Genomic DNA, 57,671 nt, shown 5'->3' with positions numbered 1-57,671 from the left:
TTTATAGGACTGCGATTTTTTAGTTAAAGTTTTAGCTAATTATTTCTCTTATAATATTATTTATAAAGCTTAAAACTATACTTGCCCAAAAGGCTGTGCCAAAGCTTCCAATATATGCAGTAGAAACTAGATTAAAGGCAATTTTAAGAACTACTGCGTTTATCACGAGGGAAAACAAGCCAAGTGTTACTATTGTAATTGGCAATGATAGTAATTTTAATATTGGTTTTATTGTTAGGTTTACAAGTGAGAATATTATTGCCATTGATAAAAAAGCACTTGGTTTAGCAAAATAAATATTATCAAACAATAGATCTAATATGTAGAAGGACAAAAAATTTGCCACTAATACTCCAAATATTTTTTTCATGATTTCCTCCTTTTATTTTATTTTAACATATATCAAAGATACTGTAATTTTAAAAATAATTAAATTTTTGCAATAAAAAAGTCGCAGACTAGCTACGACTTTTATTTTTTATTTTATTTTTTGTCCCAAGCAGTGATTTCACTCATATATGGTTTAAGTTCTTTTACATCTGCTGGATGAAATACAGGGTCTTTTCCTTCATTAAGTTGTTTAATGTAGTCATTATAAACTCCAACAGAAATTTTTCCTAAGAAGATCAATACTATTAAGTTTATTACTGCCATAATACCCATGAATACGTCGCCAGTGTTCCATACAATTGAGAAGTCACCAATGCAACCAAGTACAACTGCTATAAGAACTAGAACTCTATAAATATTTAATGAGTTTTTACCAAGGTTTAATTTTAAGATGTTGTTTTCACCATAGTAATAGTTACCGATAATTGAAGAGAATGCAAACATCAATACGCAGAATGTTAAGAAGTAATTTGACCATCCACCTACTTCATTTGCAAGAGCAGCTTGTGTAATTTCAAGTCCCTTTAAATCTGATGCGTAAATTCCTTCGCCTGCTAATATTACTACGAAAGCTGTTGCTGAACAAACTAAGATTGTATCAAGATATACACCAAGAGCTTGGATAAGACCTTGTTTTGCAGGGTGAGATACATCTGCTACTGCTGATGCGTTAGGTACAGCACCCATACCAGCTTCGTTTGAGAATAGTCCACGTCTTATACCATTTAATATTGCAGTACCAAATAATCCGCCAAAGCCAGCTTTAAGTGAGAAAGCTCCGCTAAAGATTAGTCCAAACATATGTGGCACAAGTTTGATGTTTTTGATAACTATAAATAATACAACTACCATATAAATAATTGCCATAAATGGAACTAATAAACTTGTTACATCGGCAATTCTTCTTAGTCCGCCAAATATTATTAGACCTGATACTATTATAAGTGCAAGTGCGACAATTTTTTTGTCAAGTCCAAAGGATGAATTAAAGCCAGCTGCAATAGTATTTGCTTGCATTGCATTGAAGTTAATACCATAAACTACGGAGATTACTATTGAGAATAGTGCCGCAAGTTTTGGCATTCTAAGTGCTTTTTCCATGTAGAAAGCAGGACCACCCTTAAAAGTTCCATCAGGATTTCTTTCCTTAAAGACTTGACCCAATGTATTTTCTACAAAGGATGAAGCACCACCAATAAGTGCTGTAACCCACATCCAAAATACTGCGCCAGGACCGCCAATAGATACTGCTGCTGCAACACCTACTATGTTACCAGTACCAATGTGTGATGCCGCAGAAATTGTAAATGCCTTAAAAGGTGAAATAGCATTTTCGCTTTCAGCAGGTTTTGAAATTAATTTTATTGCGTGTCCAATATTAGTTATTTGTCCGCCTCTAATCTTGAAAGTATAGTAAAGACCAATGCCAAGTAGTAGAGGAATTAAAAGATATGTATAGATAGTATCACTTAAAAGACCTGTAGTCATGGAAAAAGCGTCGCCATACATTTTTTGTCCTATTAAATTGCTTATTTCATGAATAGTTTGAATTATATTTTCCATAATTGCTCCTCATAATTTAAAAATTTTGTCAAAGGTCATTGGAAAATTAATCTTTTTAATAATTTTCAACATTAATATAAAGTGCAAATAATTAGATTATTTTCTATTGAGAAGATTTCTATTAAAAACAATAAATACAACTTCTCACGACCTTGTAATAAGAGATATTTGAAATTGATTGCAGAATTATTTATTTTGAAAAATTAAAAATATAAACTTTATTTATAAAAAAATTTTAAAATTTAAAATAAAATATGAGCAATGGTGCAATTTACATAAATTTTATCTCTCGATTTTATTGAATTTTAAACTTCAATAATAAAAAATTCACCTCCTCAGTTATAATTTATTATAGCACAAAATGAAATCGATACCAATAGTATTATAAATACTTTAACTATGTTTCAATTTGTGATAGTATTTTTATATAAAACAAAGGAGGAGACAATGAGAAAATATAGTTATGGATCTATAATATTGATATTACTATTAATGGGAGTTATAGCGGGAATTTTTGACAGAATTTCTGATGAAAATGTATCTATAATTGGACCTATTATTTTTTGGATTGGAAATTATATTGTTTGCAGGGGACTTTTATACACGAGAGAAGGCACTTTTTCAGATTATTTAAGGGGAATAAAGACAATTACAGGAAAAGTCTTTTTGGCTAATATTTTAATTGGCTTAATTAGTGTTGTTATAATTTTACTTTCAACATTAACTTCAGGTACTGGATTAGTACTAAGTGATATGGACAATGGAAAGATTATACCAATTATTTCAATTTTATATATTTTGGTTACTACTCTTATTTCACTGATATTTGCTTATTTGAACTTTGTCATGGCAGATGAGCGATATAGAGATTTATCTTTTTCCCAAAACATAAAACTTATTTTTAAATCAGGAATAAGATTATTTTCACAGACTCTTATCACATTATTAAAAGTCTACATGATTCCAATAATTTTAAGTATTATGCTAATTTTATTAGCAATAGCAGTAAAAACTATGCCCTTGGTTATAATAATTGTATCTATACTTGCAGTAGCTGCAATAATTGGATTTGTAGTAATTACTCCCATATATATGGCGAGACTTTCTGATTTATATTTAGACAATATCGAAGAAATTTATGGAGATATAAGAAAAGACCAAGAGATTTTATAATATTGCCACTGCAAAAATGCAGTGGATTTTTAATATAAATTTAAGAAAGTTTACAATAAATTAATAATTAAAATTCCAAATAAATGTTATCATAGATTAAATGGAGGAATTATGTTAATTAATATTTTTCACGGAATGATGATGGCAATAGCCGACTCCGTTCCAGGAGTGAGTGGCGGAACTATTGCCTTTATACTGGGATTTTATGATAAATTTATTGAATCACTTCATGAGTTCTTTGAAGGAGAAAAAGGCGGAAGGAAATCTTCTTTTTTTTATCTCTTAAAGTTGGGACTAGGCTGGGTATTTGGACTACTACTTAGTATTTTTTTCTTGTCAGAATTATTTCAAAGTAAAATTTACTTTATGAGCTCTGTTTTTTTGGGACTAACTATTATGTCCCTTCCCTTTGTCATAAAAAGCGAAATAGAAATTTTAAAAAAACATAAAGACAAATTTTATTTTATTTTTATGGGAATTTTTGTAGTTGCCCTTTTAGTTTATCTTAGGAATAGGAGCAAACTCATGGGAAACTTTGACTTAGTTAATCCAAATAGCTTTGACTATTTTTATTTATTTATATCGGGGGCAGTGGCAATTTCTGCCATGGTCTTGCCGGGCATTTCTGGCTCATCAATACTTCTCATTGCAGGAGTTTACATTCCCATAGTGGAAGCAGTGGGTGAAGTTTTAAGATTTAATTTTGAAAAGATTATGCCCTTAGTGGTAATGTCCCTTGGAATTTTATTTGGAATTTTTATGTCTATAAGAATTATTAGAGAAAAAATGAGAAAAAGTCGGGGAAAGATGCTCTACCTAATTATCGGCATGATTATAGGCTCCCTTTATGCAATTATTATGGGGCCTACTACTATAAGGGGAAATGTAGCATTAAATATAGAAAATTTTAGTCCCCTTGGGTTTTTCATTGGAATAATAATTTTATTTATCTTGGAAATCATAAAGATTTTTACAAGTACAAAAAAGAAAAGGGCAGTGGAATGAATTTCAACATTTTATATAATATTTATGGAAAATTTTTTACAAAAAAAATATAGATTTTTAGGAAGATTGATTTATTTTAAGGAAGTGATGAAATGAAAGTAGGAGTATTTGCAGGAACTTTTGTCGACACAAAGATGGGAGTGGAACTTTTAAAATCAAGAGGTTTTGACGCCCTTAGTTTTCCAATTTCAAAAAATCCAAAGGAGCAATCCTATCTTCAATATTATTCAAAGGATGAGCTAACAAATATTGTTGAAAAGAAAATAGTTGAGGCAAAAAATGAAGGTGCAGCAAAAATTTTTATCTATTGTAATTCTCTCTCAGCAGCCATCGATGTAGACGATTTAACTCGACGTCAAAGCATTGAAGTTATAACTCCCTTTGACTTTTACAAAAATCTCGACAATTACTATAAAGACATAGTAATCCTTGCGGCAAATTCAAAATCAGCCCATGGAATAGATAAAATCATTTCAGAAAAAACTTTTAGAAATACAATTTCCATTGGGATGCTTTCCATAGTTGAAGAAATTGAAAAGAAAACTTTGCCAAGAGATATTGTATCTAAGCTTGGACTCAAGGAACTCTTTAAATTTTTCAACGCCATGGAAAAAAAACCAGATGCAATAATTTTAGCTTGTACCCACTTTCCCTATATGAAAGAGGAATTTAAAAAATTGACAGATATTGAAATTCTAGATCCCGCAGAGGACATGATTAACAAACTAAAATCAAAATAAAAAGAGCTGTTTTTCAGCTCTATTATTATGCACAGAAGTTGATAACTTTTTAAATCTGTGGATAAAATTGTACATTTTTTGTAAAAAGTAAGTTAAAAATTTGAAAAATTAGAGATTTTTTTTGTTTAATGATAATTTTTTCAAAATGTGTATTAAATGTGCACTACTTTTTAAAAAATTTTTGCTTTAATTGTGGATAATGTGAATAACTTTGGGGATAAAGTAGGCATCACAAATATACTTGTGGAAAACTTTTTTAAAGATCTTTTAATTTTCTTCCAATTCCATCCAAGTTTCGTAAAGCTCTTCAAGAGTATTTGCAAGGCTTTCACGCTTTATTGATAAATCATTTGCTAGTTGATAATCCTTGTAAGTGTTAGAGTCTGCAAGTTTTTCGTCGATTGTGGATAACTTTTCTTCAATATTAGCAATCTCACTTTCAATTTTTTCCCTTTCTTTGCGAAGCGCCTTGTTTTTTTGACGTTCTTCTCTCTCTTCTCGTTTTACCTTTGCAATTTCTGTCTTTGACTTGTAATTATCATCTAAAGTTTCGACTTCAGTAGTTTTTTCCAAGTAATAATCATAATTGCCCAAAAAAGTGTTTATGCCGTCTTTTTTCATTTCAAAAATTTTGTCCACAGTTTTATTTAAAAAATATCTGTCGTGAGAAATAGAAAGGACAGTACCCTCGTATTTAAGAAGTGCATCCTCAAGTATTTCCTTTGAGTCAATATCCAAGTGATTTGTAGGTTCGTCAAGGACTAAAAAATTTGCACCCTTTAACATAATTTTTAACAGAGAAAGTCTTCCACGCTCGCCGCCAGAAAGTTCATCAATAGTTTTAAAAATATCGTCGCCAACAAAGAGAAATTCAGCCAAATATTTTCTCACTTGAAAATGTTCAAGTTTTGGAAACTCGTCCCAAATTTCGTCCATGACGGTGTTATTTAAGTTTAAATTGTCCAGCTCTTGATAGAAGAAGGCAATGTCGACATTGGAGCCAATTTTTACTTCGCCAGAGTCTTGACTAATTTTTCCCGCAATTATTTTAAATAAAGTTGATTTGCCAACTCCATTGGGACCAATAAGTCCAATTTTATCATTTTTATAGACAGAGGCATTTAAGTCGTGAAAAACCAAATTGTCGCCAAAGGACTTTGAAAGATTTTTTATCTCTAAAACATCCTTGCCAGAAGTCTTATTTGTAGCAAAGGAAAGATTTGTCTTTTTATTTGAAGATGGCATTTCGATTTTTTGCATCTTGTCCAACATTTTCTTTCTGCTCTTGCCCTGTTTTATAAATCTGTCGCGGCCAAGGCTAAGGTATCGCTTTATAATTTCTTCCTGTCTTTTAATTTCCTTTTGTTGATCCTCGTATTGTCTTTTTAAAACCTCGAAATCCTTTTTTCTCTGCCTCATGTAATTGTCGTAATTGCCCAAATAAGTTTTGGTTTCTCCATTTTCCAAAAGGACGACCTTAGATACAATGTTATTTAAAAAATATCTGTCGTGGCTAATTATAATAATTGCCTTGTTTACATCCTTTAAGTATTTTTCAAGCCAAGAAATTGCATCTATGTCCAAATGATTTGTAGGCTCATCAAGAAGTAGAAGATCGGCATCCTCAAGAAGAAGCATTGCAAGAGCCACGCGCGATTTCTGACCACCAGAAAGAGTTGAAATGTCTCTATCAAAATCATCCTCGCTAAAACCAAGCCCAATTAAAGTCCCCCTAATCTTAGAGTGAAAGGAGTATCCATCTAACTTGTGAAATTCATCTTGCATCCTTTGATATTTATTTAATTCTTCTTCCAAATTATTAGGATTTTCAGCAATAATATGTTCTTGCCTTCTAAGATTTTTTTCAAGTTCAATTAAATCTCTAAAAATAAAAAGGCAATTATCGTAAATACTGCCCTCTTGATGTAAATTAAGTTGTTGCTCTAAATAACCGATTTTTAAATCTTTTTTTCTAAAAATTTCGCCATCATCATAGGACAAATTTTCAGTAATTATATTAAAAAGAGTGGACTTTCCACTTCCATTAATTCCAATAAGGCCAATTTTGTCGCCCTCTTCCACTATTAAACTTGCATCTTTAATAGTTTCCTCGTCAATATAGGATTTTTTAATATTTGTTAAACTAAGTATTGGCATAATGACCTCCCAGGTACATTTTAACAAATAATTAACCTCATTAAAAGATTGGCAACATCCAAAAAAATAAAAAAGCTGTGCCAAGATTATTGACACAACTTTATTAAGCCTCTGAATATCCCAAGTTTTTTGAAAATTCAATGCCACAGTTTTTAACTGCCTCTATATATTCCTTTTTTATCTCCTCAGTAACTCTTTCCTTTGGAAGAACTACACCAATAGCACCAACCAAGACATCCTTATAATTAAAGACAGGAGCACCAATGCCAATTGCATCTTCAATGTATTCTGAGTCGGAGACGGAAATTTTTTTGTTTTTTATTTCTATTAAATCTTTTTTAAGAGCATCCTTATCCACTGGCGAATCTAAATAATCAGAAAGATCCTTTTTTAAATAATAGTTGATGTATTCATCTGGCTGAAAAGCAAGGATAGTCTTTCTAATAGCACCCTTGTGAAGATCAATTTCAATACCAAAATTTTCAACGATTTTTAAAGTGTGCTTGCCTTCCGATTTTGACAGCATAAGACCCTTGTCGCCAGATTTTATAATAAAGAAAGAATCTTCCATTGTAATATCAGATAATTTTTTTAATACAGATTTACCCACAGCTTGAGGATCAAGTTTTGAAGAAGCCTTTATCCCAAGAGGTATAAGCGATGGTCCAAGTCCGTAGAGGTGCGTCCTTTCGTCCTTAGACACATAACCAATTTCAATAAGCGTAGATAAAATTCTGTGAGCCGTACTTGGCGGTATATTTAAAAACTCAGATATTTCTGCAATTGTAAGTTCTCGATTTTCATTTTTCAATGCGTCTAAAACATTTGCTGCCTTAACTAAACTTTGAATCATTTTTTCACCTTCCAAAACAAATTATATCATAATATGGAAAGTATTTCACTAAAAGAAAAACAATGCCAGCAAAATAAATAAACTTTTTAGGAAAAAATTATCAAAAGAAGTATTAAAATTTAATAAGTTGAGGAATTAATGGGGTGGCAAAGGCAGGTATATTCTAGTTGTAGGTGATGGCAATGACTACAAAAAGCAGTGAAAAGTTTCACTACTTCTTATAAGTCAAATAAAAAGTATAAGCTAAATAAAAAAAACAATAAAAAACCCAAGTCAAATAAAAAACCCTAAGTCAAATAAAAAAGTCCTGCAACAACTAAACAACAGGACTAAAAAGTTAAATAAAAATTATAAGTTAATTATAAAATTGTTTATTGGCTTTCATTAATTTTATAATTATTAAAAGTGAAATGATTATCTCGCCTACATTTATACCTATAAGGAGTAAAGGTAAAAAGGATATATCTGCAAGACTTTCGCTTAACAATATATAGTCCCAAAGGGAGTGAAATATTATTGGAAAAATAATATTTTTTGTATCTAAATACATTGATGCCAAAAATACACCCATAATAAAGGTGGATAGCATTTGATTTGCTACTTCAGAAAAAGGCAAACCTCCTAATATATTTAATATATGCAGCAAAGAGAAAAAAAAGGAGGATATTAAAATTGCAAATACTGGATGAATTTTTCGCACTAAGCCGCCTAATACTATGCCTCTAAACATCCCCTCTTCTGCTATGCCAATGAGGGCAGTGTCAACAATGAGAATAAAGAAAGCTAAATTAAGACTAAAACCCTTTATTATTGAATAAACTCCAAAACCTGCTACAGGGACAAATATAAGGACAGAGAGAAGATAACTTGGGCTTTTGCTCTTTGATAAAACTAATTGATCTTTATTTTTTAATCCATAATATAAGACCAATAGGGACAACAATATCATAAAGGGCAAGAATTTTTCACTAAAATTAGATGAATCATAGGGCGTATTTAAAAAATGCTTACAAACAAATAAGCCCAATGCCATTAGGACATAGTATAGGGATAAAATAGTATAATTTTTCTTCATTAGACCTCCGAGTTATTTTATATTTTATAATGGCGAAAAATATATTATGTGAGTATACACTTAATATATAAAATAAAATTTACAAGTAAACTTGTCATTAATTTAAGCACGCCATATTTTCCATAAAAATTATACTAAAAATAAAATTAGCTTTCAATATATTTGCGGTGCTTGCCTTGGAGCATTGCATATTTGACACATTATTTCCATAACAAAAATATTGACTTTTTACATATACAATGTTATTTTTATAACATAAAAAGTTAGAGAAGATGCAAATTTTTAATGCCAAACTTTTAAATTCGTAAATATACTTATGATTTGCGATTTTAGGGTTTGACATTTTTAGCTATTATTCTTCCTAATTTTTAAATATATTTTAAATCAGATTACATTTTATTATGCAGTTTTTACATTTTAAAAATTGGGAGGATTAAATGAAAAAATTTATTAATATTTATGGACGCAATCTTTTGATTATCATAACCCTGGCTTTAGTATTTATAGGATTTAATGATTACTTTGTTCAATTTGCAGAAAAGGACAAGTCACAAGCATTATTTCCCATATTTCTCATTGCCGCAAGCACGGTGTTCCTATATGCCATACCTGTTGCCCTATTTATATTTTATTTAGTAAGAAGATTTAATGTTTCAGGCAAAGTCGTGCTGCTAAGCCTTATACTTGGATTTACTTTGCCACTATATTTAGCAAGTCAAGGCAACTCACTAATTTCATTATTGCTATTTTCACTTAATGTTCCAAAGGAAATACTTAGCAAGTGGGGAGCAGCTATGACAGCGCCCTTTACAGAAGAAATAGCAAAGGGATTAGTTGTACTCTTGACATATTTTTTCTTCAAAAAGATTTCTTTAAAAGATGCCTTTATATCGGGGATGATTTCCGGATTTGGCTTTCAAGTTTTTGAAGACTTCGCATATATTTTTCAAAGCACCTTTGGCGAAACAAATACTGGTTTTTCAATAGCCTTTGAAAGAATATCCAATGCACTGGGCAGTCATATGGATTTTGCAATAGTCTTTGGAGTTGGACTCATAGCTCTTTTGAAAAAAGAAAAATCTATCCCTAAATCAAAGGCATTATTTTTTATCATAGCGCCCATTGCACTACATTTTGTTTGGAATTCTCCACTTGAAGGAGATTGGGTAACGCCTTTATTTGGGAGCATTAATCTATGCCTTGCCTATTATGTATTTACCTTTGTGGACTCTTTAGATGAAGGGGATAAAATAGTTCAAGCTTAGCATTGAATTAAATAACTGTCTTGTAAATGTATTTGATTGTAAAATTGGAGGTTTATCCTCCTTTTTTTATGCAAAATTATATTTTATAAAGCCTAATATATTACTTCATTAAAACACAGACTAAATTTCTATGGCGATGTATGGTCTAACCTTGTGAAAATAAACAAAAAAAAGAAACCGGATTTTTCCGATTTCTTTTTGTCTTAACTATTGAATTAATTTGCTATTTTGCTCCAGCTTTCTACGCCGTGCTCATCTTTTTTACAGTCGTGAGTATTTGTAGCTTCATAAATATCGTAGTAAGCCCAATGAGAACTACTTAAATCTTTGAACTTAATTAATTCAACATGCTTTTCATTTACAAAAGCTTTATCAGCGTGTCTATTAAACATTCTGTTTACTATTGAAACAGCCTCTGCTCTTGTGATAGGTGCATCAGGTTTAAATGTTCCATCTGAATATCCAGTGATCCAACCTTGTGCCTTAACTTGTGATATTACATCTCTTGCCCAGTGATTTGAAGGTACGTCTACAAAAGTTTCTGTTGCAAGTTTTTTGTCAGTTATATATTTTGATGCAATAGCAGCAAATTCAGCTCTTGTAATGCTATTATTAGGTTTAAATGTTCCGTCTGGATATCCCTTTATGATGTCCTTAGAAGTCAATTTCATTATACTTCCTGTAAACCAATCTCCTTGTTTTACATCGTCAAACTTGTCTGAAAAACCTACGGAAGTATTCTTTTCTGCCAACCTTGCAAATATAGCAGCCACTTCTGCTCTCGTGATTTCACCATCAGGTCTAACTGTTCCATCTGGATAACCAGAGATATAAGCTTCGTGTCTTTCTACCTTTGGTTCAGCCTTAGGAACTTCAACCTTTGGAACTTCAATCTTTGGAGCTATCGGTGTCAAAGGAGCAAAAGTCCTTTGAGTAGGCTCGTTCCAAGTTGGGTGCCATGGATATGGTTCATATGGGTAACTAGGCTCAGGTGGGTAACTAGGCTCAGGTGGGTAACTAGGCTCAGGTGGGTAACTAGGTTCAGGCTTATTAGGCTTGATTGGGTCTTTGACTAAAATATTAACATAGACTTTATCGCTAGTTCCATCTGGATAAATTACATTTACTTTTACAAAAAATCTTCCAGCTTGATTTCCATTAGGAATTGTCGTTTCATCAGAAATTTCAAATTTTACAGCACTTCTATCGCCCTTATATCCTAGTAATGCAATATGATCTGCTATTTCTTGAGGAGTAGTATTTTCTCCATAGTCTTTAATAATCAAGCTAGGTTTTGCATCGTATTTTATATTGTCGAATTTTACGACTTTCCATGTTCCTACATAAATAACATCAGATTGTACATCTTCTTGATTACCAGCAGGGTTCCAACCTAAGAAAGTATATGTCGCAATGTCAGTTTTTTCTTCAGCATTTGCTGGAGTTGTAGGAGCTTCTGCAGTTTGAGATTTGTAAATTTCCACACCTTCTGGTGCAGTTTCTGTAAAATCAGCAGGTCTTTGAATTTCAGCAACGCCATCTTCATCTACAAATTTGTATTCATATCTTACAAGTACCTTGTCATTTGAAATAAATTTCCAAGTTCCAGTAAAATATATTTTGCCAGGTTGCTCGGAAGATTTTGTAAAGATATCAAACTTCCATACTCCAGGTACACCGTCTACTGTATCAGGATATTCTCCAGTATACTTTGGCATCTCAAGACCTTCATCTACATACTTTTCTATACTGTCTACTAAGTTTTCGCTTATTGCATCAGGCTTTTGCTTGATTTCATCTTCGCCATTTTTATATACATAGTCGAAGACATAATTTATTTTTCCTCTAGGGACAAATTCCCAAGTGCCTGTCAAGACGTTATTAGTCTTGTCTTTATGGACAGTCAACTTGTCTGGTGTCCAGCCTGCAAATTTCCATTCTCCTTGTTCATTTGGATCAGTACTTTTTACTTCGCTAAATTTGTATGCAGGTGTAAATTCTTTTCCAATTGTCTCTTTGATGTCTTGAGGTTTTTGATCTGTTACTTCTTGAGGTAAAGTTCTATCAGGATCTTTAGAAACAAATTCAAAACTTATCCAACTAATTGTTGCATCCCATTGTGCATAGGCAGTTTCATTCTTTATAATTGTAAATTCTTCGCCTGGTTTATAAACTTTATCTCCAATTTTCCAACCTGCAAAATTTGCCTCAGGCTTATTCAAAGTTCCTTCATTTGCAATTCTTATAGTCGAATTTACATCGGCTACAGTATTAGCAGGAACATTTCCACTTACACTTTGAGGATTGTCTGCATCCGCAACATAAGTCAATGTTACCTTGTCCGTCTTAAATGTTGCAACATATTTTCTGTTGCCAGTTATTTCACTATCCATATCTAAAGGTTCAAACCAAGCGTCGAAGACATAATTTTGATTTGCCTTATATTGAGGAATAATTACTCCTCTTGTTCCTAATTTTATATTTGCATTAGGATTTACATAGTACTTAGTTGTTCCGGAAAGAGTTCCATTGCCGTCAGTTGTAAATTCAACTATTACATAGCCCTTAGGTTTATCAGTCAATTCATCACTTGCATAAACATCTTTTAATTTGCTAAATACATGCTTTATCTTCATTCCTTCAGTGAATGGTTCAGTCATGGAGCCTTCCCAAGTTCCCTTTTCATAACCTACATTAGGTTCAAGTCCAAGTCCTTCTGCATTTTGAGTTAAATCTACATTTGCATTAGGATTTACATAATACTTAGTTGTTCCAGAAAGTTTTCCATTGCCATCAGTTGTAAATTCAACTGTAACATAGCCCTTAGGTTTTTCTCCTTCAGCAGGAATAATTGGAGCGATGTCATCATATTTTGCAGTGATTTTAACTTCTTTTCCGTCACTTATATTCATAGTTAGAGGTTTATCCCAACCATTGAATTTCTTTCCAGTTTTTTCATTTACTTCTGCCTGTGGAATTGTAACCTCAACATTCGGTTTTACCCAATAAGTTGTAGTAGCTCCAGTTTTAAACTCTCCACCATCGCCTTCACTTAAAGTTACCTTTATATAGCCTGGTTTTTCTTCTGTTAAGACATTTTTTAATTCATTGTATTTTGCCTTAATTACTTCTCCACCCTTATATTTCACATCATAATTTATGATTTCTGCCCAATTAGCAAACTCATAACCAGTATTAGCATCTACTTTTGGTGCAAAATCAGAAAGTTTTACGGCAGCAGTAGGATTTACATAAACTTTCTTCTTTGTATCTGTAGAATCCTTTATATTGCCCTTATCTGTAGAATCAAAGAAGACTTCCACATATCCCTTAGGAATTTTGTTTGGAGTGCCACTTGCATCTTTTTCAGGGATTACATTTTCAAGAGGAGTGTAATCAGCAGTGACATAAATTGTCTTCTCTGTTCCGTCAATTACTTTACTAGCTTTTTCATCCCAATTGCCTTCAAACTTATATCCAGTGTAAGCAATTACTTCTGTATTAGTAAATTTACTTAAAATATCTCCCAAAGTTTTATTCTTCTTAGGATTTACATAGAAGACAATGTTTAAATCATCTTTAATATATCCGTCGTCTCCATTATTTAATATAACTTCAACATAACCCTCAGGTTTTGAATTTGTACTTCCGTCATCTGTTTTTTCTGGAATTATATCATCATAAGCCTTGAATCTTCCCTTTATGATAGTATCTGCACTAAAAGTAGTTTGATTTATAGGAGGGTCCCAAGAGTCAAAGTAATATCCGACTTCCACATCTAACTTAGGTCCTTTTAGAGTTACCCTTCTATTAGGGTCGACATATACTGTATTTTGCCCTACAATATTTCCGCCTTCGCCTTCAATTTCAAAAGTTATCTTGCTATAACCTGGAACTGGTGTCTCAGAAATTGCACCCGTAGGAGAGAATACAGCTTTTATTTTCGTGTCTACTTTGTATTGTTGATTATGTGTAACATCCTTGTCCCAAGCGGAAAATTCATAGCCAGTATTAGCCTTTATGTCAGCATCCGCAGGTGGAGTAAGAGTTACATATTTATTTGGATTTACAAAGTAAGATTTTTCATTTACTGTACCATTGTCGCCGGAAACAAAAGTTACCTTTACATAACCTTCAGGTTGCGTTACGCCGTCTTTTACTTCAATGGTATCTTCTAATTCCTTAGCTTGAGCTTTTACCACGATGTCAGTGTTTATTGGTGTAGTATCATCCTTATCCCAACCGTTAAAGGCGTATCCGATTTCCGTCTTTTCAGTAGGCTTAATAATACCTTTATCTCCAAGAGTTATTCCGGCATCCTTTTTAATATAGTAAGACTTGACATCGGAAAGATTTATCCCCTTTGTTCCTTCAAAAGTCAATCTCACATATCTGTCATCAGGTCTTCCCATTGGGTCGCTCGGGTCGTAGGGGATTACAGTTTGTACATCAGCATAACTTGCCTTAATTGTCAAAGGCTCTTTTACTTCAAAGTTATCTTCAGGAAGGGTATTCCATTTGTCAAAGGATTTTGTGCCGTCTTTGTAATTTGCACTAGGGATAGAAATACCTTCATATTTTGCCTTCTTCCAATTTGTGCCTTTATAAACATTGTAAACTTTTGTAGTTTCATCTGTTCCATTTAGTTTACCGTCTTTTGTGGCATCGAAAGTTACTCTTGTGTAATATTCTGGAACATCCGCACTAGGGTCTGTAACCTCTTCCACTATTGGAACTACCTTTACTTTTGCAGTTACAGTGCTAGTCTTGCCACTTGGATAAATAATTGTAACCTTAACATCCTTATCTCCAGTTGATGAAGTATCCACAGGAGTAAAGGAGAATCTTGCTCCCGCATTTTCCAATTCTTCATAATTACTCAACAAATCTTTTGCAGTAGGAGTAGAACCCTTTGGCACAATTTTTTCATTTCCACTTGATTTCAAAACAAATTTAGCAGTAAATGTGTGGTCATCTCTTATAGGTGTAATGTCATTTAAAAATCTTTCGTCATTCCACTCATCAAATTCATAATTTCCAGAATCATCGGCAAAGGCATTGACCTTTGGAAGTTTTTTAAACTCAAGACCGTCGATTACATCATAGATAATCTCCTTAACGCCTTGGTCCGCAGTGCTCAAGGAAACATTTCCGCCTTCGTCAGCCTTAAAGATTACTCTGTGGTATCCATCAGGAGTTGCAGCTTCCCTTGATTTTCTCTTTATTACACGAATGTCTTCATATTTAAAGCTTACACCATTTTTATCTGTAATAATGTCGCCTACTCCATAGCCCTCAATACCAGTCAATTCACCTTTATCATTTAATTTAAATAAAAGTTCAACATTAGGAGCTGATGTCAATTTGTATCCTGGAATATCTCTATAAGATACTGCATCATAATCTTTTTTGCCATTTTCAATTTTTTCTGGTGGGACTATATTTTTATTATTTTGGTCAATGTAGTTGATGTCGTATTTTCTTGTTTTAAAACGTCTATAATGGAAATTGAAGATATTTTTCTCAGGGTCTTTATCAATTAATTTAGTTTGATAGTATTCATTGTGCTCCATATCTTCTCTTAAAATCCACTCATTATTTGAGTATTGAGCCATGGCTGATGCATAATTTCCTATAGCTAGATATTTGTATTCCACCTTTTTCATCTCATTCTTTAGCTCATTTCCTTGAGCGTCATAGAAGTGATGATAAGCTGTTGCAGAAGTTCTATTATTATCAATCCACATTGCTTTTAGATATAGGTCCTCAACTATTGGGTTATTTTCCGCATATCTTAGAGGTGCCTTGTACTTATCGGTGTAGCTTGTGTCTGGAACTAATTTGCCTTCTTCATCCTTTTTGAAAAGTACTAATTCCCAACCCCCAAAAGTATATCCTTCTCTAGTTGGGTTTTCATCTAACTTAACAACAGGTCCCTTTGAAGTGTATTCAATCTTTGGATCAACTTTCTCCGGCTCTTTATTTGGAACATTTAAAATATATTTGTCTTCAGAGCCTCTAAATTTTCCGCCATTAGGGTCGAAAGTAACATTGTAGGTTACATCTTTTTCAGCCCAGTGGTCGTATAGGTCGTACTTGTAGTTTGGCATAGTCTGTGCAGAGTCCTTTACCAAATTTTGACCTACGGGGTCTAATGCCCAGCCCTTAAATTCATAGGTATCTGGAATGCCTTGAGGTCTTTCCGGAACATTTTTTGTGTCTAGGTCTAAATCCCTTAGCGGTTTGTCATAAGGAACTTGCATTGTAGTAGTATTGCCCTTTGTTGGATGTAGTGTCAAATCATATTTATTTCTTGTATATTCTAATTTTAAATATCCATTAGTAGATGCTCTTTGGCCGCCAAGCCTGTCTACATATTGAACTTGCCCATCAGGTCTTCCATTATTTATAGTTTCCCAAAAAGAATCCTCTTTTCTGTAATTTATTTGTCTTTTTTTAGCATAAGCTCCTTTAAAACCCTTAAGTTCAGGAAGTGGAAACTCATAGCTGGAACTGTTGGTATCTGACTTCCAATAATACATCGAAGAATCGAGTTTAGAAACTCCATCAAAATCTTCTTTGAAAAAATCCACATGTACAGGATGATTGATTCCAACTCGTCCTTGGGCAATCCCTAAACTTATCTGCCTTGGTCCAATATTAACGTCGGTTCTACTTAAAAAGCTCTTTCCCTCTTGATTTACAGCATTTATAAAATCAGAAGCTGAAAGTCTATAAGGCGGCGTATCTCTATATATAAAATTACCATAATTTATAAGCCAGCCTTGACCGGAATATCCTCTCGTCCAGCCCTCTATTTCACTGTCCCTTGGCCATGCATCTGCCAAAGATTGATTGAAGCGAGCCTTTATTGTATATGGATTGGTTTTCGCATCATATCTTACTCCGTCTTTAGTGATGATGGGGTGAAAAGTGCCTTTCGATATTTCAAATACAAGCTCATAGACTTCTCTATCATAGTAGATACTAAATGCAGTCTTTCCTGTAGATGAAATTAGCTTTTGATTTCCATCTTCACCTGCATTTTTTTCTTTTATTAAGTTTTCATTTCTATGATAGTATTTTGCAAGTTCAGTTGGATTACTAGTAACGGCTTTATCAATATCTGGGAACTTTATTCCCTCTGGACCTACTGCTGAAAGATCTGGAACTGCGCCAACTTCTCCATTATCAACTACTTTCCTTCCCACATAGTCGTATTTTTCTTTAAAAGGTGCAGAATCCTCATAGTCCGATTTTTCTGTATAGAAAAGAATTGTGTATGGTGCCTCTTTGTTTTCCTTCCAAACAGCCGTAAACTCTAAGTCATGGGAAGGCATTCTAAGATTTTCCATGTCTGTATTCTTTATATGCTCTCCAGCTTTAATTTTAGTCCCGTCTTTTTTCAAGATATCACTATCTGCAGTCCACCATAAAAATTGTGCGCCTTCTTTTGTAGGTTCTTTTACAGCTGGAATCTCTTGGTCGTAATATATTTTCTTTGCTCTTATTTGAGTAGCGCCTTCAGATGTATTATAAGTGACAATATTAGTGTCCCTTAAATATCTAAATACGACTTGGAAATTTTTTGTATCTTCTGGTATTTGAACTTTCAAGCTTGAAAACTCTGGAGAAAATCCCGGTGTTTCACTTTTGTTCAATGCATAAAAAGTGAATTCAGTTCCAACTTTAGCTTTGTTCACAACTTCTTTTTTATCATTAAAAACATTAGGATCACTTAAAGATTGAAAAAGATGGACTACTTTTATATCTATATCCTTCGGTTTATATATATAAGATCTATCATAATTTTTAAATTTATTAGCCTCTTCTCTTGAGAATACATATCTCGGAGTTGGAGCAGTATATCCATCTATAGTTGGAAGTTCAACAGTTTTATCCACTGGCATTGTTCCATTTTTAAATATGGAAGCTATATAAGGTTGAAATTTTGGAATTTTATAGCCATTTGCGTCGATATCATAACCCACTTTTAATGTGTATTTTTCATCCCTATTTGGATCGGCTATCTGCTTATTTGCCTCCTCTTTACTTGTAGGGTCGGTGTCAAACTCCTTTACCGCCACATCTTCATTGTTAATATAATGTGCTTTGTCATTTTTTATATTGTCATAATTACCTATTTTAAAATTAGGTTCGCCTGTATATGCAAAGATACTCGCAGGAAAACTTGTCAATAAGATAAGTATCGCCATAAAAAATGCCAAACATCTCCTATTTACTTTCATAAATACCTCCTTCTAATTATTAATTAAAGTATCATTATACTTTTAGGATAAAATCCTATTTTTATAGATACCTCCTTTATTTTATTTAAATGTCATTATAATACAGGGACAAATCCCATACAACATTTATTTAATTTAAATGTGTATTATATGATACTTTGGATAGTTTTATTATACCACGTATTGTTAAATAATTTACTAATTTAATTGAGATTATACAAAATAATTTTGTATTTAAGAGAATTTTTTCACATGAAATATAGTTTGAAAATACAGTATGCACTAAGAGTAATAAGTATAGTGAAAAAAACTAATTTAACTCAATTTTTTAAATTAATTGTAGAGAGAAGTGGCGATGATAATTTGGCAGAAGGTTTTTTGACAAATAGTTTTCACTGCGATGTTCTTTAAGCATTTTGAAAAAAACAAAACAGATTTGACTTTTATGAAAATTTTCATATAATAAAATTAAGTATTTAGATATTTATCAAAATATTTAAGAGGGTGAATTATGTTTTCTAATACTTTTAAAGCCTTATCTGATCCTGTTAGGCTTGAAATTTTAAATATGCTTAGGAAAAATGGCAGGATGAATGCGGGGGAGATAGCCGATAATTTTGATTTAACTAAGGCTACAATTTCTCACCACTTAAAAATGTTAAGAGAGCAGGATTTGATTTACGAAACTAAGGAGAAAAATTTTATTTATTACGAGTTAAACACTTCAGTTTTTGAAGATATTTTGACATGGATTGTGAAGTTTAAAGGAGGTCAAGATGAAGAACAAGTTTAAATTTGGAAGTGTTAGCATTTATTCCATGATTGCGTCAATTATTATTTTAATATTTTTCAATGTAGTTTTTTACAGTAAAATGCCAGCGGAACTTCCAATTCACTGGAATTTTAATAATGAAGTTGACGCTTATGGTTCAAAGTTTAAGGCTATGATAGGAGTTCCCTTTATTTTAGTTGCCATGAATATTTTCCTTTGCTTTATGTTGGACAATGACCCGAAAAATAGGATGCAAAACAATTTACTCATGACTATTACTAAGATTAGCCTTCCCATTATGATGATTGTAATCTATGTAATAACAATTTTATATGGACTAGGTAGAGAAGTGAACACTGGCGTTATTATTTCTCTATTAATTGGAGTTTTATTTATTGTCATTGGAAATTATATGCCAAAGGTAAAGAGGAATTACACCATGGGAATTAAGCTACCTTGGACTTTAAATAGCGACGAAAATTGGAGGAGAACTCATAGAATTGGCGGAATTTCATTTATTATGATGGGATTAACTTTTTTTGCCTATCCCTTTATTAAAAGTGAGGCTTTAATTTTTGGTGTTGTGATTTTTGCCATAGCCATACCTACAATTTATTCCTTTTATCTTTACACTAGGGGAATTTGAGAGAGTTAAATAAAATTAAAAAGAGTAAAAAAATTGGACTATCACGATGTGGTAGTCCTTATAATTTTCTATTTTTTCTTGAAATTTCTAGTGGGAATTTTTCTCTTTCCCTCTTTACTTTTTCCTTTTCTATTTTAATTACAAGCATATTTTCTTCTTCGCCAAGGTCTGTAATTATTTCGCCACTTGGAGATACGCATAGGGAATGTGCGTAGGCATTTTTGGAAAGTTTAGCATCTCTTGCTATGGCAGGAGAAATTATATAGCATTGAGTGTCTACTGCACGAGCTCTGTTTAAAAGGTGGAAGTGAACTTCGCCCGTCTTTTTCATAAAAGTTGATGGAACGAAAATTACTTCTGCGCCATAATCGCGGAAACTTTGGAAGAGTTCTGGAAATCTTAAATCAAAACAAATTGCAAGGCCAAAGATGCCATATTCTGTTTCAAAAACGCCTAGAGATTTGCCGCCAGAAATTGTGTCAGACTCCCTGTAGCCTTCGATGTCAAAGAGATTTATCTTTGAATATCTGTAAATTTCCTTGCCCTCTTTGTCGAAGACATAGGATCTATTGTAAATTTTTTCGCCAGATTTAATGGGGATTGAGCCTCCAATTAAATAGACTTTATTTTTCCTTGCCACTTCACTCATTTTTTTGTAAGTCTTTCCAAAATCTTCTTCGGCAAATTTTGTGAAGTAAGAATTTTGGTAGGGGCAGTTCCACATCTCTGGAAGGCATATTACATCGGCACCTTTATTTTTTGCGCAAGATATATATTCTTCCATTGTCTTTAAGTTTTTTTCTTTGTCGCCAGTGGCAGGCAACTGAATTATTCCAACATTAAAATCTTTCATAATAACCTCAAATTATATAATGTTAAAAAAGCCAAGGCATAAAACTACTATTCCAAGGACTATTCTATAATAGCCAAAGGGAATAAAGTCGTGTTCACGAACATAGCCAAGGAATTTTTTAATTACTACAAGGGCAACTATATAAGAAATAAGTCCGCCAAGGATTATCAAAAACCATTGCCAAGGGGTGAAGGAAAATCCGATTTTTAAAATTTTAAGGGCAGTTGCGCCAAGCATAGTTGGCACTGCAAGGTAGAAGGAAAATTTTGCGGAGCTTGTCCTTGAACAACCCAGTAGCATTGCGCCAATAATTGTTGCGGCAGAACGAGATGTGCCGGGAACCATGGCAAGGCATTGGAAAAAGCCAATTAGTAATGCGGTTTTAAGCCCAATGTCATTTAAACTTTTGTATTTAAATTCCTTGTTTTTATTATTTTTTTCCATAAAAATAATTATAAATCCATAGACAATAAGTGCAATTGCAACTGTAATTGGATTAAAAAGATGTGAGTCGATAAAATCGTCTAATAAAAACCCAAAAAAAGCTGCGGGCAAAAATCCAATGATTATTTTTGCAATTAGTCGCATTGTTTCAAGATCTCTATACTTAAATTTTTCCTTGAAGGATAAGCTTTCATATTTTTCTTCACCAATTACTGGTACAAGTTTTCCCCTTGCAATTGGATTTATATCGTAGAAGTAGAGATATACTACTGCTAATATTGCACCCAGTTGTATAATTACGCTAAAGGCATTGGAAAAGGACTTTGGCTCAAGTTTTATAAAGCTATCTGCGATTATAAGATGACCTGTTGATGAAACAGGTAAAAATTCTGTCAGCCCTTCGATGAGTCCAAGGACTATTACTTTTATTATGTCTGAAATCATATTTACCTCCATTTTTTGACAAAGCTATTATAACATTTGATTGAGAAAAGATAAATAAGGCCCTCGTCAATGACAAGAGCCTTATTATTAATTTCTTTGTAAATTTAAAAATTTTGTAAATTCCTTTTTAAACATCAACTCAACAGTTCCCGTAGGGCCGTTTCTGTGTTTTGCAATGATTACTTCGCCAATATTTGGCTTTTCAGATTCTTCCTTTGTGTAGTATTCATCTCTATACAAAAACATTACTATGTCTGCATCTTGTTCAATGGCACCAGATTCACGAAGGTCAGATAAAATTGGTCTGTGATCTGTTCTTAGTTCAGGTGCACGAGAAAGTTGTGATAGGGCAATAACGGGAACTTCAAGTTCCTTTGCAATTGCCTTTAAGTTTCTCGATATTGCAGAAATTTCTTGTTGCCTTGATTCAGCTCTAGAATTCATCTGCATAAGTTGCAAGTAGTCGATTACTATTAAGTCCAGTCCCTTTTCTATTTTCATTCTTCTACACTTTGCCTTTAGTTCCAGAGGAGAGATGCCGGCAGTGTCGTCAATTTCCATTTTTAGATTGGATATAATTGGCATTGTGTTAATTATTTTTGTCCACTCTTCTTCATTTAAGTTTCCGCTAATAACTTTTTGAAGGTCTACATGGGCATTTGAAGAAATAATCCTTTGGAAAAGTTGGTTCTTGCTCATTTCAAGGGAAAAAATGGCAACTGATGCACCGCCTCTTAATGCTGCATTAGTTGCGATATTTACCATAAGGGCAGTTTTACCCATGGAAGGTCTCGCCGCAAGTAATATTAAATCAGACTTTTGAAGTCCAGAAATTTTTCTATCAAGGTCTATAAAACCAGTTGTAAGTCCAGTGAGGGCATTTGGATTTTGTGCCTTCATTTCCAATTCAGCGAAGGAATCTAGGGCAATATTTTTAATATTCACTAGACCATTTTTTGTTGAGTCTTGAGTTATTTCAAAGACAGATTTTTCTGCAAGTTCGATAATAAGGTCTGCCCTTGCATCAGATGAATAAGCGGCAGAAATAATTTTATCGGAGGCATTTATTAGTTCTCTCAAAACGCCCTTTTCCTTAATAATTTCACAGTAGGATCTAATATTTGAAACAGCTGTTACATTTGAAGACAAGTCGGCGAGATATGTTATACCTCCAACTTCTTCTAGGGATTCAGTTTTTTTCAATTCTTCTGCAATAGTTATTACATCTGCAGGTTCATTTCTGTTGTAGATATTTAAAATTGCGTCATAAATTTTTCTATGGGCATCTTGATAAAAATCCTCTGTTTTTAAAATTTCAATAGATGCAGTTATTGCTTCTTTTGAAAGCATCATAGAACCTAGCGCCGATTCCTCTGCTTCAAGATTGTGGGGAGGCATTTTTAAATTTTCAACAGAATTTAAGTTTTCTCCATTTACATCCATATCGATCAAGATTCCGGTCTAACATTTACCTTTAAAGTTGCAATTACATCGGGATATAATTTTATGTCGATGTTTTTCATTCCAGCTTCTTTAATATTTTCGGACAAGTCGATTTTTTTCTTGTCCACTTCAATTTTATATTCGCTCTTTAAATTTTTTGCAATGTCGCTAGAAGTTATTGCACCAAAAAGTCTTCCACCTTCTCCAGCTTTTGCCTTAATAGTAAGGGTTAATTGTTCGAGTTTTTTCTTAATTTCATTGGCCTTTGCTCGATTTTCCTTTTCTAATTTTTCTTCTTCGATTTTATTTTTCTTCCAAATTTCTAAGTTTTCGGGAGTAGCTTCAATAGCAATTCCTCTTGGGATTAAAAAGTTTCTAGCATAGCCAGTTTTTGCGTTAACTATGCTTCCCTTTGGTCCTAAATTTTTGTCGTCTTTTAATAAAATTATTTTCATGTTATTCCTCGCTTCTATTTTCTTCTAAATATTCTTCTATGGCTTCTATTAAAATCTTTTCTGCTTTGTCTAAATCTTGTGTATCAATTTGTGCACCAGCCATATTTAAGTGGCCGCCACCGCCTATTTTTTCAAGAATTAATTGAACTGAAACTACTTCTCCACGGGATCTGCCTGAAATATGAGTTTTGCCATTATTAATTGTAAGCACAAAGGATGCGTCAATGCCATTTATGTCGAGAAGGGCATCGGCAGCCTGTGCTGCAACTAATACAGAATTTTTTGCCTCTTTGTCAAATCTCGATACGGCAATATTTCCGTGGATGACTTTTGTGTTGTGAACTACATCTGCTCTGTAAAGCATAGTGTCTAAATCGTCTTGGAAAAGTGCCTTTACCTTTAACATATTTGCGCCAGCTCTTTTTAAAACTGAAGCAGCCTCAAAGGTTCTTACGCCAGTTTGGAAAGAGAAGTTTTTTGTGTCGACAACTATACCACTCATGAGGGCATCTGCCTCGAAATGAGTTAAGTTCAAGTCGTCAGACATATAAGTCAACATTTCCGTTATAAGTTCGCAAGTTGAGGATGCATAGGGTTCTACATAAGCTAGGACTGGATTTTCTACAAATTCCTTGCCTCTTCTGTGGTGATCTATTACTACTATTTGGCTAGTTTCCTTCAAGAGGTCTGGATATTCAGTAAAGGATGGCTTGTGATTGTCCACTAAAATTATTAGAGAGGAGTGCTTAATGGTGTTCATTGCCGTTTCTCTTGATATGACTTTTTTGTAAAGTTCTGGCTCCTCTTCCTTCATCCTGTCGATTAAATTGTCGATGGATGGATTGGATTTTTCAAGGACTATATAGCCTTCTTTATTTCTATTTAAAGTTGCACGCAGACAACCAATAGCCGCACCAATTGCGTCCATATCTGGGTTTTGATGTCCCATAATGTAGACATTTTCAGATCTGTCGATTAATTGTTTTAAAGCTTCGCCAATAACTCTTGCCTTAACTTTATTTCTCTTTTCAACAGCTTTTGACTTTCCGCCAAAGAAGGCATAATTGTCGTCGACTTTTACAACGGCTTGGTCGCCGCCACGACCTAGTGCAAGGTCAAGAGATGAGTCAGCTTCCATATAGGCCTCTTTAAAGTTAAGCCCAAAGGAAGAAACTCCAATAGATAAAGTAATGGGAATTGAGTTGCCCTTATTTAAATCTCTTAAATCATCGAGTATGTCAAATCTCTTTTTTTTAAGGGAATTTAAAGATTTATAATTCATGACAACTAAATATAAGTCTTCGTCAGCTTTTTTAACTAAAGCATCGTATTCTTCAAAATATTGAGAGATAGTTGAGTCAATGTCTGCAATTAAAAGAGGTCTAATCTCTGAAGGAGCACTGCTTATTGCTTCTGAGAAGTTGTCTACTTCTACTTTTGCAATAATTGGATATTCTTCTGTGTATTTGTCCTTTAAATTTTTGTAGGCGGTGTTGTCTACAAAATAAAGTAGCACAGATTTGCTGTCAGCGGATTTAGATTTATTTTCACAAATATTTGTGTAGACATTAAAAAAGCTCTTGTTAATCTCAATGGGAAGTGTATTTGCACCACTTCTATTTATTATATTTGAGATGTCAATATCCTTAACTAAATTTTCAAGGTCGCCATCGATTAAAGTCTTTTCCTTAAATAAATTTATAAAGGGAGTGTTGTACCACAAGATTTTTGCCTTTTCATCAGTAATTACAAGGGGAAAGGGCATGTCAAAAATTGCTTCTTTAGTTAAAGAATCAAATTGTTCATTTAAGTTTTCAATGTGTTTGATAGTCTCGGCATTCTTATTATTGATCTTGTTATAAGTTATATAAAAAATATAAGCAAAACCCAAAATTGAAATAAAACCAATTAATGGATTTAGGATTATTAAAATAATAACTAGGGCAATTCCAAAGACAAGATAGGGGAGAAAATCGCTAATTTTATAATTATTTTTCATATTATTCTCACTTAATTAATTTTTCTAAAGTTAACAATTTGGTCAATTGCACCAATTATCATCACAAATATTTGGAGTGAAGAAATAGTAAGGCATAGACCAATTAATAGATATTGTAAAAAACTTTTAAAACCAAACTTCGTCATAAAAAATTTAACTACACTTATACCTGCTATAAAGAGCATGAAGTAAACTAAGTTCATTAAATTTAATGTAAAAATCTGAGCGCTTGATCCAAAATATTCGCCAGCCAAAGAAAGTATTGCAACTGTGGCAATTGATAGCATAATAATTTCTTTTGGAAATTTTAAAAATTCAAGAGAGGAAGGTTGCAATATAAATTTCCCCTTTGAGAGCAGTGTTCTTCCAGCTGTTGTGTAAGTTACATAGGAAGTAACCAAGGATATAATAATTAAAACTGATGGAAGAATTTGCAAAAATTTCTTGTAATAAATTTCGGCACCTTGAGTAAAATTAGACAAATCGCCTTGAGAAAGTCCAGCTTCCTTTGCAATATTTGTATAAAAACTTGTAATTGCATTAATAGTATCCCTTGAATTTAGCACATGGCTATTTAAGCCAAAGGCAAAAAATAATACCATTATTGATATGAAAAATATAAGAGATGTCGCAATAATCGTCATGGAAACAGATCTATTGGTGCTAATCATATAGTGAAATATCAAGATGAAAGGTCCAAAAACTGTAAAAATAATTAGTGCATCCATGGGACCAAGTAGGGCGGCGATTAAAAGGACAACTGCAATTAAAGTTGCCATTACTTTTAAAATTCCTTCTTTTACAGATTCAACTACATACATAGAAGGAAATAAAATATAAAAAAAGGGAAAAATCATTCCAATCATGGAAATAATTATAGACCTTGTAAAAAGTCTAAAGAGTCCCTTAAAATCAGTTTCTTTTTCCAATAAATCAACTCCTGTCTCCTTCATTTTACCACAGAATTATAATTTGATAAAGAAATCTAAATTTGGGGAAAATTAAAATTTCAGTTGGAGATTTTGACAATTAAAAAAGCTAGAAATATCTAGCTTTAGTAAATAATTATATTGCCCATATCTTCATAGATGTAAAAGCTATTGTAAACTTTGTCGTGGCTATCTTCTAAGTCCTCTAAGAAATCTTTAATATTTTCCATTACATCATCATTTATCACTAAGTCATCGTAATAAAAGTTAATCCCATCTACAATTATTTTCTTTTCCTTCATATATTCACCTCATAAAAATTTTTACAATTAATAAATAACTTAAAATGAAAAAATTATATTTTGACAAATATATATGGAAGTTTTAAAGGGATTAATTTCTAAAGTAGGCTAAAAAGAGTGCGCCAGGACCTGCGTGGGTTCCAACTACACTTCCAACTTGGATAAATTCTGGGGAATGAATTTTGTCCTCCCAGAGATTTTTCACTTCTCTTAAATACTTTTCGATTTTGTTGCTTTCTCTGCCAGTATAGCCCAGTTTAAGAGGCATGGAAAAGTCAATTGAGCCATTTTTTTCTATTTCACTAATAAATAAGTTGTTGGCATTTTTAACCCCCTTTGCCTTGCCCACAGTTGCAATTGCTCCTTCTTCTATGGAAAGCAGGACTTTTATCGAGAAAAGGCCTCCTATAAAAGCAGATGTCTTTGAGATTCTTCCGCCTCTTTCAAGGTATTCTAAAGTGTCAACTAGGACAACGAGTCTTAATTTCTTCTTTGCTTCTTCTAAAATTTCGGCAATTTCTTTTGCAGATTTTCCTTCTTTTACAAGTCTAATTGCAAAATCCACAAGAGCGCCTTCTGCAATGGAAACATTGAGTGAATCCACAATGAAAATTTTATCGCTTAGTCCATTGGCGGCTAGTTTTGCACTTTGATAAGTTCCCGATAATTTTGAAGAGATAACTATTACTACTGCTTCGTCGCCATTATCGATGACTTTTTTGTAGGCGTCCATAAAAGCCATTGGTGTTGGTTGACTTGTCTTAGGAAATTCTTTTTTCCTTTCAAGCCTTTCATAAAATTCGTCCTTTGTAATATCAACTGAATCTAAAAAATCTTCTTCTCCAAAGGTTACGTGAAGGGGAACAACAATTAAATCTTTCTTAATATTTTCTTCGACGTCGCAAGTTGATCCTACAATTATTTTTACTGACATATACTTCCTCACAATTATATTAAAAACTTTTTACTTATACTATAATCATATTAAAATTTTTATTTTTTAAGAAAATATGATTCTTTAATTAATTTTTACATATTTAACATCTTTTGCAAATTTTAGTATAAAGAAAAGTCCACTAGGTGTCAACATAGACATAGGGCATCTATAATATGTTAAAATACTATTGGAAAAAGACTTTGTTATTGGGAGATGATTTTATCAATAGATATTCAAAAATTACAAATAAGACTAAAAGAGAAATTGTTCTTTTAAAGGCAAGACCATGTAAATGGGGAAGGTGTGCTTTTTGCGATTATATTGAGGACAATGATAGAGATGATAAAAGAATTGATGAGATAAATTTTGAGGTTTTAAAAAATGTAAGTGGCGAATTTGGTGTACTAGAAGTTATTGACTCTGCATCGATTTTTGAACTCACAGAAAATACTTTAAGGGAAATAAAAAAAGTTGTAGAAGAAAAAAATATTAAAAGATTATTTTTTGAAGCTCACTGGATTTATAGAAATAGACTTGATGAAATCAGAAACTTTTTTAGGGTGCCAATTACATTTAAAATTGGCGTAGAAACTTTTGACAATGACTTTAGAGAAGGAGTCTTAAAAAAGGGTGCGAATTTTAAAGATTATAAAGAGGTGCAAAAATACTTTGACTCTCCCTGTGTAATGGTGGGAATAAAGGGTCAGACAAAGGAAATGATAGATAGAGATATGGAAATCATAAAAAATTTCTCCCATGCAACTGTGAATATTTTTATGAATAATTCAACTGAAATAAAAAGAGATGAAGAACTTGTAAAATGGTTTGTAGAAAAATATAGATACCTTGAGGATGATCCTCGTGTAGATATTTTATTTGAAATAACAGATTTTGGCGTGGGTTGATAGTATCAAAATTACGCAAGTTATTAGGATTTTAAAAATATTTATAAAGACTTCCTAGATAAATTACAATTATTAAAAAATAATTAGAATTTACGTGAAATATTTTGCAAATACAATAAAAATCCCGATGGATTTTCCATCGGGTTATTTTTGAGGATATTTTATTTTAGATAAATAACATTGACACCATGTCTTGTACATGAAGTGGTGCTTCTGGGCCAACAGGAAGTCCCAACAGATACCATACAATCATTAGTGCTGTCCAACCTACTAGGAAACACATTGAATATGGAAGCATCATTGATGTAAGAGTTCCAAGCCCGGAGTCTTCGTCGTATTTTTGCATGAATACAACTATCATTGCAAAGTAAGACATAAGTGGTGTAATTATATTTGTTGAAGAGTCGCCAATTCTATATGCAACTTGTGTAAGGGCAGGTGATAGTCCAAGGTTGTACATCATTGGCACAAAAATTGGAGCCATAATTGCCCATTTTGCTGAGGCTGATCCCATAAATAAATTTAGAAAAGCTGAAAGCAAGATAAACATAATTAAAAGTGGAAGTCCCTTTAATTTAATCGATTCTAGGAAGTCCGCTCCGTTTTTTGCAAGGATTAGACCTAAGTTTGTTTCGTTAAAATAAGATACAAATTGTGCTGCAAAGAATGCAAGAACAAGGTATCCGCCCATGCCTTTCATTGCCTTTGTCATTGCCTCAACAAGGTCATGTGAAGTTTTTATAGTGCCAACAGTTTTGCCATAGGCAATTCCAGGAATCATAAATAGTAGCAACATTCCAGGAATAAGTCCGTGACCTAAGAAGAATTTAAGTGTCATTGCATTTTTACTTTCTTCGAAAGTTCTAAAAGGTGCATTAGCCGGGAACATTAAAAATGCCATAACTATTACAAATATTATAAAAGCTATAAGGGCATTTCTAAGACCCTTTCTTTCTAGGTCTGTAATAGGTGTTGAGTCTGCCTTATAAGATCCCTTATATTCTCCTAAGTTCTTTTCGACAATCTTATTAGTTACAATAGTTCCTATAATTGTAATTAAGAAAGTAGATACAAATAGGAAGTACCAGTTACAAGTAGCTGCAAGTGTTAAATCAATTCCTCCAGCCTTTAGTGCTTCGTTAGTAATATTTGTGAGAAGTGGATCTGTTGTGCCAAGCATTAAGTTTGCAGAGAAACCGCCACTTACGCCTGCAAAGGCTGCGGCAATACCAGCAAGTGGATGGCGACCAGCATTTGCAAAGATAAGAGCTCCTAGTGGAACTACTACTAAGTATCCAGCGTCAGATGCAATATTTGACATAACGCCGGCAAATACTACTGTTGCAGTTAAAAGTGTAGGGTTTACATTTGATAGAAGTCTTTTTAATGTAGCATCAAAAAGTCCACTATTTTCAGCGACTCCAACACCAAGCATAGCTACAAGAACTGTTCCCAAGGGAGCAAATCCTGTAAAGTTTTCTGTTGCAGAGTTAAAGATGTAAGCAAGTCCTTCCCAGTTAAGTAGGGAAACAGCTTCTTTAGTTACTTCTTCCTTAGCTTTTGCATCGAAATATGTAACACTCATGCCCGATTTAGCTGCAAAATATGATACTATGATTACGATTACACTGAGTATTGCAAAAATCATCGCAGGGTGAGGTAATTTATTGCCAATTCTTTCAACACCCTTTAAAAAACCACCGACGTCATTTTGGTCTCTAACTTTTTTCTTTTTCTCAACCATATATTCCTCCTTATTAATGAAAACAATATCCTCAATTTAATATTATAGTATTTATAAAATACTTGCAAGAATAAATTAAGATAATTACAATATTTATCAGTGCTGTAATAGATTAAACTATATTATCAATTTTATATATAGAAAAAATATATTTACAACAGGCTATAATCAAGTTAATTTGTTGGTTTGTGGAAGGATAAAGAATAAATTTATTTCACAATAGGATTACTTTATGCTAAAATATACTAATAAGGGAGGTAAGTTAATGAAAGAATATAGTTCCTTTGAAATACTTGGACCTATAATGGTTGGTCCATCTTCATCGCACACTGCAGGCGCTTGCAAGATAGCGAGAGTTGCAGCAAAAATCTGCCCAGAAGGTTATGAAAACGTAGAATTTTATTTACACGGTTCTTTTGCATATACATATAAGGGACATGGCACTGATAGGGCCCTCTTAGGTGGAATAATGGGTTTTAAAACTTATGATAGTTCTATTAGAAATGCTTATGAAATAGCAGATGAAAGAGGAATTAAGTACACTTTTATTCCTACAAATTTAGGAGAAGAATATCACCCTAATACTGTTAAAATTAAATTTAATTATAAAGATGGAAGTAGCGAATATGTAATCGGCTCCTCAATTGGCGGAGGGAACATGATCATTGTTGACATAAATGGAATAAAAGTTGAGTTTGATGGAAAATTCCCAACATTTTTATTCCAATACAATGAGCAAAAGGGTGTTATAGCTGAAGTTTCAACGGCATTAGCTGACGATAATTACAATATTGAATCTATTAACACCATTAAGGACGAGCTAACTGATATTGTTACTTTAACTGTTGAGTTAGACGAAAACGCTAACGAAAATCTAAAAAATAAATTGTTAAATAATTCCAGATATTTAACATCAAAATATGTGGAGGTTTAAATGTTAAATACTGCTAAGGAAATTATAGAAGTTTGTAAAAGTGAAGATCTTCACTTTTATGACTTAGTATTAAAGTCTGAAACAAAGAATCTTAGAATGTCTGAAGAGGATATGAAAAGCAAACTAAAAGAAATTTTAGAAGTTATGAAATCTTCATCTCATGAAACTTTAGATAAGGTTTATGAAACAGAGTATAAAATGATAGATGGTTTTGCAAAAAAAATGGAGGACTATCAAAAAGAAAAAGATCCTTTAACTAGTAAATTTCTAGTTAGGACTATGGCTATGGCCTTTTCCACATCTGAGACCAATGCAAATATGGGGATTATTGCAGCAGCGCCAACTGCTGGAAGTTCTGGTATTATGCCAGCAGCCTTAATGGCGGCAAGAGAAAAATATGGTCTAGATGATGATATTTTAATAAATGGACTCTTGACATCAATAGGAATAGGGCAAATTATTGGTAAATATGCTACATTCGCCGGTGCTGAAGGTGGATGCCAAGCTGAATGCGGTTCTGCCAGTGCAATGGCAGCAGCTGCACTAGTAGAAATGCTTGGCGGAAGCGTTGAAGAAGCACTAAATGCAGCCAGCATTACACTTATTAATGTAATGGGGCTCGCCTGTGATCCAATTGCAGGACTAGTAGAGTATCCATGTACTTTTAGAAATGCCTCAGGTGTTATAAATTCTTTTATATCAGCTGATATGGCTCTTGCAGGTATAAAATCTATTGTACCTTTTGACGAAGTTTGTCAAGCAATGGGCGAAGTAGGGCATCTACTACATGAATCAATTAGGGAGACTGGTCTTGGCGGACTAGCAGGTACAAAAACTGGGCAATGTATTAGGGCCAAGTTTTTGAATATTAAGGAGGATTAAAATGACAGAAAAAAAGAAAAAAATAGGTCTAATTCCTAGACTTATAATAGCTATTGCACTAGGTATTCTTGTTGGTCAATATTTGCCAGCATGGGTAACTAAAATTGCAATCACAATCTCTGGATTATTTGGAGCATTTTTAAATTTCATCATTCCATTGATGATCATTGCCTTTGTTTCTAAGGGTATTGCAGACTTATCAGAAGGTGCTGGAAAACTTTTGGGAGTAACAGTTGGACTTTCTTATATATCAACACTTATAGCAGGTTCACTATCTTATACAATGGCAAGAAACATATTCCCAAGTTTTATTAAACCAGAACTTGCAGAACAAGTTCAAAAAGCAACAGCAAATGAAATTAAACCATTCTTTGAAATTCCACTAGGAGCTTTCATTGATGTAACTGCAGCACTTGTACTTGCATTTATGTTAGGACTTACAGTTTCAGCATTAAGAACAAAGGGCAAGGGAGAAATATTCTACAAAGGAATTAACGAATTCAACGAAATTATAAATTTAGTATTAGCAAGATTTGTAATTCCTCTACTTCCATTCTTTATCTTTGGTAACTTCTGTAACTTATCATATTCAGGTTCAGTATTTGCAATTCTTGGTATATTCTGGAAGATATTCCTATGTATTATTATTTTGCACTTGCTATACATGGTTATTCTATTTACAGCAGCAGGAGGGTACACTGGAAGAAACCCTGTAAAATGTTTAAGAGCTGCAGTACCAGCATATTTAACAGCAGTAGGAACTCAATCTTCAGCTGCTACTATCCCTGTTAATGTTGCTTGTAACAGAAAAATGGGAGTAACAAGACAAATTAGAGAATTCTGTATCCCTCTATGTGCAACAGTTCACTTAGCTGGATCTATGATTACTTTAACAGCTTGTGTATTTACATTGCTTACAATGTTTAATATGGACCACTCTTTTGGACTAATTATTAAATTTATTGGTATCCTAGGAGTTGCAATGGTAGCAGCACCAGGAGCACCAGGAGGAGCAGTAATGAGTGCCCTTCCATTCTTACCAGTAGTTGGAATTGATTCATCAGGCACACTTGCTACAATCTTAATTTCACTATATTTAACTCAAGACTCTTTTGGTACAGCAGCCAATGTAACTGGCGACAATGCTATTTCTATGGCAGTTGAAAAAATTTACTACAAACACATTGTAAAGAAACCTATTCCAGAAGAAAACTTTGAGGAAGAAGCGAGAATAGAATTATAATTAAATAGCATATTTACCTAAAAAAAGCTATGCCCAAGGGTGTAGCTTTTTTTGCGTTAAAGATTTTTATGTAATAATATCTATTATAATAATGACAAAATATTGTGTATAATTTACTTAAAGGTTGGTGTGAGATGAAAACTGTACTTATAACTGGATCCTCAAGGGGAATAGGACGAGATATTGCAAAGAGGCTTGCAAAAGAAGAATACAGAATAATAATTAATTACAATAAGTCTGAAGATGAAGCAAAAAAATTAGAAAAAGAAATTAGAGAAATGGGCAAGGATGCCCTAGCAATAAAGGCAGATGTTACAAAATTTGCTGAAGTTGAAAAAATGTTTAATGAAGTTTCAAAGAGATTTAAAGGAGTAGACATATTGATAAACAATGCTGGGATTTCTAGCTATGCCCTTTTCCAAGACATTGATGAAAAAACTTGGGATGAAATATTTGATGTAAATGTAAAGGGAGTTTACAATGCTATTCACGCAGCTCTACCCTATATGTTAGAAAGACATTCTGGAAAAATTTTAAATATGTCTTCCATCTGGGGCATAGTTGGAGGCTCTATGGAAAGTCATTATTCGGCGACTAAGGGTGCCATAAATGCACTTACTAAGGCATTGGCACAGGAGTTGGGATACTCGGGCATAACAGTAAACGCCATTGCTCCAGGAGCTGTTGACACACCAATGACAAATAAAATTGGAGAAGAAAATTTATGTATTTTATCAGAAGATATACCTATGGGCAGACTTGCAACCACAGAAGAAATTGCCGAGCTAGTGGCATTTATAATTTCGGACAAAAATTCTTACATGACGGGTCAAATAATTTCGCCAAATGGTGGAATGATTGTATATTAATTAAGTTAGGAGAAATATGAAAATTTTATTTATTTATAATCCCAGTTCAGGCGATGAAAGTGGAAAAGAATTTATTGGAAAAATCAATGAAGAACTTAAAAAGTACTTTGATGAAATAATTTTAAAAGAAACAAAGAAAGCTGGCGATGGCACAAATTTTGTCGAAGAAGTGAAAAATGTTGACGCCATTGGAGTATATGGTGGCGATGGAACTGTAAATGAAGTTTTAATGGGAATGAATAAAATTTCTTCAAGGGCAAAACTTTTAATTTTGCCAGGAGGTACGGGAAATTTATTGGCAAAAAAATTAGAAATTCCAGAAGATAAAGTAAAGGCACTATTGTCCTTTGATTTTAAAAAGACAAAAAAGATAGATTTAGGAAAGGCAAATGACAAAGTTTTTAGCTTATTTGCATCTATTGGCGCAGTTCCAGAAGCAATTCACGAAGTATCTTCAGAGGAAAAATCAAAATTTGGAGGCTTTGCGTATATAAAAAAATCCATAGAAAAATTAACTTCATCTGAAGAATATAATCTAGAAGTAAAATCTAAGGGCGGGAATTATAGCGGCCCAGTGGATCACTTAATAGTTGCCCTTTCAAATAAAATAGGGAAATTAGAATTTACAAATAAAAATAAAAAAAGAGATAACGGAAATGCTGATTTATTTATTTTGACAAGTGATTCTATAAAAGACAGACTTGAGGTTTTAAAGGATTCAATTGCTGGAGAAGTTGAAGAAGGGGATAATGTTCTCCATTATACAATAAGGGAAGCAAAAATTTCATCTTTGGGTACAGAAGAGGTTATAATGGATATAGATGGGGATAGAGGACCTAGTTTACCAGTTGATATAAAAATTTTAAAGGAAGCAGTGGAAGTTTATATTCCAAACAGCAATTCTTAAATAGGGAATATAATGCATGTAATTAAAATACATTATATTATTTGTTATAATAATGATTATTAGATAAATAATATTAATAATTATATGGAGATATGACATTATGGAAAAAAGTGAAGTTAAAAATTATAAAATTAAGAATAAAAAAACTCTAAACCAGCAAGTTTATGAATCATTAAAACAAATGCTCTTAGATAACATTTTTGAAGTTGGGCAGAAGTTAAATGAGACGGATATTGCAGAAGCTTTAGGAGTGAGTGCAACTCCCGTAAGAGAAACTTTTAGAAGATTGGCTACAGAAGGATTTTTAGAGGTTATTCCATACAAAGGGGTTTATGTCAAGGAATTTTCTGAAAAGGAATTAATTGAAGTGTATGAATGCAGGCAAGCTTTAGAAAAGTTAGCTTTAGAGCTAGCAATGCCTAATATTTCTGAAGATGAAATTGATAATTTAATTGAAGAAATAGAAGAAAATACCAAGATTAATGATATTGATAGCAATGTTGATATGAGCAATAAGTTGCATAATTTTATTGTTGAGAAGTCAGGAAATAAACGATTAAAAAAATTGATAGGAAACTTGAATGATGTTTTAATAAGAGATAGAAATATTTCTGCTAGTGATAAAATAAGACGAAAGGAAATTTTAGAAGAACACTTAAATATTTTGAATGCTCTTAAAGAAAAAAATTTAGAACAAGCTAAAAAGTATTTACAGGATCATATAAAAAAAGGATGTTATTATATAATTAACAAGAAAAAGATTAACTAAATACACATTTAATGACAAAGTATGTTTTTATAAATACATTGTATCAAAAAAGGCGAGGAATTTTATTTTCTTTGCCTTTTTTTATTTTGAAATTTTTTAAAACAATTTATTTATTTTTTAAATTTATTATTGTAAAGCATTGAAAAAAGAATTATAATAGTACTAAGATAAAATATTCTATAGAAAATAGAAAATATAAAACGTGAGAGGGAGTATTTTTAATGAAAAAAATTTTGATGGGAAAGATAGCAGATAAATTAATTGACGTTAATTTAAAAATGAAAAAAGGAGAGAAGCTTTTAATTGTTACAGAACCAGACAAAATTAGTATAGCCGAGACAATAGCTGCATCTGCTTATAGAAAAGATATTGAACCAGTAATTACTATAATGATGCCGAGAGAGTTTGATAGTAATGAGCCACCAAAAATTATTGCAGAAGCGATGAAGGCTTCAGATGCTTTCTTATCTGTTGTAGGTAAATCTATAACACATACAAATGCTGTGAAAAAAGCTACTGAAAATGGAAGTAGAGGAATTGTTTTAACGCAATTTACTGAAGATATGATGATTCACGGAGGGATGGAATGTGATTTTGAAAAACAAGCACCTTTATGTAAAAAGGTTGCTAGTATGCTAGCAAATTCTAAAAAAATTCATTTAACAACTCCAATGGGAACAGATTTAACTTTTTCGGCTGAAGGTAGACGAGGAAATTCTTTATATTGCATAGTTGAACCTGGTGAGTTTTCAACAGCACCGACAATTGAAGCCAACGTTTCTCCAATAGAAGGAACAGCGCAGGGAAAGATAGTCGCAGACGCTAGTGTACCATACATTGGAATAGGTTTATTAGAAGAGCCAATTGAATTTGAAGTTGTTGATGGATTCATTGTAGATATAAAAGGTGGCTATCAAGCAAAAATGTTATCAGATAATTTTAAGTCTATGAATGATCCTAACGTTTATAATATAGCAGAGCTAGGTATAGGTTTAAATCCAAAATGCAGTTTTGTTGGTTTAATGCTAGAAGATGAAGGTGTGTACGGTTCAGCTCATATAGGAATTGGAACTAGCGTGAACTTAGGTGGAACTTTAAAGGCAGCATGTCATTATGATGCAATAATGACAGGAGCTACAGTTGTTGCAGATGGAGTAGAAATATTAAAAGACGGGAAAATTGCTTTCTAAATGAAAGCTGTAAAGGAGGATTCTTATGTTTACAATTGAATTGAATATGTTTTATACTGCGACAATCGCGGTTTTAGTGTTACTATTAGGATCATTCGTTAAAAAGAGAATCTACATATTAGAGAAGTTTTGTATACCTGTTCCAGTTGTTGGTGGAATTATTTTTACAATTATAACTCTTTTAGGCTATATAACAAAAACATTTATGATAAAGTTTGATTTTACTTTAAGTGATTTTTTCATGCTTATTTTCTATACTAGCATAGGTTTTACAGCTAGTATACCTCTCCTTAAAAAAGCAGGTAAAGCAGCGATTGTGTTTTTAATTTTATCAAGCGTGCTTGTTATATTACAAAATGTTTGGGGTATTGTTGGATCATTAATAATAGGCGTAGATCCATTAGTTGGAGTTGCAACAGCATCTATACCAATGACAGGAGGACATGGAACTAGTGCTGCGTTTGCACCAGATCTAGTAAAATTAGGTTTAGAAACGGCAACTACAATAACCTTATCTGCGGCTACCTTTGGACTTGTTGCGGGAGCGTTAATAGGAGGTCCTGTGGGAAGATTTTTAATTGAGAAAAAGTCAAAAACTAAATCAGCAAGTGAAGAAGATAATATAATAGATTTTGAAACAACGATGAAAAATGATCTAACTATAAAGGGATTTAGAGAATCTGCTTATCTTATGTTAATATCAATTGGCTTAGGAACAATGCTATCAAAAATATTAAGTTTATCAGGGCTTAACTTTCCAGCTTCGGTAGGAGGAATGTTAGCATCTGCAGCTATTTTAAATCTCAATAATAATGAAAACAGATTTCATATACATCATTCCGAGCTGGAATTAATGGGGGACATTTCTTTATCTATCTTTTTAGCTATGAGTATGATGAAATTAAAGTTATGGGAGTTAGCTGATCTTGCTACACCTATGTTAATTTTACTATTTGGACAAGTCATTTTAATGGTTTTATTTGGAGTATTTTTAACATTTAAGTTTATGGGTGGCGACTACGATGCTTGTATAATTACAGCTGGTCATTGTGGATTTGGTCTTGGTGCTGTTCCTACAGCCATGGCAAACATGGACACTTTAAGTGAAAAATATGGATATTCTCCTAAGGCTTTTTTCTTAGTACCATTAATTGGAAGTTTATTTATTAATGTTGTTAATTCATTTGTAATAACGATTGCTATGAATATTGCAGCTAATTTATAAATACAGAAGACTATTTTTTATCTTAAATAAGATTATAAAATTAAAATAGACCATAATATTTTACACCATAATTTTTTATGGTGTATTTTTTGATATAATGTAATTAATATCTAAAAACTGAATTGAGGTGAAAAATGACTAAGATTTTATATGCTAAGGACTATGTGGAGAAAAAAAGTGATAGTTTAATTGAAAAAGTGAAAAAACTAAAATCTAAGCCAATTCTTTCTACTATAAGAGTGGGCGACGATTACGGCAGTATTGCCTATGAAAAGGGAATAAAAAAGACTGCGGATAAACTTGGCGTTGGTGTTGATTCTAATGAGTTTAAAGGGGATGCAAGTGAAGATGAAGTAATTGAAAGAATAAAAAAGTTAAATGATGATGATAAAGTTGGCGGAATAATTATTTTTAGACCTCTTCCTGAAAGTTTTGACGAAGAAAAAATATCTCTTACCATTGACCCAAAAAAAGATGTGGATTGTATGCACCCAATAAATAGGGCTAGAGTTTTTAGTGGCGATGTAAGCGGATTTATTCCTCTTGCACCAAAGGCTGCCTATGAACTTTTAAAGTTTTATGGTTATGAGTTAAGGGGAAAGGATACAGTTATTATCAATCACTCAAATGTTGTGGGGAAACCTCTTATGATGTATCTTTTAAGGGATCTTGCCACTGTTACAATATGTCATGTGGGGACAGTGGACCTTAAAAAGCACACAAGGGCAGCAGAGATAATTTTCACTGCAATGGGTCGTGCTGAAACTTTAGATGTAAGTTATTTTAACGAGGATGCAACTGTAATCGACATTGGCACGTCAAAAAATAGTGAAGGAAAATATAGGGGCGACCTCGACGAAAAATCTGTCGATGGAAAAATTAAAGCCTATTCTCCAGTGCCAGGTGGCATTGGAAGTATAACTAATCTTCTTTTAATTGAAAATGTAATAAATTTCTATGAATAAATTTTTGACTCTCTATTATGGAGAGTTTTTTATTTTTAAATTTGTTATAATGTAGGAAAGGAGAGAATAATGGTAACAAATAGAGTGATTTTAGTTAGACCCTACGCCTTTACTTTTAATAAAGAGACGGCAAGGGACAATATTTATCAGATTAGTCCAAAGAAAACTTCTGAAGATGAAATAAAAAGTTTTGCGTTAAGGGAATTTGATGATGCTGTTAGTCTTCTTCGCAAAAACAAAATTTATGTGGACGTGATTGAAGATTTTGACAAGACTACTCCTGATTCGATTTTTCCCAACAATGTCTTTGTAACTTTTCCAGGGAAAGTTTTTGTATCGGAAATGTATGCAGAAAACAGAAATAAAGAATATGATAAAATTTTGCCACAGCTTAAAAAAATCATTGATTACAATAGGGCTGAAGTAATTGATTTTAGAAACAAAGAGGGAAGAGTTTTAGAAGGAACTGGCGCTGTTGTAATAGATAGATGGAATAATATTTGCTATGGAAGTCTTTCAAAACGCTGTAACAAAGATGAATTTTTGAAATTTGCAAAGAGGTTTAATTTAAAGCCAGTTTATTTTAGATCTAGGGACAAAGGTGTAGATATTTACCACACAAATGTGCTAATGATGGTGGGAAAAAAGTTTGCAATAATTGCAGATAATTTGATTAGTGAAAATAGAGATGAAGTTTTAAAATCTCTAGGGGATTCTGGCAAGGAAATAATCTCTCTTACTGAAGATGAATTTAATAATTACGCAGGAAATTCAATTGAATTAAAGGGCGAGGACAAAAATATCCTCGTGATTTCAAAATCTGGATTTAACGCTTTGACTGATGAACACAAAAAGACAATTGAAAAATATGATTTTATTCTTCCAATTGATGTAGAAACTATCTCAAAATATGGTGGCGGTTCTATTAGGTGTATGATTGCAGAAAATTTTTTTGACTTAAGGGAGAAATAATTTGGATATATTAAGATGTTTGGGATTTATATTTGTGGCGCTTGGATTGACTTTAGGTATACCGAAAAATTTAAGGGATTATAGAGAAGATAAAAATTTGGAGAACTTCTTAGAATTATTTGGGCGAATTATTATGATTCCATCTGCAATAATCTTAGCAATAGGAGTTTTTGTTTGAATAAGTTAAAACTTTTTCGGCTAAATCACAATAATGACTTGTAATTAATGTATTTGCTTTAATTTACAAAAACAAGAAAGATTGTTATAATGTAAACAATTAGGGGGTGTTGATTTGCCAAAGAATGCAAGGGGTATTTCTGAAACGGTTATAAGGAGAATGCCAGTTTATCACAGGTATTTAAAAGAGTTAATAGACAGAGGAATTGAAAGAGTTTCTTCTAAAGAACTTAGTTATATCACTGGATTTAGTGCTTCGCAAATTAGACAGGACTTAAATAATTTTGGCGGATTTGGTCAACAAGGTTATGGCTATAACACAAAGGCGCTAAGGGAACAAGTGGATAAAATTCTTGGAATAGATAAAACTTACAATAGCATTGTCATAGGGGCTGGTAGACTTGGACAAGCAATTGCAAGGTACAAGGGCTTTAGAGATTCTGGTTTTAATGTTATTTCCCTCTTTGATATAAGGGAAGATATTGAAGATATAAGCGGAATTAAGGTAAGAAGTATTAAGTGTTTGGAAAAATACATAAGAGATGAGAAGGTTGAGGTTGCAATAATAACTGTGCCCAAGAAGTTTTGTGAAGATGTAGCAAAAAGAGCTATTGATGCAGGAGTAAAGGGAATCTGGAATTTTGCACCCTACGACTTAAAAGCGCCCGCTGGCGTAGCGGTTGAAAACATAAGGCTTAACGATTCACTTCTAACACTTTCTTATTTTATGAAAGAAATTAGCTGACCTATTATTTATTAATAGGTTTTTTATTTAGGGAGTTTAAATTTTAATGAAGATTGATTTTGATGGAAATTTTTTCATTATTAGTGAATTAGAGGAATTTGACCCAAGGGATGTTTTTACTTGTGGTCAAGCTTTTAGATGGTATGAAGAGGCTGATGGTTCTTTTACCTTTATTACTCATGGCAAAGTTGCCAATGCTAAAAAATTAGACGGTAAAATTTTATTAAAGGATGTGGATAAAAATTCCTTTGATGAAATTTTTTACAATTACTTTGACCTCGACAGGGATTATAAAAGGGTAATAGGGGAGCTTTCTAAGGACGATGTCATGAAAAGTGCAACGGAATATGGCAAGGGCATAAGAATTTTAAATCAAGACAAGTTTGAGACAATTATTTCTTTTATAATTTCTGCAAACAATCAAATACCAAGGATAAAAAAATCCATCGAAAAAATTTCTGAAATGTATGGGAAATTTTTAGGAGAAGATGAAAATAGAAAATATTTTTCTTTTCCAAGTGCTGAAGAACTTTCTAAGGCAAAGCCAGAGGACCTTCGTGAATTTGCAAGCGTTGGATTTCGCGACGTGAGAATTGTGGAAACGGCAAATTTAATAAATAGTGGAATTGTAAGTATTGATGAAATCGAAAAAATGAACTTAGAAGATGCAAGGGCTGCTCTTCAAGTTTTGCCGGGAGTTGGGCCAAAAGTTGCCGACTGCATTCTTCTCTTTGCCTTTGACAGAAAGGAGTCTTTTCCTGTGGATGTTTGGATAAAAAGAGTAATGGAAGAATTATACTTAAAAGAAGAAACACCAAAATCAAAAATTGCAATGCGAGGACGTGAAGTATTTGGCAAAAATGCAGGTTTTGCCAATCAATATTTATTTTATTATGGCAGAGAAAATAAAATAGGGAGGTAGCAATATGTTGGGAGTTTTTGTAAATGCAATAAGTGTTTTAGTCCTTGGACTTTTGGGCTCCTTTGTTGGCGACAAATTCCCAAAAAGTATTCAGGATTCAATAATGAAATTTTTGCCAGTTTGCGTACTAATTATTGGAGTGAGATCATCTTTGGAAGGAGAAATTATTGTCGTGATAATTTCCATAGTTCTAGGGGTTGCAATTGGCGAATTATTAAAAATAGATGACAGAATAAATAAATTTACGGACTTTATAAAAAACAGGTTTATAAATCCTGAGGACACAACATTTTCAGAAGGTTTTATAACTACAAGTTTAATATTTTGCGTTGGTTCAATGGGAATACTTGGATGTATTGATGCAGGAGTAAAGGGGGACAATGACATCCTATTTGCCAAGGCGGTTATGGATGGATTAACAGCATTTTTCTTTGCCACAACTTTTGGCAAGGGAGTATCTTTTTCTGCGATACCAGTTTTTATATATCAAGGTATTTTAGTGGTTCTGTCAGGATTTTTGCTTCCAGTATTTACTCCAGAAGTAGCAGCAAACTTGTCGGGAACAGGTGGCGTGATGATTATTGCCATTTGTTTTTATATGTTAAAACTTGTGGACTTTAAACTTGCGAACTTGACTCCAGCAATTTTTATTCCAATTATTTATGGTTTAATCTTAAAGTTCATGTAAAAAAGACTGAGTTGATATGCAATATATCATTTTGCTCAGTCTTTTTATTTTATTTTTTAAATATATCTAATTTTTCTATTCTGTCAAAGGCTTCGTTTATTTTATCCTTATTGACAGTTACTGCAATTCTTATAAATCCTTCGCCAGCTGGACCAAATGCCGATCCATTTATTAAATTCACATGTGCCTTTTCCAAAATTTCTTTTACAATTTCATCAGTAGTCATGCCAGGTATGGTAATTTTTGGAAAGATATAAAAGGTTCCCTTTGGTTTTAGGACTTCAACATAATTTAATTTTTTTAATCTGTCGTAAGCTAGATACATTCTCTCTTTATATTCCTCATAAAGTGGTGGACAAATTGTTTTTCTATTAGCTATGCCCATTGCACCAGCATACTGACAAATAGTTGGAACTGCATATACTATGTTTTCGTGGACGTAAGTCATTGCACTTATGAGATCTTTATGTGCTACTATGGCGCCAAGTCTCCATCCAGTCATTACATAATCCTTTGACATGGAAGAAATAGAAATTACATTTTTAAATTCTGGGTCGTAAGAAATCATTGGCTTGAATTTGCTTTCATAGGAATAGATTGTGTAGATATCATCGCAAATTACAATTAAATTATATTTTTTTGCCAACTCATAAATTTCTTTTAATGTTTCGTCGCTATACACTGAACCTGTTGGATTGTTTGGCGTATTAATTATTATTGCCTTAGTTTTTTTATTTATTAATTTTTCAATTTCCCTTGGCTCAATGTTAAACTCATTTTCAAACTTTGTTTCATATATAACTGGAACGCCACCTGCCATTTTTATTTGGTCTGGATAGACGCTAAAATAAGGCGAAGGCACAATTACTTCTTCGCCAGGGTTAAGAATTACTTCTAAAATTATATACATGGCTTCGGTGCCGGACATTGTTATTAAAATTTCTGATGGGTCGCATTTTACATCAAAATCTTCTTTGTAGGCTTTTGAAATTTCTTCTCTTAGACCAAGGTAGCCTTGAGGATTTTCGTAGTGAGTATGACCTGCGATTTGTGAATCGTAGGCTTCTTTTATAATCATCTCATGGGTCGTTAAATCAGGATCGCCTACACCAAAATTTATAAAATCAGGGTATTTGCTCAAATAGTTAACTGAATAAATGGACTCCTTAATGTCCTTGTATTTTTCTTGTATAAATTCCTTCATAAAAGCCTCCTTCATTAACTAATTAATAACTTATTTTAACAAATAATATTTTTTATTAAAAGTGATAATTTTAATTTCTTAAATATTTTATGGCTCTATGATATAATTAAATGGATATAAATAAAAGAATATAGGAGGAATCCTTTTGGATAAAATTTTAGTAAGACCAAATGGCCCACTAAAGGGCAATGTAAGAATATCAGGTGCAAAAAATGCTGCTCTACCAATACTTGCAGCTACAATACTTGGAACGGAAGAAATAATATTAGAAGATGTACCTGAACTCAAGGATGTTGAGATAATAACAGAAGTTTTGAGAAAATTAGGCCTCAAAATAAATAAAGAAGGAAATAGATTAATTATTGATCCAAGTGGACTTAATTCTTATAAAACAGATTATGAACTTATGAGCAAGATGAGGGCATCCTTTTTGGTAATGGGACCACTTCTTGCAAAATTAAACAAGGCATATAATTCTCTTCCAGGTGGATGTAACATTGGCTCAAGGCCAATAGACTTACACCTAAAGGGTTTTAGAGCCTTAGGTGCAAATATTGAAATGACTCATGGAGAAATAAAAGCTGAGTGCGAAAAATTAGTTGGCACGAAAATATATTTGGACTTCCCATCAGTTGGCGCAACTGAAAATATTATGACTGCTGCAGTTTTAGCTGAGGGAGAAACTGTAATGGAAAACTGTGCCATGGAACCGGAAATTGTCGACCTTGCAAACTTTTTAAATAAAATGGGTGCAAAGGTAATGGGAGCAGGCACTTCAACTATTAGAATTAGGGGAGTGGAAAAACTTGGAGGATGCACTCATCAGGTAATACCAGACAGAATTGAAGCAGGTACTTTTATGGTTGCCGCTGCAATCACTGGTGGCGACATTACAATAGAAAATGTTATTGTTTCTCACTTAAAACCAGTTATTGCAAAATTAGCGGAAACTGGTGCAAAAATTATTGAAAATGACGATAAGATTAGGGTAATTGGAACTAAAGAAATAAAACCAATTGAAATAAAAACTCTTCCTCATCCAGGATTTCCAACTGATTTGCAGGCACAATTTATGGCTCTATTAACTCAAGCTGATGGGCAATCTGCTATTATCGAAACAGTTTTCGAAAATAGATTTATGCACGCAGATGAACTAAAAAAAATGGGAGCAAAAATCAAAGTAGTAGATAGAGAAGCTATACTATTGGGTAAGAGTAAGCTATATGGATCCAAGGTTGCTGCGACAGATTTAAGAGCAGGAGCTGCGCTTATTCTCGCAGGATTAGTTTCTGAAGGTGAAACAGAAATTTCTGAAGTTCACCACATTGACAGAGGTTACGAAAAAATCGAAGAAAAATTTAGACGCCTTGGAGCTAATATAAGAAGAGTATAATAAAAAGAAAGGAAGATGATAATGAAGAAAAAAATAATTATAGCAATGCTTTTAGCACTTTCGCTTTTTATGGTAGCTTGTTCGAAAAAAGAAGATGCCAAGGCTGAAGGAAAGGTCTTAAAGGTTGCAGTTTCAGAAGACGCACAAACTCTTGAAACTAATGAATTAAACGACGACTATGCAGAAAATATATTAATTCAGGTTTACGACACTTTAGTAAAAAGAAATTCAAAGGGCGAACTTGTAAATTCTATTGCAGAGTCAATTGAGAATCCAGATCCGCAAAGTTTTAAGATAAAAATTAGGGATGGAGTTAAATTCTCCAATGGAGATCCACTTACTGTTGACGATGTAATATTTACTTTACAAAGAGCGGCAGCAAGTGAAAAGTTTAAATCTTTTTATGGAAAAATTGATCCTAATTCTTACAAAAAAGAAGATGATTTAACTTTCTCCTTTAAATTAACTGAACCAGATGCAGCTTTTTTGAACTCACTTTCACATCCAGCTGTTTCTATTTTGTCTAAAAAATATGTAGAAGGTGGAGCAGATCTTGCCAATGCACCAATGGGCACTGGACCTTTCGTATTAGATGAATGGGTTCAAAATGATCACGCAAACTTTTCTGTAAATAAAAATTATTGGGGTGATGCTCCAAAGATTTCTGGAATAGAAATGAAAGTAATACCAGAAGCTTCCCAAAGAATTATTGAACTTGAAAGTGGTGGAGTTGACCTTGCATATAAAGTAGATCCATCAGAAATTCCAAATATTGAAGAAAATAAGGATTTAAAACTTTATAGAAAATTAGATAATTCAGTTCATTTTATTGGATTTAACATGGACAAAGCTCCTTTTGACAAAAAAGAAGCTAGAGAAGCTATGGTAAATGCAATTGACATGAATTCAATTTTTGAAACTGTATATATGAATAGTGGAAAACTTGCTACAAGTGCAATTAATCCAAACTTTAAATACTCTATTGCAGATTCACTTAAACCAAATGTTGTGAATAAAGAAAGGGCAAAGGAACTTTTTGCAGCTGCAGGAATGGGCGAAGGGACAAATCTTTCCATTTATACATCCGACAACACTCAAAGGGTAAATGTGGCAACAATGATGCAAGCTCAACTCAAGGACTATGGCATTGGTCTTAATATACAAAGACTTGAATGGGGAGCATTTATAGATGCACTAAAGAACAAGGAACACAATATGTTTATCATGAGCTGGAATCCTTCAGTTGTTGATGCACATTATGAACTTTTTCAACCTTTCCATTCTTCAAATAAGGGTCAAGGACCAAACTATATGTACTTTGGAAATGAAGAACTTGATAATTTAATAAAAGAAGGTATTTCAACTATTGATGAAGGGAAGAGGGCTGACATCTATAAGAGGGCCCAAGAGCTTATCAATAAAGAGTATCCATGGTTATACATCTGCTATGGCGAAACAGTTGTTGCTGGCAATAAAAGAGTTGAAGGACTAGATCTTCTTCCAAAATATCCACAAGAACTTAAAGATGTAAATCTTTTAGAAAAATAATTTTTTAAATTCACCAAGGTATTCTTTGGTGAATTTTGTCTTTTCTACAAAAGAAAGGATTAGATATGACTAAATATATATTAAAGAGACTTTTAATATTAATACCGACGCTTTTAGGCGTAAGCTTTATAGTGTTTTCGCTTTTATATTTGTCGCCGGGAGATGCTGCTCTTGCAGTGGCAGGACCTAATGCAACTAAGGAAACTGTAGATGCAATAAGGGAAAGTTTGGGGCTAAATCAGCCCTTTATAGTTCAATATGGAAACTATTTAAAGAATTTAATTTTTCACTTTGACCTTGGCACAAGTTATCAATCAGGTAGATCTGTAACAGCTGCACTTATTAGAGTCTTTCCAACTACAATTAAACTTGCAAGTGGAGCTCTTGTTATTGCAGTAATTATGGGAATTGCCTTTGGCATAATTGCAGCTTTAAAGAAAAACACTTTTATAGACTCGATTATAACTGCCTTTGGCATGGTTGGACTTGCAATGCCAATTTTTTGGTCAGGGCTTTTGCTTATAATAGTATTTTCTACAAAATTAAAAATGCTTCCAGCATCGGGTTTTTCATCTTTAAAGCAGATGATATTGCCTTGGTTTGCCCTTGGATTTCAGTCTTCAGCAGTAATTATGAGGATGACAAGATCTGCAATGTTAGATGTACTTGACAAGGATTACATCAGGACTGCTTATGCAAAGGGACTTAGCAAGAGAAAAATAATTTTTGTCCATGCACTTAAGAACGCAATGATACCCGTTATAACTACTATTGGACTTCAAGCTGGTGGACTCCTTGGTGGAAGTATTTTGACAGAAACCATTTTCTCCATTCCTGGAATTGGAAGGCTAATGGTTGATTCTATAAAAACTCGGGATTATCCAATAATTCTTGGTGCAATTATGCTTATTGCAATAGTTTATTCTGTGATTTCAATTATTGTCGACATTCTCTATGGATTTATAAATCCAAGAATAAAGTCCGAGTACAAGTAGGTGAACTATGTTAAAGAGATTGAAAAACTTTTTTAAATATTACAGCAGAAATAAAATTGCAGTAATTGCCCTTGGAATTTTAATTCTATTAATTTTTGCGGCAATTTTTGCCGATGTACTTTCGCCCTATGATTATACAGAGCAGTTTCCTAAGGATAACTTTTTAAAACCAAGTAGTGCTCACTTAATGGGCACAGATAATTTTGGAAGAGATATTTTTTCAAGAGTCCTTCACGGAGCGAAGGTTTCTCTAAAAATTGGATTTACATCTGTAATAATTTCAACGATAATTGGAGTAATTATCGGTGCTTTTGCAGGTTACTACGAAGGAATTTTTGACTCTATAATCATGAGGGTAATGGATACAATTTTATCTATTCCACAACTTGTGCTTGCAATTGCCCTTGCAGCTGCGCTGGGTAACGGAATGAAAAATTTAATTTTAGCAGTTTCATTATCTTCTATACCAAGTTATGCAAGGATTGTGAGAAGTCAGGTAATGTCTGTTAAAAACTTGGAATACATTGAATCGGCTAGGTTGTCTGGTGTAAAAACTTTTAAATTAATTTTTGCGGAGATACTTCCCAATTGTTTTGCACCAATAATTGTGCAGGCAACTATTGGAGTTGGAACGGCGATTTTATCTGCAGCATCTCTTTCCTTTATAGGAATGGGAATTATGCCACCAGAAGCAGAATGGGGACAAATGCTTTCTGAAGGGAGAGCCTATATTAGAAATTATCCACACATAACTTTATTTCCGGGTCTTGCCATTGCCATTACAATTTTAGTTTTAAATATTGTGGGCGATGCTCTTAGAGATGCCTTTGATCCAAAGTTCAGGAGGTAGTATGTTATTAGAAATAAAAAATCTTGAAGTTTTTTTCAAAAGCTCTCAAGGTATAGTAAAAGCTGTCAACAAAGTTAATATAAATACACGCGATGGGATGACAACTGCCATAGTTGGCGAAAGTGGTTCGGGAAAATCTGTAACTTCCCTTGCCATAATGGGTCTAATTGACAAATCATCTTTGGAAAAGATTTCTGGTGAAATAAATTTTGAAGGGAAAAATCTTTTGGAATTTTCTCCAGAAGAACTTAGAAAAATTAGGGGAAAGGAAATATCCATGATTTTTCAGGAACCAATGACTTCACTCAACCCTGCATTAAAAATTGGCTATCAAATGTCTGAAGTTTATAGAACTCATTTTAATATAGATAAAAAAACTGCTAAGGAAAAATCCCTTGAGATGATTAAAAAAGTTGAAATAAATAGAGCAGAAGATGTCTACAATTTATATCCTCACGAACTTTCTGGAGGAATGCGACAGAGAATTATGATTGCCATGGCACTTTCTGCATCGCCAAAACTTTTAATAGCAGATGAACCTACAACTGCTCTTGATGTTACTATTCAAAAGGAAGTTTTGGAGCTAATGAAAAAATTAAAGGAAGACATGAACACTTCTATAATTTTCATAACTCACGACCTTGGTGTAGTATCTGATATTGCCGATTATGTAAATGTAATGTATGCAGGGAAAATGGTGGAAAGAGCAAGGGCAGAAGATATTTTTAATGAACCACTTCATCCTTATACTAGGGGACTTATCAAGGCTATACCTACTGTATATAAAAAGAAAGAGGAGCTTTACACAATTAGAGGTTCAGTGCCAAATCCAATTAACTTGCCTGATTGTTGCTACTTCTGCGACAGATGTGACGAGAAGATGAAAATTTGTGAAGAAAAAGTTCCAGAGGAAATTGACATCGACGGTCACAAAGTTAGTTGTTTCTTGTATAGGTGATATTATGGATAAAACAATTTTAGAAGTAAAAAACTTAAATAAAGAATTTAAAATAAACGGCGGCGAAGTTTTAAGGGCAGTAAAGGATATTTCCTTTGATTTAAAAACATCTCATACCCTTGGCATAGTTGGCGAAAGTGGCTCAGGAAAATCTACTCTTGCGAGATGTATTATGGGTCTTTATCCCGACGCAAAGGGCGAGATAATTTATAATGGAAAAAATATTTTAAAAGAAAACCAAAGGGAGCTAAAGGAATATCGAAAAAAAGTGCAGATGATTTTTCAAGACCCCTATTCCTCTCTTAATCCAAGAAAAAAATGCAAAGATATAATTGCATCGGGTATAAGAAATTTAGTGGGCGAAAGGGATAAAAATAAAATTCACAAAAAAGTTATGGAAACTATGGAAATTTGCGGGCTTTCAGAATATCACGCTGAGAGATATCCTCACGAATTTTCTGGAGGACAAAGGCAGAGGATTTCTATTGCAAGGGCTCTTGCAGTAGATCCAAAAATAATTGTGGCAGATGAACCCACTTCTGCATTAGATGTTTCCATTCAAGCACAAATAATAAACTTGATGGAAGATTTGCAAAGAGATCTTGGTCTTAGTATGATTTTCATTTCTCACGATCTTTCAGTTGTAAGACATGTGGCGGAAGAAGTGCTTGTAATGTATCATGGCGAGTGTGTAGAGTACAATAAGTCAGAAGAAATTTTTGAAAATCCAAGAGAGGATTACACTAAAAAATTATTGGCATCAGTGCCAGGCAAGAATTTAGCAGAATTTGAAGATGTGTAGAAATTTTCTTTTGAGGGTATTATAATTAAATAGAGTAGATAAAACTGTAGGGTTCTACAGTTTTTTATTTTGGAGGTGAAAAGATGCTTAGTGATTACATAGAAGGCGATGAAAATTTGCTTGAAGATAATTCTTCCCTCGATGAAGATAAAAATAAAATTAAAATTTCATTAAAAATAAATGATGAATTTTTTGAAAAAGAAAATGAAATTGATGAAGATAATGAAAGTGAAAGAGAAATTTTATATAATAAAGAAAAGGAATCTTCACCTTTAAATAGCGAAGAATTTTTAGAACAAAGTCCTGAAGAAAATAATAGTTCCTACGACGAATATTATTTAGAGAGGATAGACGAAGTCCAAGAAATTTTGGAAGAAATTTGCGAGAGCATACCATCCTATGCCTATGAGCATCTAAATGGTGGTATAATTCTAACAGAAGAGGTTAAATATCACGAAGAATCTCGCAATGAAGATTTACTCATAATGGGCGAATACCAAAGGTCCGTGCTTGGCAATATGATAAAAATTTATTATGGCTCCTTTATGGAAATGTATAGATTTTCACCAAGGGAGATTTTAAAGGAAAAGCTAGAGGAAGTTTTGCTCCACGAGTTTACTCATCACTTGGAGTTTCTTGCAAATGAGTGGGGACTTGTAATTGAAGACAACAAATTTTTAGAAGAATATAGAAAAGGTAAAGCTAATGAATAAAATTTTAGGATATTTTTATAAGGGCTTGGGTAAATTTTTTGACCTAATCTTAACTTTTTTAATAGTAGTAGTAAATATTGCCGTGGATTTATTTTCTGCCATAAGGAAATTTTTCATATACGTCATATCCATGGGAGGTTGCCTAATAATATTAATATTTTTAAATCCCTTTGCATGGGTGGGGATTGCTCGCAATAGATGGCTATCTACGATAATAATGCTCGCGATAATCGTGCCATTACTTGGAAATGTTTCAGAATCTTTTCTTAAATATATTCACTACATGGTAACTGAATTTTTCTACGATAGGGCAGACCATTATCTCCTTGGAAAAGAAAATGAATTTGAAAATATTTCGGGCTATGGAAGAGCATATTGGGAGAAAAAAGAGAGAGAAAGAATTAAACAAGAGGAAGAAAAGAGAAGGAGAAGAGAAGAAGAATTTAACCAAAGATTCAAAGAATTTGGCGGATTCACTTGGACAACTTTCGATGACTTTTCTCAGTTTGATGAATTTTTTAGACAAGCGGGCTATGGATACTACGACGATGAGAGTTCCAATTATGGCAATTATGGTAATTATGGAAATAGTTCGTCACAAGGGCAGGGATACGGATTTAAAGAACAATATGAAAGTGCCTGCGACACTCTCGGCGTAAATTATTCTGCAGACAAATATGAAATTAAACTTGCATACAGAAAAATGGCAAAAAAATATCACCCAGATCTAAATAAAGAAGAGGGAGCAAAGGAAAAATTTCAAAAAATAAATGCAGCCTATGAATTTTTAAATGACTCAAATATTGAGATGTATAAAAAAATGAGCGGCGTAAATTAAAAAAGGACCGAGATGGTCCTTTTCTTGTATAAAGAATTCTATTTGGTTATTTTATTTAATTATTTCTCTTGCCATGTCATAATATTCATTTACATCCATTTTTTCTCCTGCAATAAGGGAATATTGGATACCCTTGTATTGAAAAATTAGATGTTTTGAAACAGATTCTGTTCTTTCATTTGAACCAAAGGCTAGGTTAAAGAAGGGATCCTTTTTTGATCTTTCAAGCTCTTCTGGAGTTGCATCTTTTTCATCTGCTAGGACTAAATTTTCAAGTCTTGAATAATAAACTGGCACTCCATTAATATCTCTCATTTCCTTATAAGGTTGTTCTGAAATTGGTTCTGAAGTTTCTGGATATTTATCAATAAAAAGTTCTATTTTTTCCCCATTTTCATTTTTATAAGTTACGTCAAGAGTCTTTCTTTTATTTAATTTTGAACCAGCATCATCAATATCTGCAAGATCAGCCAAAGTTATGCCATCAAATTTATATGAGCCTAAGCTTTCTGGTACTTCTGCGTCAATGCCTGTTTCCTTTTCAGCCTTTGCCACATCAGTATAATTTGTATAATCATAATATGAATTTGAAGATCCAATCGATCCAGTAATTTTTCCTGCTGCAAAAACTCCAATTGAAAGTACAAGCGTAGCTAAAGCTACTAATATAAATCTTTTTTTCATTTTAAATTCTCCTTTATCTTCCGTATACTTTAATTCTAAGTCGATTTTGTTTTTAAGGTAATCAGAAGGAGAAGAATTTTCTACACTTTCTCTTAATTTATTTTTTAAATATTCATCAAAATTATTCATAAATGTTCTCCTTCTCGCTAAAATTTTCGTTAAAATCTTGGCCTATTTTCATCAATTCTTTTTTCAAATTATTTCTAGCTCTAAATAGTCGCGACTTAACTGTGCCCTTAAAGGTCTTACAAATTTCTGCGATTTCTTCAATGGAAAAATCGTCGTAGTAAAAGAGAACTATAACTTCCCTTTCCTTTTGCTTTAATTTTAACAGTGCTTCTTCAATTTCTTTATTTAAAAGAAACTCATCTTCTCCACTTGAAACACTTTCTATATCTGCTTTATCTAAAACAAACTCGTCTGGAAATTCTCTCTTTTTCTTTTTATATTTTGTATAGCAAAAATTTTTTAGAATTGAAAAAACCCAAGGTCTTAGTTTATTAAAATTTGTGAGGCTATTTATATTTTTGTAAATAGATAAGAAGGTGTCCTGCAGTACATCTTCTGCATCGTCTTTGTTTCCCAGGATGAGAAGCGCAGTGCGATATAATATTAAATTGTACTCATTATAGAGGAGGTCAAAGGAATATTTATCACCATTTTTTAAGTTTTCAAAATTTTCTAGGGTAAAATTATTATCTTGAATCATTTTATCCTCCTTTGGATGCATCTACTTATAAGACTATTTAGGACGTAAAAAGGTTCATTTTTTAAAAATTAAAAAAATCCCCACAAAAGTGGAGATTTAATTTAAAGTTTTGTCAGAGATCCAACCATTTATATTTTCGCCTGAAACTGTACTTTTAACTTCTACATGGCACCAAATTCTTTCGCCCTGTTCAATTTTTGTCTCTAAGATGTAGAGTTCAGTTCCCTTATCCAAAATTTTTATTATTTCAGAATCAACGCTTGGTTCTCTCCTTAAATTTGCCTTTTCTGTTACTACATTTCTATAAGTGTGAAGGAGTTCTGAAGATTTTTTTGCCGTCTGTGCTGCATCTGTGTAGTCATTTTCCTTTTCAAAATTTTCCTTTTGAGCTTCGCTTTTGTTTAAATCAATTGCATTTTTGCTCTCAATTTCTTTTTTTAAAGTTGTCGCCTTTGCAGATTCAGGTACAACTTCAAGATAAGAATTTAAAAGTGAAAGTGCGTCACTAATTTTATTTTTTGTGTATAAATTTTTTACATTAGTTAAAATTATATTATCTATGGAAAGAAGCTTGTCCTGTGCTGAATTATAATTTTTTTCGTCTTCTTGGATTACTTTTTTAAAGTTATGGGCAGAGTCAATATAATTTTCATCCTTGTAAAATGCAATGCCCTTTTTATAAAATTCGTCAGATTGAACTAATTTTTTTAATTTTTCAATTTCATTTGAAATCTCGGGAGTTGTCTTTTCTTTTGTAGCTTCTTTGTAAATCTCAAGTGCTTCCTTATATTCGCCGCTTAGCGCTAAACTCCTTGCATCTTCAATTTTATTTTTGTTTCGAGAAATTGTTGCAAAATTAATTATAAATATAGAAATTATTGCCAAGATAAATATTAAAATTAGGGAAAAGAAGATAATTTTCCCTGAAAATCTCCTTGGCTTTTTTAAGCTCACGTCATTAGTCCTGTCGTTTTTTAGGCTCTCAATATTGGGGGCAATCTTTGATAAATTTGTTTGAGTTAAGTGAGTTTCCAATGTTTTTAAATTAATATCTGATGTGGATCTAGTATTTTCAATTACATTTAAAATTTTTGAATTTATAAGTGGTTCAGTCAAATTGTTTAACACAAAACTTTTATTTCTACCACAAAAATCACACTCGGTGTGTTCTTTTTCATTTATAAAGCCACAGGCGCAGCGCCAAAAATCAATTTGATTTTCTCCATAAGTTTTAATTCCATCTCCAAGGGTGTCCTTTATTTGTGCACGCTTTTTCTCTGGAATTACTGGAAGATTCATTTCATATTTTTTTTCAGGACAAGTTATAGTTTTGCCATCACAAGTGTATTTTGAGATGTAAATATCTATTGCCCTTGCATCATAGAACCTCTCGTCTAATAAAAAAGGATCTAAAAAATACCTAGTGTAAGGTTTGATATTTACTGATTGTGCGAAATAAAATTCTCTTCCGTTAAATAGGTAAGATTTTTCAATAGATTTAAACTTTACAGCAAATTCAATATTAGTTATATAAGAGTCTGTTGCATTTAATATATCAATTGCTATGGCAAAATCACCGCTAGTGAGTTCGGCATTGGCAATTTGAATTTTTTCATTTGTATTAAAGCTAAGTTTTGTGGGTAATGTTCTAAAAAAACTCATAAAGACTCCTTTCTATTATTTATTAATTAATTATAATCTACTTGAAAAATTTTTACAATATAGCTCTATTTACTAAATTACGCCTTTATCATATAATTTAATCATAGAAAAGGGGTGGAAGATGAATTTAAAAAGAAATTATATAGATATAAAGGACGAAAAAATTTTTTACCTAGAAAATGAAGGTAGATCAGACAAAAATATTTTATTTATACATGGAAATATGTACTCATCTTCTTGTTTTATAGAAGTCATTAAAAGTTTAAAGAATTACAATATTTTTGCACCAGATATGAGAGGATATGGAAATAGCTCTTACAACAACAAAATTACATCAATAGGTGATTTTGCATCAGACATAAAGGAATTTATTTTAAAACTTAATATAAATAATTTCACCATGGTTTCATGGTCTCTTGGAGCTGGAGTTGCTCTTGAACTTTCAAGGGATGAAGAAATTAAATATAGAATAAAAAATCAAATTTTACTGGCACCCTTTGGCTACGCACCCTTTAAAATTAATGGTGCAGACCTTCTCGCAAATAATTTTCAAGAATATTTGAGCAATTTTGATTTTATCAATCCTCAAAAAAACATGGAAATTTTAAAGGGACTAATGACCTTTAATATGAATTTAATTGAAGACAGTTTTGCAAGCATGGGCATGAAGGGCGATGAATTAAAAAAAGATAATATTAGAATTTTATTTAAAACCTTTATATACAATGTTAATATGCCAGGGCAGGAAGAATTTGAAAGAAATATAGATTCTGCAATTAAGCAGAGAAATTTAGAAGAAGTTGCAGAAATTTTAAGGGACTACAAATATTGTGGCGGCAAATTAAACACAAGGAGTGCGGTTTTGCATGGTTATGATGATAGAGTAATTTCATACATGGATGGAAGATTTTTGGCAGATGAATTGGGTTCAAAGTTTGAAAAATTAGATGATTGCGGGCATTCTGTCATGACTGATAAAAAGGATTTTGTAGTAAAAACAATAAAGAATTTTGTGGAGGAATAAATGAAAGTTTTATTAAGCGAAGGTATGGCGAGAAAATATGGCGATACAATAAGAAAATTAGGCTATGAAGTAATTGGCTACGACGAAAAAAATCCCAATGAAATTGAAGATTATGGCGAAGATATTTTAATTGGCGCTATTAATTTAGAAAATATGAATTATAAAAATCACAAAAATTTAAAGTATATATTTTTGACATCAGTGGGGATTGATTTTTTAGACTTAAATTACATTAGAGAAAAAGAAATAGTTTTATCCAACAACAACGGGGCATACGACGATCCTATTGCAGAGTGGATAGTCTATGGACTTCTTCAAATTGACAAGGAAGATAGAAAAAATATTGAAAATCAAAATAAAAAAATTTGGAAAAAGAGGAGTTTTTCCCACAACTTATATGGCAAAAAGGCTCTTTTCATGGGCACAGGTACAATTGCAATAGCTGGAGCAAAGAGATTAAGGGGCTTTGATATGGAGCTAAATGGATTTAATACAAGCGGTAGAAAAGTTGAACCCTTTGATAATGTCTATTCAATAGAGGAACTTGATGAAATTTTGCCACACATGGATTATATTATAATGTGCCTACCTGGAACAGAAAAGACTCATCACATACTAAACAAAGAACGTTTTGAAAAATTAAAAGAAGGCGTAGTAATAGTGAATATATCAAGGGGTGCAACAATAGATGAAAATGCACTTGTAGATGCAATTAAATCGGGCAAAATAAGGGGAGCGGCACTTGATGTATTTGAAGAAGAACCGCTAAGCAAGTCATCGCCACTTTGGGAAATGGAAAATGTCTACATCTATCCACATATTTCCTTCTCCTGTGAAGACTTGGGTAAAAGACAATTTGACACAGCCTATCAAAATCTAAAGGCATTAAAAAATGACGGAGATTTTAAAAATATAGTGGACTTCGACAAGGGATATTAAATTAGATAAAGAATTTGTGTTTATTTAAAGCAGTGTAAAATCTTTTGCACATAAATAGATATTTAAAATATTATATAAATTATGTTGCAAATTTTAGCAATTATGGATAAAAAAGAAGGGGAGCTTAAAAATATTTATGAAAGTAATATAAAGTAAAATAGTGTTAAATTCAAATTTATTTTCATCATAAAAAATCACCTATTTTCTTGTACTATCAAGGGTTAAATTGATTTTATGACTAAGTTCAGTTATAATTGTTTTAATAATGATAGCATTTAATCGGAATTTTGACAGATTTTGCCAAGACCTTATCCTACGGGATTAGGTTTTTTTATGGAGGTTTTATGAGTAATAAGAAATTTTATGTTACAACGCCAATTTATTATCCAAGTGATAATCTTCACATTGGTCATACTTACTGCACTGTGGCAGTTGATTGCGTTAAGAGATTTAAAAAAATTAAGGGCTATGATGTTTTCTTTACTACTGGTACAGATGAACATGGTCAAAAGATAGAAGAA

The 57,671-nt window shown here is 32.6% G+C and carries 52 protein-coding genes (1 of these 52 only partly in view); 33 read left to right on the top strand and 19 right to left on the bottom strand.

Going from position 1 to position 57,671, the window contains the following annotated elements; genetic code table 11:
* Positions 1-31: 31 nt before the first annotated feature.
* Both ACQRC6_RS04210 and ACQRC6_RS04205 read right to left on the bottom strand, forming a co-directional pair.
* On the bottom strand, positions 32-370 hold the full coding sequence (locus ACQRC6_RS04210; RefSeq protein WP_427847884.1) for a phage holin family protein: 339 nt from the start codon (positions 368-370) through the stop codon (positions 32-34).
* Between the two features lie 113 nt (positions 371-483).
* Positions 484-1,953, bottom strand: coding sequence for an alanine/glycine:cation symporter family protein (locus ACQRC6_RS04205; RefSeq protein WP_427847883.1), 1,470 nt, complete (start codon positions 1,951-1,953; stop codon positions 484-486).
* 447 nt (positions 1,954-2,400) lie between these two features.
* Between ACQRC6_RS04205 and ACQRC6_RS04200 the strand changes: the two genes are divergently transcribed.
* The 3 genes from ACQRC6_RS04200 to ACQRC6_RS04190 all read left to right on the top strand — a co-directional run bounded on the left by ACQRC6_RS04200 (position 2,401) and on the right by ACQRC6_RS04190 (position 4,871).
* The gene (locus tag ACQRC6_RS04200) at positions 2,401-3,126 is read left to right on the top strand and encodes a hypothetical protein (protein ID WP_427847882.1); all 726 of its coding nucleotides are present in this window, start codon (positions 2,401-2,403) and stop codon (positions 3,124-3,126) included.
* Positions 3,127-3,237: 111 nt separating this feature from the next.
* Positions 3,238-4,131, top strand: coding sequence for a DUF368 domain-containing protein (locus ACQRC6_RS04195; RefSeq protein ID WP_427847881.1), 894 nt, complete (start codon positions 3,238-3,240; stop codon positions 4,129-4,131).
* Between the two features lie 92 nt (positions 4,132-4,223).
* Positions 4,224-4,871, top strand: coding sequence for an aspartate/glutamate racemase family protein (locus ACQRC6_RS04190; protein WP_427847880.1), 648 nt, complete (start codon positions 4,224-4,226; stop codon positions 4,869-4,871).
* A gap of 267 nt (positions 4,872-5,138) precedes the next feature.
* Here ACQRC6_RS04190 and ACQRC6_RS04185 read toward each other — a convergent pair whose 3' ends face one another.
* The 3 genes from ACQRC6_RS04185 to ACQRC6_RS04175 form a co-directional block, all read right to left on the bottom strand.
* A complete protein-coding gene (locus ACQRC6_RS04185) occupies positions 5,139-7,028 on the bottom strand; it encodes an ABC-F family ATP-binding cassette domain-containing protein (RefSeq protein WP_427847879.1) in 1,890 nt (629 codons plus the stop codon).
* A 103-nt stretch (positions 7,029-7,131) separates the two neighbouring features.
* The gene (locus ACQRC6_RS04180; RefSeq protein WP_427847878.1) at positions 7,132-7,881 is read right to left on the bottom strand and encodes an IclR family transcriptional regulator; all 750 of its coding nucleotides are present in this window, start codon (positions 7,879-7,881) and stop codon (positions 7,132-7,134) included.
* Between the two features lie 355 nt (positions 7,882-8,236).
* Positions 8,237-8,956 carry a CPBP family intramembrane glutamic endopeptidase gene (locus ACQRC6_RS04175; protein ID WP_427847877.1) on the bottom strand — a complete coding sequence of 240 codons (720 nt, stop codon included), beginning with the start codon at positions 8,954-8,956 and terminating at the stop codon, positions 8,237-8,239.
* Positions 8,957-9,393: 437 nt separating this feature from the next.
* On the opposite strand from ACQRC6_RS04175, the gene ACQRC6_RS04170 reads away from it, so the two are divergent.
* On the top strand, positions 9,394-10,221 hold the full coding sequence (locus ACQRC6_RS04170) for a PrsW family intramembrane metalloprotease (protein ID WP_427847876.1): 828 nt from the start codon (positions 9,394-9,396) through the stop codon (positions 10,219-10,221).
* Positions 10,222-10,436: 215 nt separating this feature from the next.
* On the opposite strand, the gene ACQRC6_RS04165 is transcribed toward ACQRC6_RS04170, so the two are convergent.
* Positions 10,437-18,470 carry an S-layer homology domain-containing protein gene (locus ACQRC6_RS04165; protein WP_427847875.1) on the bottom strand — a complete coding sequence of 2,678 codons (8,034 nt, stop codon included), beginning with the start codon at positions 18,468-18,470 and terminating at the stop codon, positions 10,437-10,439.
* Positions 18,471-18,722: 252 nt separating this feature from the next.
* Between ACQRC6_RS04165 and ACQRC6_RS04160 the strand changes: the two genes are divergently transcribed.
* From ACQRC6_RS04160 to ACQRC6_RS04150, 3 genes are all read left to right on the top strand, one after another.
* Positions 18,723-18,881, top strand: a complete 159-nt coding sequence (locus ACQRC6_RS04160) for a hypothetical protein (protein WP_427847874.1) — start codon at positions 18,723-18,725, stop codon at positions 18,879-18,881.
* 100 nt (positions 18,882-18,981) lie between these two features.
* Positions 18,982-19,263: an autorepressor SdpR family transcription factor gene (locus ACQRC6_RS04155; RefSeq protein ID WP_293559305.1), complete on the top strand. Its 282-nt coding sequence runs from the start codon at positions 18,982-18,984 to the stop codon at positions 19,261-19,263.
* A complete protein-coding gene (locus ACQRC6_RS04150) occupies positions 19,247-19,888 on the top strand; it encodes an SdpI family protein (protein ID WP_427847873.1) in 642 nt (213 codons plus the stop codon). Before ACQRC6_RS04155 ends, ACQRC6_RS04150 begins: the two co-directional genes overlap by 17 nt.
* 58 nt (positions 19,889-19,946) lie before the next feature.
* Here the strand turns inward: ACQRC6_RS04150 and ACQRC6_RS04145 are convergent, their stop codons facing one another.
* The 8 genes from ACQRC6_RS04145 to ACQRC6_RS04110 form a co-directional block, all read right to left on the bottom strand.
* On the bottom strand, positions 19,947-20,741 hold the full coding sequence (locus ACQRC6_RS04145; protein ID WP_427847872.1) for a carbon-nitrogen hydrolase family protein: 795 nt from the start codon (positions 20,739-20,741) through the stop codon (positions 19,947-19,949).
* A 12-nt stretch (positions 20,742-20,753) separates the two neighbouring features.
* The gene (locus ACQRC6_RS04140; protein ID WP_169968047.1) at positions 20,754-21,629 is read right to left on the bottom strand and encodes an undecaprenyl-diphosphate phosphatase; all 876 of its coding nucleotides are present in this window, start codon (positions 21,627-21,629) and stop codon (positions 20,754-20,756) included.
* A gap of 87 nt (positions 21,630-21,716) precedes the next feature.
* Complete coding sequence (dnaB, locus tag ACQRC6_RS04135) at positions 21,717-23,072, bottom strand: replicative DNA helicase (protein WP_169968045.1); 1,356 nt, start codon at positions 23,070-23,072, stop codon at positions 21,717-21,719.
* A 5-nt stretch (positions 23,073-23,077) separates the two neighbouring features.
* A complete protein-coding gene (rplI, locus tag ACQRC6_RS04130) occupies positions 23,078-23,527 on the bottom strand; it encodes a 50S ribosomal protein L9 (protein WP_427847871.1) in 450 nt (149 codons plus the stop codon).
* A 1-nt stretch (position 23,528) separates the two neighbouring features.
* A complete protein-coding gene (locus ACQRC6_RS04125) occupies positions 23,529-25,526 on the bottom strand; it encodes a DHH family phosphoesterase (protein ID WP_427847870.1) in 1,998 nt (665 codons plus the stop codon).
* A gap of 11 nt (positions 25,527-25,537) precedes the next feature.
* Positions 25,538-26,479 carry a DUF2232 domain-containing protein gene (locus tag ACQRC6_RS04120; RefSeq protein WP_427847869.1) on the bottom strand — a complete coding sequence of 314 codons (942 nt, stop codon included), beginning with the start codon at positions 26,477-26,479 and terminating at the stop codon, positions 25,538-25,540.
* 101 nt (positions 26,480-26,580) lie between these two features.
* Positions 26,581-26,757 carry a hypothetical protein gene (locus tag ACQRC6_RS04115; protein ID WP_427847868.1) on the bottom strand — a complete coding sequence of 59 codons (177 nt, stop codon included), beginning with the start codon at positions 26,755-26,757 and terminating at the stop codon, positions 26,581-26,583.
* A gap of 91 nt (positions 26,758-26,848) precedes the next feature.
* Positions 26,849-27,691 carry a DegV family protein gene (locus ACQRC6_RS04110; protein WP_427847867.1) on the bottom strand — a complete coding sequence of 281 codons (843 nt, stop codon included), beginning with the start codon at positions 27,689-27,691 and terminating at the stop codon, positions 26,849-26,851.
* A 224-nt stretch (positions 27,692-27,915) separates the two neighbouring features.
* On the opposite strand from ACQRC6_RS04110, the gene ACQRC6_RS04105 reads away from it, so the two are divergent.
* The gene (locus ACQRC6_RS04105) at positions 27,916-28,599 is read left to right on the top strand and encodes a radical SAM protein (protein ID WP_427847899.1); all 684 of its coding nucleotides are present in this window, start codon (positions 27,916-27,918) and stop codon (positions 28,597-28,599) included.
* Between the two features lie 166 nt (positions 28,600-28,765).
* On the opposite strand, the gene ACQRC6_RS04100 is transcribed toward ACQRC6_RS04105, so the two are convergent.
* On the bottom strand, positions 28,766-30,343 hold the full coding sequence (locus ACQRC6_RS04100; protein WP_427847866.1) for an AbgT family transporter: 1,578 nt from the start codon (positions 30,341-30,343) through the stop codon (positions 28,766-28,768).
* Between the two features lie 265 nt (positions 30,344-30,608).
* Between ACQRC6_RS04100 and sdaAB the strand changes: the two genes are divergently transcribed.
* The 14 genes from sdaAB to ACQRC6_RS04030 all read left to right on the top strand — a co-directional run bounded on the left by sdaAB (position 30,609) and on the right by ACQRC6_RS04030 (position 42,831).
* Positions 30,609-31,277: an L-serine ammonia-lyase, iron-sulfur-dependent subunit beta gene (sdaAB, locus tag ACQRC6_RS04095; protein WP_427847865.1), complete on the top strand. Its 669-nt coding sequence runs from the start codon at positions 30,609-30,611 to the stop codon at positions 31,275-31,277.
* Positions 31,278-32,159 carry an L-serine ammonia-lyase, iron-sulfur-dependent, subunit alpha gene (gene sdaAA / locus ACQRC6_RS04090; protein ID WP_427847864.1) on the top strand — a complete coding sequence of 294 codons (882 nt, stop codon included), beginning with the start codon at positions 31,278-31,280 and terminating at the stop codon, positions 32,157-32,159.
* Between the two features lies 1 nt (position 32,160).
* On the top strand, positions 32,161-33,402 hold the full coding sequence (locus tag ACQRC6_RS04085) for a dicarboxylate/amino acid:cation symporter (RefSeq protein WP_427847863.1): 1,242 nt from the start codon (positions 32,161-32,163) through the stop codon (positions 33,400-33,402).
* Positions 33,403-33,536: 134 nt separating this feature from the next.
* Entirely contained in the window at positions 33,537-34,271 is a 735-nt protein-coding gene (ymfI, locus tag ACQRC6_RS04080; RefSeq protein ID WP_427847862.1) for an elongation factor P 5-aminopentanone reductase, read from the top strand.
* Between the two features lie 16 nt (positions 34,272-34,287).
* The gene (locus tag ACQRC6_RS04075) at positions 34,288-35,178 is read left to right on the top strand and encodes a diacylglycerol/lipid kinase family protein (RefSeq protein ID WP_427847861.1); all 891 of its coding nucleotides are present in this window, start codon (positions 34,288-34,290) and stop codon (positions 35,176-35,178) included.
* 100 nt (positions 35,179-35,278) lie between these two features.
* On the top strand, positions 35,279-35,947 hold the full coding sequence (locus tag ACQRC6_RS04070) for a GntR family transcriptional regulator (RefSeq protein WP_427847860.1): 669 nt from the start codon (positions 35,279-35,281) through the stop codon (positions 35,945-35,947).
* A 221-nt stretch (positions 35,948-36,168) separates the two neighbouring features.
* Entirely contained in the window at positions 36,169-37,137 is a 969-nt protein-coding gene (locus tag ACQRC6_RS04065; RefSeq protein WP_427847859.1) for an aminopeptidase, read from the top strand.
* 25 nt (positions 37,138-37,162) lie between these two features.
* The gene (gltS, locus tag ACQRC6_RS04060) at positions 37,163-38,362 is read left to right on the top strand and encodes a sodium/glutamate symporter (RefSeq protein ID WP_427847858.1); all 1,200 of its coding nucleotides are present in this window, start codon (positions 37,163-37,165) and stop codon (positions 38,360-38,362) included.
* Positions 38,363-38,496: 134 nt separating this feature from the next.
* The gene (locus ACQRC6_RS04055) at positions 38,497-39,327 is read left to right on the top strand and encodes a bifunctional 5,10-methylenetetrahydrofolate dehydrogenase/5,10-methenyltetrahydrofolate cyclohydrolase (RefSeq protein WP_427847857.1); all 831 of its coding nucleotides are present in this window, start codon (positions 38,497-38,499) and stop codon (positions 39,325-39,327) included.
* A 69-nt stretch (positions 39,328-39,396) separates the two neighbouring features.
* A complete protein-coding gene (locus ACQRC6_RS04050; RefSeq protein WP_427847856.1) occupies positions 39,397-40,299 on the top strand; it encodes an arginine deiminase-related protein in 903 nt (300 codons plus the stop codon).
* A 1-nt stretch (position 40,300) separates the two neighbouring features.
* On the top strand, positions 40,301-40,477 hold the full coding sequence (locus ACQRC6_RS04045; RefSeq protein ID WP_427847855.1) for a hypothetical protein: 177 nt from the start codon (positions 40,301-40,303) through the stop codon (positions 40,475-40,477).
* 114 nt (positions 40,478-40,591) lie between these two features.
* Positions 40,592-41,221 carry a redox-sensing transcriptional repressor Rex gene (locus tag ACQRC6_RS04040; protein WP_427847854.1) on the top strand — a complete coding sequence of 210 codons (630 nt, stop codon included), beginning with the start codon at positions 40,592-40,594 and terminating at the stop codon, positions 41,219-41,221.
* 46 nt (positions 41,222-41,267) lie between these two features.
* On the top strand, positions 41,268-42,143 hold the full coding sequence (locus ACQRC6_RS04035) for a DNA-3-methyladenine glycosylase family protein (protein WP_427847853.1): 876 nt from the start codon (positions 41,268-41,270) through the stop codon (positions 42,141-42,143).
* Between the two features lie 4 nt (positions 42,144-42,147).
* A complete protein-coding gene (locus tag ACQRC6_RS04030; RefSeq protein ID WP_427847852.1) occupies positions 42,148-42,831 on the top strand; it encodes a DUF554 domain-containing protein in 684 nt (227 codons plus the stop codon).
* Positions 42,832-42,880: 49 nt separating this feature from the next.
* Here ACQRC6_RS04030 and ACQRC6_RS04025 read toward each other — a convergent pair whose 3' ends face one another.
* Positions 42,881-44,035, bottom strand: coding sequence for an aminotransferase class I/II-fold pyridoxal phosphate-dependent enzyme (locus ACQRC6_RS04025; protein WP_427847851.1), 1,155 nt, complete (start codon positions 44,033-44,035; stop codon positions 42,881-42,883).
* 145 nt (positions 44,036-44,180) lie between these two features.
* On the opposite strand from ACQRC6_RS04025, the gene murA reads away from it, so the two are divergent.
* The 8 genes from murA to ACQRC6_RS03985 all read left to right on the top strand — a co-directional run bounded on the left by murA (position 44,181) and on the right by ACQRC6_RS03985 (position 52,132).
* A complete protein-coding gene (gene murA, locus ACQRC6_RS04020; RefSeq protein WP_427847850.1) occupies positions 44,181-45,428 on the top strand; it encodes a UDP-N-acetylglucosamine 1-carboxyvinyltransferase in 1,248 nt (415 codons plus the stop codon).
* Positions 45,429-45,449: 21 nt separating this feature from the next.
* Positions 45,450-46,976, top strand: coding sequence for an ABC transporter substrate-binding protein (locus tag ACQRC6_RS04015; RefSeq protein ID WP_427847849.1), 1,527 nt, complete (start codon positions 45,450-45,452; stop codon positions 46,974-46,976).
* A gap of 65 nt (positions 46,977-47,041) precedes the next feature.
* The gene (locus ACQRC6_RS04010; RefSeq protein WP_293559469.1) at positions 47,042-47,971 is read left to right on the top strand and encodes an ABC transporter permease; all 930 of its coding nucleotides are present in this window, start codon (positions 47,042-47,044) and stop codon (positions 47,969-47,971) included.
* 7 nt (positions 47,972-47,978) lie between these two features.
* The gene (locus tag ACQRC6_RS04005) at positions 47,979-48,821 is read left to right on the top strand and encodes an ABC transporter permease (protein WP_427847848.1); all 843 of its coding nucleotides are present in this window, start codon (positions 47,979-47,981) and stop codon (positions 48,819-48,821) included.
* 1 nt (position 48,822) lies between these two features.
* On the top strand, positions 48,823-49,779 hold the full coding sequence (locus tag ACQRC6_RS04000; RefSeq protein WP_427847847.1) for an ABC transporter ATP-binding protein: 957 nt from the start codon (positions 48,823-48,825) through the stop codon (positions 49,777-49,779).
* A gap of 1 nt (position 49,780) precedes the next feature.
* Positions 49,781-50,581: an ATP-binding cassette domain-containing protein gene (locus ACQRC6_RS03995; protein WP_427847898.1), complete on the top strand. Its 801-nt coding sequence runs from the start codon at positions 49,781-49,783 to the stop codon at positions 50,579-50,581.
* An 83-nt stretch (positions 50,582-50,664) separates the two neighbouring features.
* Positions 50,665-51,294, top strand: coding sequence for a metallopeptidase family protein (locus ACQRC6_RS03990; RefSeq protein WP_427847846.1), 630 nt, complete (start codon positions 50,665-50,667; stop codon positions 51,292-51,294).
* Positions 51,287-52,132, top strand: a complete 846-nt coding sequence (locus ACQRC6_RS03985) for a DnaJ domain-containing protein (protein ID WP_427847845.1) — start codon at positions 51,287-51,289, stop codon at positions 52,130-52,132. The genes ACQRC6_RS03990 and ACQRC6_RS03985 overlap by 8 nt, the downstream gene beginning before the upstream one ends.
* Positions 52,133-52,183: 51 nt before the next feature.
* Here the strand turns inward: ACQRC6_RS03985 and ACQRC6_RS03980 are convergent, their stop codons facing one another.
* The 3 genes from ACQRC6_RS03980 to ACQRC6_RS03970 all read right to left on the bottom strand — a co-directional run bounded on the left by ACQRC6_RS03980 (position 52,184) and on the right by ACQRC6_RS03970 (position 55,187).
* Positions 52,184-52,945, bottom strand: coding sequence for a hypothetical protein (locus ACQRC6_RS03980; protein WP_427847844.1), 762 nt, complete (start codon positions 52,943-52,945; stop codon positions 52,184-52,186).
* Positions 52,938-53,525: an RNA polymerase sigma factor gene (locus ACQRC6_RS03975; protein ID WP_427847843.1), complete on the bottom strand. Its 588-nt coding sequence runs from the start codon at positions 53,523-53,525 to the stop codon at positions 52,938-52,940. The genes ACQRC6_RS03980 and ACQRC6_RS03975 overlap by 8 nt, the downstream gene beginning before the upstream one ends.
* 96 nt (positions 53,526-53,621) lie before the next feature.
* Positions 53,622-55,187, bottom strand: a complete 1,566-nt coding sequence (locus ACQRC6_RS03970) for an SH3 domain-containing protein (RefSeq protein WP_427847842.1) — start codon at positions 55,185-55,187, stop codon at positions 53,622-53,624.
* Between the two features lie 121 nt (positions 55,188-55,308).
* On the opposite strand from ACQRC6_RS03970, the gene ACQRC6_RS03965 reads away from it, so the two are divergent.
* From ACQRC6_RS03965 to metG, 3 genes are all read left to right on the top strand, one after another.
* A complete protein-coding gene (locus ACQRC6_RS03965; RefSeq protein WP_427847841.1) occupies positions 55,309-56,211 on the top strand; it encodes an alpha/beta fold hydrolase in 903 nt (300 codons plus the stop codon).
* Entirely contained in the window at positions 56,212-57,150 is a 939-nt protein-coding gene (locus ACQRC6_RS03960) for a phosphoglycerate dehydrogenase (RefSeq protein WP_427847840.1), read from the top strand.
* Between the two features lie 344 nt (positions 57,151-57,494).
* A protein-coding gene (metG, locus tag ACQRC6_RS03955) for a methionine--tRNA ligase (protein ID WP_320849845.1) crosses the window boundary here: on the top strand, positions 57,495-57,671 show its 5' end (the start). It continues 1,782 nt past the right edge of the window; 177 of the gene's 1,959 nt are visible here — the first part of the coding sequence; it begins with the start codon at positions 57,495-57,497; its stop codon lies beyond the right edge, outside the window.

Origin of the sequence: Peptoniphilus sp. SGI.035, from assembly GCF_050315115.1 — a bacterium.
Taxonomy (GTDB): Bacteria; Bacillota; Clostridia; order Tissierellales; family Peptoniphilaceae; genus Peptoniphilus_A.
This window is presented reverse-complemented; position numbering and strand designations above follow the sequence as displayed.

Bases quoted from the DNA above. Each gene is read 5' to 3' on its own strand.
- ACQRC6_RS03975 (WP_427847843.1), bottom strand. From the start codon at position 53,525: ATGATTCAAGATAATAATTTTACCCTAGAAAATTTTGAAAACTTAAAA.
- ACQRC6_RS03980 (WP_427847844.1), bottom strand. From the start codon at position 52,945: ATGAATAATTTTGATGAATATTTAAAAAATAAATTAAGAGAAAGTGTA.
- ACQRC6_RS04035 (WP_427847853.1), top strand. From the start codon at position 41,268: ATGAAGATTGATTTTGATGGAAATTTTTTCATTATTAGTGAATTAGAG.
- ACQRC6_RS03965 (WP_427847841.1), top strand. From the start codon at position 55,309: ATGAATTTAAAAAGAAATTATATAGATATAAAGGACGAAAAAATTTTT.
- ACQRC6_RS04015 (WP_427847849.1), top strand. From the start codon at position 45,450: ATGAAGAAAAAAATAATTATAGCAATGCTTTTAGCACTTTCGCTTTTT.
- sdaAA (WP_427847864.1), top strand. From the start codon at position 31,278: ATGTTAAATACTGCTAAGGAAATTATAGAAGTTTGTAAAAGTGAAGAT.
- ACQRC6_RS04025 (WP_427847851.1), bottom strand. From the start codon at position 44,035: ATGAAGGAATTTATACAAGAAAAATACAAGGACATTAAGGAGTCCATT.
- ACQRC6_RS03970 (WP_427847842.1), bottom strand. From the start codon at position 55,187: ATGAGTTTTTTTAGAACATTACCCACAAAACTTAGCTTTAATACAAAT.
- gltS (WP_427847858.1), top strand. From the start codon at position 37,163: ATGTTTACAATTGAATTGAATATGTTTTATACTGCGACAATCGCGGTT.
- dnaB (WP_169968045.1), bottom strand. From the start codon at position 23,072: ATGGATGTAAATGGAGAAAACTTAAATTCTGTTGAAAATTTAAAAATG.
- ACQRC6_RS04120 (WP_427847869.1), bottom strand. From the start codon at position 26,479: ATGAAGGAGACAGGAGTTGATTTATTGGAAAAAGAAACTGATTTTAAG.
- ACQRC6_RS04065 (WP_427847859.1), top strand. From the start codon at position 36,169: ATGAAAAAAATTTTGATGGGAAAGATAGCAGATAAATTAATTGACGTT.
- ACQRC6_RS04185 (WP_427847879.1), bottom strand. From the start codon at position 7,028: ATGCCAATACTTAGTTTAACAAATATTAAAAAATCCTATATTGACGAG.
- ACQRC6_RS04115 (WP_427847868.1), bottom strand. From the start codon at position 26,757: ATGAAGGAAAAGAAAATAATTGTAGATGGGATTAACTTTTATTACGAT.
- ACQRC6_RS04085 (WP_427847863.1), top strand. From the start codon at position 32,161: ATGACAGAAAAAAAGAAAAAAATAGGTCTAATTCCTAGACTTATAATA.
- ACQRC6_RS04155 (WP_293559305.1), top strand. From the start codon at position 18,982: ATGTTTTCTAATACTTTTAAAGCCTTATCTGATCCTGTTAGGCTTGAA.
- ACQRC6_RS04050 (WP_427847856.1), top strand. From the start codon at position 39,397: ATGGTAACAAATAGAGTGATTTTAGTTAGACCCTACGCCTTTACTTTT.
- ACQRC6_RS04140 (WP_169968047.1), bottom strand. From the start codon at position 21,629: ATGATTTCAGACATAATAAAAGTAATAGTCCTTGGACTCATCGAAGGG.
- ACQRC6_RS04055 (WP_427847857.1), top strand. From the start codon at position 38,497: ATGACTAAGATTTTATATGCTAAGGACTATGTGGAGAAAAAAAGTGAT.
- ACQRC6_RS04170 (WP_427847876.1), top strand. From the start codon at position 9,394: ATGAAAAAATTTATTAATATTTATGGACGCAATCTTTTGATTATCATA.
- ACQRC6_RS03960 (WP_427847840.1), top strand. From the start codon at position 56,212: ATGAAAGTTTTATTAAGCGAAGGTATGGCGAGAAAATATGGCGATACA.
- ACQRC6_RS04195 (WP_427847881.1), top strand. From the start codon at position 3,238: ATGTTAATTAATATTTTTCACGGAATGATGATGGCAATAGCCGACTCC.
- ACQRC6_RS04125 (WP_427847870.1), bottom strand. From the start codon at position 25,526: ATGAAAAATAATTATAAAATTAGCGATTTTCTCCCCTATCTTGTCTTT.
- ACQRC6_RS04190 (WP_427847880.1), top strand. From the start codon at position 4,224: ATGAAAGTAGGAGTATTTGCAGGAACTTTTGTCGACACAAAGATGGGA.
- ACQRC6_RS04010 (WP_293559469.1), top strand. From the start codon at position 47,042: ATGACTAAATATATATTAAAGAGACTTTTAATATTAATACCGACGCTT.
- ACQRC6_RS04160 (WP_427847874.1), top strand. From the start codon at position 18,723: ATGAAATATAGTTTGAAAATACAGTATGCACTAAGAGTAATAAGTATA.
- ACQRC6_RS04075 (WP_427847861.1), top strand. From the start codon at position 34,288: ATGAAAATTTTATTTATTTATAATCCCAGTTCAGGCGATGAAAGTGGA.
- ACQRC6_RS04175 (WP_427847877.1), bottom strand. From the start codon at position 8,956: ATGAAGAAAAATTATACTATTTTATCCCTATACTATGTCCTAATGGCA.
- rplI (WP_427847871.1), bottom strand. From the start codon at position 23,527: ATGAAAATAATTTTATTAAAAGACGACAAAAATTTAGGACCAAAGGGA.
- ymfI (WP_427847862.1), top strand. From the start codon at position 33,537: ATGAAAACTGTACTTATAACTGGATCCTCAAGGGGAATAGGACGAGAT.
- ACQRC6_RS04070 (WP_427847860.1), top strand. From the start codon at position 35,279: ATGGAAAAAAGTGAAGTTAAAAATTATAAAATTAAGAATAAAAAAACT.
- ACQRC6_RS04200 (WP_427847882.1), top strand. From the start codon at position 2,401: ATGAGAAAATATAGTTATGGATCTATAATATTGATATTACTATTAATG.
- ACQRC6_RS03985 (WP_427847845.1), top strand. From the start codon at position 51,287: ATGAATAAAATTTTAGGATATTTTTATAAGGGCTTGGGTAAATTTTTT.
- ACQRC6_RS04000 (WP_427847847.1), top strand. From the start codon at position 48,823: ATGTTATTAGAAATAAAAAATCTTGAAGTTTTTTTCAAAAGCTCTCAA.
- ACQRC6_RS04100 (WP_427847866.1), bottom strand. From the start codon at position 30,343: ATGGTTGAGAAAAAGAAAAAAGTTAGAGACCAAAATGACGTCGGTGGT.
- ACQRC6_RS04150 (WP_427847873.1), top strand. From the start codon at position 19,247: ATGAAGAACAAGTTTAAATTTGGAAGTGTTAGCATTTATTCCATGATT.
- ACQRC6_RS04165 (WP_427847875.1), bottom strand. From the start codon at position 18,470: ATGAAAGTAAATAGGAGATGTTTGGCATTTTTTATGGCGATACTTATC.
- ACQRC6_RS04205 (WP_427847883.1), bottom strand. From the start codon at position 1,953: ATGGAAAATATAATTCAAACTATTCATGAAATAAGCAATTTAATAGGA.
- ACQRC6_RS04110 (WP_427847867.1), bottom strand. From the start codon at position 27,691: ATGTCAGTAAAAATAATTGTAGGATCAACTTGCGACGTCGAAGAAAAT.
- ACQRC6_RS03990 (WP_427847846.1), top strand. From the start codon at position 50,665: ATGCTTAGTGATTACATAGAAGGCGATGAAAATTTGCTTGAAGATAAT.
- sdaAB (WP_427847865.1), top strand. From the start codon at position 30,609: ATGAAAGAATATAGTTCCTTTGAAATACTTGGACCTATAATGGTTGGT.
- ACQRC6_RS04005 (WP_427847848.1), top strand. From the start codon at position 47,979: ATGTTAAAGAGATTGAAAAACTTTTTTAAATATTACAGCAGAAATAAA.
- ACQRC6_RS04210 (WP_427847884.1), bottom strand. From the start codon at position 370: ATGAAAAAAATATTTGGAGTATTAGTGGCAAATTTTTTGTCCTTCTAC.
- ACQRC6_RS04030 (WP_427847852.1), top strand. From the start codon at position 42,148: ATGTTGGGAGTTTTTGTAAATGCAATAAGTGTTTTAGTCCTTGGACTT.
- ACQRC6_RS04180 (WP_427847878.1), bottom strand. From the start codon at position 7,881: ATGATTCAAAGTTTAGTTAAGGCAGCAAATGTTTTAGACGCATTGAAA.
- ACQRC6_RS04145 (WP_427847872.1), bottom strand. From the start codon at position 20,741: ATGAAAGATTTTAATGTTGGAATAATTCAGTTGCCTGCCACTGGCGAC.